This is a genomic window from Streptomyces sp. NPDC001549 (genome assembly GCF_042894025.1).
In the GTDB taxonomy this organism is placed as follows: Bacteria; Actinomycetota; Actinomycetes; order Streptomycetales; family Streptomycetaceae; genus Streptomyces; species Streptomyces kutzneri.
The window spans coordinates 1-55,391 of record NZ_JBIAVJ010000020.1 but is presented as its reverse complement, the minus strand read 5'-3'; the positions used below and the strand labels follow the sequence as shown (position 1 = coordinate 55,391).

Genomic DNA, 55,391 nt, shown 5'->3' with positions numbered 1-55,391 from the left:
GGCGGCGGGGCGGTGCGGCCGCGGTTGGCCCTGCCGGTTCCGGTCCTGGACGAGCTGGTCCGGATCGCGGCTCTGGTCAAGGTGCCGCCGGTACGGGCGCTGGACCGGCGACGGCCCACCCGTTCCGAATGCCCTTGAGTAAACACTCCGGACCTTTTCTATTTACCGACCCCCCTGGAGAACACGCCTGAAGCAGGTAGTACACACCCGAACCAAAAATCGTACACACCTCAACAATCAAGGTGGATTTACACGGTAAGTGACCAGTAACGCCTGGCGCCGGCAGCCCGTCCGGGAATACGGGGGCGCTGGCTGAATTGTTGTCTGTGTTCCCCTGCAGGTGGACTCGCCGGTCCTGCTCTGCTCGCCAAATCGCCTTGCCGCATGGGATCTTGGCCCCCAGTTCTGCGGGAGTGACGGACGTCACGGGCCGGAATTCGCCGTTCCGGGTTTCCTTTGTAAGGAGGCCCGTGGCGTGAATCAGCCCGGCCGCGGACGGCACTTCCCCACGTTTCCCATCGGCTAGTATTCGGCGGATGTTTCAGCGCAGTGCGCGGGCAGCGAAAGGCGAAAAAAGAATGCAGCGGGCGACGGGAGTTCGAGATTCCGATCTTGGAAAGTTCCTTCAGGTACGGCGCAGCCTGCTGTCGCCAGACGACATCGGACTGCCCAGCGACGGCAAGAGACGCCGGGTGCGGGGACTGCGCAGGGAGGAGGTCGCCCACATCGCCCAGGTCAGCGTCAACTACTACACGCGCCTGGAGCAGGGGCAGAACCGCAGCGCCTCACCCGAGGTCCTGGACGCCATCGCCAACGCGCTGCGCCTGAACCCGGGCGAGCGGGCACACCTGCACAACCTGTCCCGCGCCGCCGAGCTCGCGCGCCCGGCCAAGGCCCCCGAGGAAGTGCGGCCCGCGGTGGCCCGGATGATCTCCGCCTACCTCCAGGGGCCGGCGGTCGTGCTGGGCCGGCAGATGGACATCCTCGCCTGGAACGCCCTTGCCCGGACCATGTTCTCCGGACACATCGACATCGAGGAACTCCTCGCCCGGGACACACCGCCGAACCTGGCCGAGCTCGTCTTCCTCCACCCCGGCGCCCGCGCCCTCTACCCCCGCTGGAACGACGAGGCCGTCGAGATGGCGGGGTACCTGCGGATGATGGCCGGCCGCTTCCCGGGCGACCCGGAACTGGTCGAGCTGATCGAACGTCTCTCCCACGCGAGCCCGGAGTTCACCGAGATCTGGTCGGGACACGTGGTGTGGGACAAGACGTTCGGTACGCGCCATCTCCACCACCCGGCCGTCGGGGAGCTGACCCTCGCCTTCGAGAGCCTGCGCCTTCCCGACTCCCCCGACCAGTGCATCGTGCTGTACCACGCGGAGCCCGCCTCCCTGGAGGAAGAGGCGTTGCGCATCCTCCTGGAGGGCCGCGGCGGCGGTTAGCAGCCTGCGCCGGCCGGACACCGGCGCCGGTCCGGGGGCAGTCGAGAATCCGTCAATTCCCGCTGAGGATGACCAGCAGGGGCAGGCGAGGGGATCAACGCCTCGCCGAGACTGGACCCATGGAATCCTTCGCCGACCTCAGCCACTTTCTGCGCTCCCACCGTCTGCGCACGGCCCCCGAGAAGACGGGGGTGCCGACGGGCGCGGGGCCGCGGACCGCGCCCTGTCTGCTGCCCGCCGAACTGGCCCGGGCAGCGGGGCTCGACGCCGACCGCTACACCGACATCGAGGACGGCCGGGCCGGCCGCGTGTCCTTGTCCGTGCTCCACGCGCTGGCATCGGCGCTGCGCCTCGGGGCCGACGGCCGGGCCGAACTGTTCCGGCTCGGGGCCTCCCCCGGCACGTCCCGGCTGCGGGGGCTCGGCCACCTGACCCGTGCGGTGCCCATGCTGCCGGTCATCGCCTTCAACCACCGCTACGACATCACCGGCTGGAACCTGCCGGGGCAGGCGCTGCTCGCCTGGGACCTGGACTGGCCGGCCGAGCCCGTACGGCCCAACCTCGCCCGGATGCTCTTCCTCGGCAGGGCGACGCGGGCGCTGTACGGGCCCGGGCAGCGGCAGGTCGCCGGGCTCGTCGGGGCCCTGCGGCGGGCGGTGGAGCAGCATCCGGACGAGGAGCTGACCGTGCTGGTGGCCGAACTGGCCGCCGGCAGCCGGGAGTTCGCGGATCTCTGGTCCCGTCCGGCCGGGGAGCGGAGCGACGAGGACGACTGCGGAGTCCTCTTCCGCTTCGAGCATCCCGCGGTGGGCTCCATGGAGCTCTCCCGGGTGGTGCTGGAGGAGGGGGCGCAGAACGGGGAGTGGGCCGTGGTGTTCAGCCCGGAACCCGGTTCCGCGTCCGCCGCCGCGCTGGACGACCTGCTCGCCCGGGTCGCCGGCCGGTCCACCTGATGCAGCACGGCCGGCCGCCGCGGCCGCGCCCGGGTGCTCACTCAGCCGGTGCAGCCGTTCGCGGGCGGCGCGGACACGGCTCGCGGCGCCGTCCGCGCCCGGCAGCCGTCGCTCGGCAGGTGCACGCGTGTGCAAGGGGCCCGGGCCGCTCAGGCGGGCGGCTGCGGCAGCCCCGGGTAGGCGCGGCCGGCGCGCGGGGGCACGGCGAAGGTGGCCCGGCTCCGGACGTCCATGAACGCGTTGATGCCGTTGTTGCGGCGCACGCCGATCCCGCCGTGGTGGGTGGACGCGTCGGCCGCGTTCATCATCGCCCGGGTGGCGTGGAAGTCCTCCATGGTGCGCTGCAGGGACACGAAGTGGGTCCCCGGCACGCCGTGGTCCATCGTCGCGAAGTCCCTGCGGTTGATCCGCGGGCGTCCGGCGAGCCGGGCCCGCCCGGTCGCCTGGGCATGGCCGACCCGTCCGTGGGCGGCGGCCACCGCCGCCAGCTCCGTACGGTCGCTCTCCGCGTCCTCGACCAGGCCCCGCGCCTCCTTCGCGGTCATCCGGGGCGAGTACATCAGCCCGGCACGCTCGTCCTCGGGCTGTTCGTACCAGCTGTCGGTGTCGAGGACGATGTAGCTGACGTGCATGGTCGTGCCGCCGGCCAGCGGCCCCCCGGTGATCGAGACCTCCTCCTCGGTGGCCTGGTTGCGCCGCAGTCCCGAGTGGAAGCCCATCAGCAGCGGGGCCTCGGCGGGCACGCCGGCCTGCGGCCGCCGCGCGGCCGGCAGGCCCTCCCCCACGAAGCCGCTGCGGGTCTCGCGCAGCACGAGGCGCCCGCGCTGGTCCTGCGGTCCCGGCCCGAAGAGCGAGGCGGCGGCCCCGGCCACCGTCTCCTCCCGGTCGGAGGCCAGGTGCAGGCAGGCGTCGTACTCCTCCAGCACCGGGTTCTCCCAGCGGGCCATCGGAACGGGCCGCCCCACCGGGGAGCGCAGCCGCGTGTGCCGCTCGAACCAGCCCGGGCCCCAGCCCATGCACATCAGGATGCCGTCGGGCCCGTGCCCGTACCGCTCCTCCAGGGCGCTGAGCGCGGCCTCCAGGTGTCGGGCGTCCTGCGGTACGGGGGTGCCCTCGACGTCGAGCATCAGCAGCCGGTGGTGGCGGGGCGGCAGTGCGCGGCCGGCCTCGTCGGAGCGGAAGGTGTCCTCCCAGGCGTGCTGGGCGGCGGGGCGTGCGGGCATCACAGCTCCTCCTGCGGCTCGTCGCGGCGCAGGGCCGCGAACGCCGCGGTCCAGTCGGCCACGGGCGCGCCGGGTTCGTTGAACAGGCTGAAGGTCGTGGACCGGCTGGCGGGCTCTTCGATGGCCGCGACGATCGCGGCGGCCATGTCGGAGCGTGCCACCATGCCGTCCCCGTAGGGGTGCTGGCTGAGGGTCAGGGCGTGGCTGCCGGGCGGGTCGTCGGTCATCCAGGTGGGCCGCACGATGGTGTAGGGCAGGCCGCTGCCGCGCACCAGGCGTTCGGCGGCGACCCGGGCCGGGAGCAGGGTGTCGTCGATCCGGTTGAGCGGGTGGGCCGGTCCGTGGCCGACCGCGAACGAGCTGAACAGGACGAAGTGCGCGGCGGGCCGGTGGCGCCGTACCTGCTCCAGCAGCACCCGGGTGGCCCGTTCGGTGTGCACCCGGGCGTCGCCCCGCTTGGGCACGAGGACGACGGCATCGGCGCCCTCCAGTACGCCGGCCGCGTCCGTCAGCTCGCCGAGGTCTTCCGGCCGGGCCGGGTCGCCGAGGTCGCTGACGTAGCGGACCGTGTGGTCCCGTCCGGCCGCCGCCGAGGCGATGGTCTTCCCGGTGCCGGCCCGGTAGGGCGAGCCGGCGACGACGATCCGTGCCACGCCCTCACACCCCGTCGTGGACGAGCAGGGTGGCCTTGCCGGCGATCCGCCGCTCGCGCAGCGAGGTCATCACCTCGGGGAGCCGCTCCCAGGCGTCCTGGTGGCCCAGGACCGGCCGCAGCCGGCCGAGGTCGATCAGGCGGACCAGCAGCTCCAGGTCCTCGCCGACCGGTTCTCCGGACCCGAACACCCAGAAGGGGTGCAGGGTCTGGCGTGCGTGGGGCACGAAGGAGGAGATGCTCAGGCTGGCCGTGCGGCCCGAGGAGGTGCCGAGGACCACGATGTGGCCGAGGGCGGACAGTCGTTTGAGGGCCGTGACCAGTACCTCTCCGCCCACGGATTCGAGGATCACGTCGAAGTCGCCCTCGGTGTCGGCGAGGGAGGTGACCACGTGGTGCGCGCCCAGCGCCTTCAGGTCGAGGTCGCGGTGGGTGCCGGTCAGCGCCGTCACCTCGGCGCCCTCGGCGGCGGCCAGTTGCACGGCGAAGGATCCGACGCCGCCGCTCGCCCCGGTGACCAGGACGCGGCGGCCCAGCAGGGGCCCGCCGCGGCGCAGGGCGCGCAGGGCGGTCAGTCCGGCGACGCCGAGGGTGGCCGCCTCGGTGAAGGCCACCGCGTCGGGGAGGACGGCGAGGCGGTCGACGGGGACGGCCGCGTACTGGGCCCATCCGCCGAAGTCGTTCATCGCCGCGATGCGGGTCCCGGCGGCGGGGCCGCTGCCGTCGGCCGCGGCCCGTACGACGACGCCCGCCAGGTCCTGTCCGGGCCGCCAGCCCTCGGTGCGGCGCCGGAACAGGTTCAGTTCGCCGCGGTTGACGGAGAAGGCCGCGACGCTCACCAGCGCCTCGTCCGGGGCCGGTTCGGGCAGGGCGACGATGCGCAGGTCGGGGCCGTCGGGGGTGCCGATCCAGGCGCGCATCCGCTGGGGCAGGATCGGCGGCACGGGGCGCGCGGAGGCGGAAGATGTGAGGGAAGAGGTCATGCACCGACCGTAGGCAGGGCTCCGGCCGGGAGGGAAAGACCAGCTCTGTCTCGGTTCATAACTCCCGGATATGAATGGGGTGGCGCGCCTACGATGGCGGGGTGACGATGCCCGAGGCGAGACTGCTGCGCTATTTCCTGGCCGTGGCCGAGGAGGGCAGTTTCACGCGGGCGGCGGCCCGGCTGCACATCGCGCAGCCGGCGCTGAGCACGCAGATCCGCCGGCTGGAGAGCCGGCTGGGTGTGCTGCTGCTGCACCGCACCACGCGCGTGGTGCGCCTCACGGAGGCCGGCCAGGCCGTGTACCAGCGCGGTGCGGGTGCGCTCGCCGCGCTGGAGGACGTGTGGGAGGCGGCCCGCCGGGCCGGGCGCGGTGAACTGGGCCGGCTGCGGCTGGTGTACAGCACCAGTACGGGGTACGGGACGGTGCCGGGCCTGGTGGAGGCGGTGCGGGCGCGGCTGCCGGACGTCCAGGTGGCCGCCGAGGTGCTGCGGACCCCCGACATCGCGCACGCGGTGCTGGACGGGCGCGCGGATGCGGGGATCGCGCGTTCGCCGGAGGCGGTGGCGGGGGTGCGGCTGCTGCTCGTGCGGACCGAACCGCGCGGGGTGCTGCTGGCGGCCGCCCATCCGCTGGCCGGGCGGCGCGAGCTCACCTTGGCCGAGGTCGCGGCGTTCCCGCTGGTGCTGCACGAGCGGCAGGCCAACCCCGGTCACTACGACGAGGTGGTGGCCGTGTTCCAGGGGGCGGGGCTGGTACCGCGGCTGACGGAGCGTCCGATGGCCTTCGATCCCACGCAGAGCGTGCTGCGGGACGCCCGCACGGTGGGTCTGGTCGCCGCGTCGGCCGGCGACCAGCTGCCGGGGTGGCTGCGCTGGGTCCCGCTGGCTCCTGGGATCCGGCCGCTCGCCACCCATCTGGTGCTCCCGGAGACCTCGCCGTCGCCGATCGTCACGCACTTCGCGCATGCCGCGCTGGACGCGGCCCGGGAGGCGGGGTGGCTGGACGGCGGGTCCGCGGCAGCCGGTTGTCCCGGCGCAGGAGCGTGACCGGCGGCCCGGCGCGGCATGCCGGCCGCGCCCGGCACATCGGCCTGCTCCGTGCGGTACGGGTGAATGTGGTCAGCCCGTCATGTCGTACTCGTCGACATCCAGGACCGCACCGGTGGCGGCGAGGAAGTCCAGCGCGTCCCGGTCCAGGTGCCAGCCGAAGAGGCCGGGCTTCCCGGTGGGATCCGCCTGACCGGCCTTGCCGGGCTCGTCGGCGTCTCTGAAGTAGCGGACGATCTCCAGCACCGCGGCGTGGCCCGGCTCAGGCTCTTGGCTCAGTTGTCTCGCGAGTTCGGCGATGCGGTCTGTGTGAGGCCGGAGCCGGTCCAGAACGTGCGCTACCTGCTCGTCGACGCGCAGGCCCGGCTCCCGGCACACGATCTTCCAGCTGTGGCAGACCGGTATCGCGGGCCGGATGATGCGGCTTGCGCGAACCGTCGTCTCATCCGGTTCCATGCCCAGCCGCGCCGTCATCTCCTGCGCGGATGTGCGCTCGCTGGACAGGGCGAAGTAGACGTACTGGTCAAGAGGCATCTCGGGAGCGTACCTGTGCACGAACCACAACTCCCCCTGAGGAGGTTCGTCCGTCCTCAGGCCGCAGGATGGCCGACCGCCTCGGCCCTCTCCGCCTGGCGGCTCGGCGGCTGTCTGCGGGCAGGTGCCCTTGCCGGTGCCCGCAGGTGGCCCCCGGTCCGGCTGCCGTGCATGCGGCCGGGCCCGGCGGCTGACCTACGGCTGTGTTCCCCCGCGCTGTGCGGGGTGAAGAACGCAATTGATCCCGGCCAGGCTTTCGTGCAGCTCGCGAGCCCCCAGGGCGACGCGCTCGTCAGGATCCCCCGCCAGCTCCTCGCAGAGCCGCATCGCGTCGTCGCGTTCGTCGGCGTAGACGGCGAATGCGTCGTGGACCGCGGTGTGGATCCAATCGCCGTGGTTCGGGCCGGCGACTGCCAGCGCGGACGCGACGGCCGTCAGCCCGGCCTTGTCGTGGCGTCGGAGCAGGGCTTCTGCGGTCGCCCGTGTGACGAAGGTGTCCTCGCGGTCAAGTACCAGCTCCAGCAGCGGCCCGGCCGCCTCCTCCGTCTCGGCAAACCCCGCCAGACCGCGACCGGCGTCCGCCCGGTCCCGGTAGTCGCTGCTTCGCCCGAGCTCGCCGAGCGCCATGACAGCAGCACGCCGCAGGGCACTGTCCACGTGCTCACCCACCCCTCGTAGATTTCGGCCAAAGTAGCACCGGGGCCCCCACGGTCGATCGGAGGGCTTCACAGCGACCGACCGCCGCCCGGTGGGCAGCGAAAACCTGCTTGGCGGGCCTCGGCGGCGAGATCCCCGGCACCCTGTGGACGCCTGAATCCGCCGCACCGGTCCCGCTGATCCTGATGGCCCACAACAACGGCCTGCCCAAGGGGGCGGCCCGGCTGGTGGCCCGGGCCCGGCACTCGGCGGCGCACGGCTACGCGGTGGCCGCCATCGACGCCTGCGGGTGCGGTGACCGGCCCCGTTCCGCCGCCGACGAGCAGGCCCGCGCCGACCTCCGCCGGGCGGTGCAGGCCGGTGAGCCGGTCGAGGAGATCTTCGAGTCGTTCATCGGCCCGCTGGTCGAGAAGGCGGTCCCGGAATGGCGGACCGCCCTGGACGCCCTCCTTGCGCTGCCCGGGATCGGCGGCCCGGTCGGGTACTCGGGGTGGACCGCCGTCGGTATCCGCCTTGCGGTGGTCGAGCCGCGTATCGCGGCCGCCGGTTTCTTCGCCGGGGGTTACGTGCCCCGCGCCCAGCGTGAGGAGGCCCGGCAGGTCACCGTTCCGCTGCTGTTCCTGCTGCAGTGGGACGACGAAGGGAACCCCCGGCAACGGGCCCTGGACCTGTTCGACGCCTTCGGCGCGAAGGAGAAGACGCTGCACGCCAATCCGGGCGGACACACCGGCACCCCGTGGTTCGAGGTGGAGGACGGGAACAGGTTCTTCGGCCGGCACCTGAAGTGAGGCCGGGCCGTCAGGCCGACAGCAGACGGTGAGCGGTGCCGGCCAGGATGCCGTTCTCCTCGGGGACAGGCCCCGGCCGGCCCGCGGCTCTCTGCGCCGCGGGCCCTGCCGAACCGTCGGCAGGGGCACGCGACGCAAGCGGGGCTCTTGACCCTCACGTGGCGTCAGGCTGCACAGTCGGTGCCGTGGAAGATCACTGGACCGTGGGACGCGTGGCCGAGCTGGCCGGAGTGAGCGTCCGCACGCTGCATCACTATGACGAGATCGGACTCGTTCGGCCGTCGGCGCGGACCCCGGCCGGGTACCGGGCCTATGCGGCGGGCGACGTGGAGCGGCTTCGGGAGGTACTGGCCTACCGGCGGCTGGGCTTCCGGCTGCGGGAGGTGGCGGAACTGGTCGGCGACCCGGCCACCGACGCGGTCGCGCACCTGCGCCGGCTGCGGAATCTGCTGCTGGAGCGGCGTGATCGCGCCGACGCCATGATGGCGGCGATCGACAGGGAACTCCAGGCACGGGCGAAGGGACTGAAGGTGACACCGGAGGAGCAACTGGAAATGCTCGGTGCGCGGTTGTACGACGCGATCGGCGGCGCCTACACCGCGACCCGGACTACCGAGCCGCGGATCGCCGCGCAGATCTGGGACGCGCTCGGGGACGCGCGGACGGTGCTGAACGTCGGGGCCGGCACCGGCTCCTACGAGCCCGCCGACCGTGAGGTGACCGCGGTGGAGCCGTCGGCGGTCATGCGGGCGCAGCGGCCTGCCGGTTCGGCGCCGTGCGTGGCCGCCGCCGCGGAGAACCTGCCGTTCGAGGACCGCTCGTTCGACGTGGCGATGGCCGTCTCCACCGTTCACCACTGGGGGGACCCGATGGCGGGGCTGCGCGAGATGCGGCGCGTGGCCCGCCGTGTGGTGGTGCTCACGTTCGACACCGACGAGCCGGGATGGCAGGACCGGTTCTGGCTCACCCGCGACTACCTGCCCGAGTTCGCCGCCGTCCTGGCAGGGTTTCCCCCGCTCGCCGGGATGGCGGGCGCGATCGGTGCCCGCGCCGAGCCGGTGCCCGTCCCGTGGGACTGCGCCGACGGCCTGTTCGAGGCGTACTGGCGCCGGCCGGAGGCGTATCTGGAGGATCACGTGCGCCGTGCGGTGTCGGTGTGGACGAGGGTCGGGCCGGAGGCCGAGCAGCGGGCGGTGCGAAGCCTCGGCGACGACCTCGGCTCCGGCCGGTGGGCCGAGCGCAACAGCCGCCTCGCCGGCCTCGACGCGGCAGATCTCGGCCTCCGCCTGCTCGTAGCGTGAACGGCGTTGCAGCGTCGAGGACTTCGCGGCTCCCCCGCGCCCGGGGGCTGCGACCGGCGAAGAACCCGTGACCGGGACGGTGACGGACGGGGCGACACCGCAGCGGGCCGGCGCGGTGTGATGAACTGCGGTCCGTTCAGCGGAGTCCGCCAGCACGACGCGGTCGGCAGCGCCGTGGTCGAGCAGGCCGTGCCGACGTCGCGGACTTCCTGTTCTGCGCCGCGACCGGCGGCCGGTGGGTCCGCCGGCGCGTCGTCCTCACGCGCTGAGCCCCTCCGGGCGGCCGGATCTTCCCGGGCGTCAGGTGGCGGGGCAGGGCGGGGCGAAGTCGACCGCCGTGAAGTACCGGTCCCATTGGGCTCTGGTGATCCGGGGGTGGGCGCTGTCGCAGATGCGGGAGGCGACCCGGTCCAGGGCGGTGTCCCGCAGCCGGATCGTGAAGTCGTTGCCGCCGGTGGCCAGGGTGGTGCCGTCCGGGCTGAACGCCACGGCCGGTACGGGGTTCGCGTGGCCGGTGAGGACGGTGGGGGTGGCCGGCCCGCTCACGTCCCACAGGAGGGCCTTGCTGTCCGAGGCGCCGGCGGCCAGTCGGCGGCCGTCCGCGTCGAAGGTCAGCGTGTAGAGCCAGGAGCCGGCGGCCGGCAGCTGCGTCGGCTTCGCCGGGTGGTGGATGTCGTCGACGTCGATCAGCCAGATCGTCCTGTCCGTTCGGTGGAAGGCGGCCAGTCGCCGGTTGTCGGGGCTGAACACGCCGCCGGTGAGCGGGGCGGACCGGAAGGGGGAGGGCAGTTCCCGGGGGGTGCGTGGCCGGGTGATGTCCCAGAGCCGCAGTGAGCCGGACTCGCCCGTGCTGGTGACCAGCGTGTTGCCGTCCGGCCGGAACGAGGCCGTCGTGACGGGCGGTCCGTCCTCGGCGATCCGGCTCAGCGGCCGGGGGCCGGCGGGATCGGTCAGGTCCCACAGTCCGGCCGTGGCTTGTGACCAGACGGCCAGGAGGCGGCCGTCCGGGGCGAAGGCAGTGCCGGCGACTTCGCCGCCTTCGGGGGCGATGACCGATGTCAGGCGGGGCTTGCGGGGGTCGGTGACGTTCCAGACGCGGGCGGTGCCGTCCTCACTGGCGGTGACGAGGGTGCGGCCGTCCGGGCTGAACGTCACACAGCGGACGAACCTGGTGTGCCCGTGCAGGACCGACAGCGGCCACAGGGCGCGGCCGCCGGTGACCTGCCACAGGCGTGCGGTGCCGTCCCAGCTGGCGCTGGCGAGCAGGTGGCCGCCGGGTGCGAACGCCAGGGACGTGACCACGTCGTCGTGGGTCGCGAGGGAGAGGTCCCGCAGGTCCAGGAGCCGGTCGGAGTTGGCGAGGACGCGGCCGTCGGGGCTGAACGCGGCCTGGTAGAAGCCGCCCTGGACCGTGCTGGTGCGCTTCGGGTCCGCGGGGGCGGCGACGTCCCAGAACTGGGTGGAGCCGCCGACCGAGACGAGTGTGCTGCCGTCCGGGCTGAAGGCGAGCGACCAGACGATCGCGGGATGGACCGGCAGGACGGCCGGCGGCCGTGTGAGCCGGCCGCCGGTGATGTCCCAGACCCGTGCGGTGCGGTCCCAGCTCCCGGTCGCCAGGGTCTTGCCGTCCGGGCTGAAGGCGGCCGAGGTCACGGTGTCGGTGTGTCCGCGCAGGACGTCGAGGAGGAGCGGATGCGCGGGGTCGCGGGCATCCCACAGTCTGGTGGTGGTGTCGCCGGTGGTCGCCACCGTGCGGCCGTCCGGGCCGAACGTCACCGAGGTGACCGTGCCGGAGTGACCGGGCAGGGTGGCCAGCAGCCGGGGGTGGCGGGGGTCGTGCACGTTCCACAGGCGCGCCGTGCCGTCGGTGTGGCCGGTGGCGATGAGGCCGCCCGGCCCGGACGCCACCCACGACGGCGCGGACCGCTGGTCCGGCAGGGTGCTCAGTTCGGCGGGCGCATGCCGGTCCGTCACGTCCCAGAGCCGTACCGAGCGTTCGCTCGCCGTGGCCAGGATGCGGCCGCCCGCGTCGAAGGCCACCGACATCAGCCGCTCCGGCTGGGTCACGACGGCGAGCTGTACGGGGTGGCGGGCGTTCCCGGTGTCCCACAGCCGGACCGTGCGGTCCCAGCTCGCGGTGGCCAGGACCCTGCTCTTGGGGGCGAAGGAGATCGAGACCACGTCGGAGGTGTGGCTGGTGAGCCGGCTCGTGTACGGCGTCGCGAACGTGCTCATGAGCTGGTCGCGGACGTCGCCGGTGGCTGCCAGCCGGTAGGCGGCCAGGTTCAGCTGCGCGGCGAGCGCGGGGGCGTGCCGGCGTACTTCGGCCGCGTCGGCGGCGGCCTTGCGCGCGATGGCCACGTTGCGCTGGCGGACGGCGGAGTCGCGCGAGCCGACGGCCAGCCCGCCCGCGGTCGCCGCGACGACCACCAGCACGGTGAGCAGCGTGACCAGTTGCCGCAGGCGGACCGTCCGTCGCCTGACCGCCGCCATCTCGTCGGCCTGTGCTTCCCGGCTCGCGTCGAGGAAGCGCCGTTCCTTCGAGGTCAGCCGGGTGCCGTCCGCGGCGGCCAGGTCCAGCGCCGCGGCCAGGCGGGCGCCCCGGTACAGGGCGTGCGGGTCGCGGTCCTGCCTCTCCCAGCCGGCGGTCGCGTCGGTGAGCCGGCGGTGCAGGAGCAGCCGGTCGCGGTCTTCGGTGAGCCAGCCGCGCAGTCTCGGCCAGCACCGGATGATCGCCTCGTGGGTGATCTCGGCGCATTCCTGGTCGAGCGTCACGAGCCGTTTCCGGGCGAGGGATTCGAGGACGTGGACGGTGTCGGGGTTCGGGTCCAGTTCGTCCCTGGTGATCCGGCGCCTGGTGTCCTCGGTGCCGTCGCCCAGGGCGGTCAGCCGGAGGAACAGTGACCTGGCGAGGCCCTGCTGTACCGGTGACAGTGTCCCGTAGGCGGCTTCCGCGGTGTGTGCGAGTGCGTGCTGGATTCCGCCGGCGGCCACGTAGCCCTCCAGGGTCAGGCGGCTGCCGCTGCGCCGGCGCCAGGTCTCGACCATCGCGTGCGAGACCAGCGGCAGGGCGCCCGGCTGGCCGGTCGCGTCCGCGACCACGGCCGCGAGCAGCGGGCCGGTCACCGTGCAGCCGGCGAGGGCGGCCGGCCGGGTGATGGCCTCGCGCAGTTCCTGGCTGTTCATCGGGCCGACCGCGATCTGCGCGTCGCGGATCGCCTCGACCAGCCGGGGGTCCTGGACGCAGTGGCCGTAGAAGTCGGCGCGTACGCCGAGTACCACCCGGGTCCGGCTGGTCGCCGTCGTGGCGGCCGCGGTCAGCAGGGCGATGAACGCGCCGCGTTCGTCCCGGTCCGCGCAGAGGGTGAAGACCTCTTCGAACTGGTCGACGACGATCAGTGTGTCGGTGTCGGGTGTGTGGTCGAGCATGGTCTGCCGGATGCGCAGGTGCAGTGCCGCGGGGTCGTCCAGCAGCTCGGTCACCAGTGTGCCGGGGGCCTCGCCGGTCGCCGCTGCGAGGTGGATCGCGCATTCCTCCACGGGGTGCGGGCCCGGGGTGAAGAGCATCACGGGCCGGCCCGATGCCCGTGCGCGGGCGACGAGTCCTGCCCGCAGCAACGAGGATTTCCCCGATCCGGAGGGTCCGAAGACGGCCAGGAAGCGGTGGTCGCGTACCTTCGCGAGCAGTTCGCCGGTCAGCCGCTCGCGTCCGAAGAAGCGGTCGGCGTCTTCGGGCTGGAATGCCGACAGCCCGGCGTACGGGGCGTTCTGACGGCTGGTTTCCGCGGGCTCGTCGTGCTGGGTGCCGGCGGCGATCTCGGTGGCGACGGCGTGCCATCGGGTTTCCCATGCGCGGCGGTCGCCCTGGCAGGCGTCGACGTAGGCGAGTGTGACGGCAAGGCTCGGGAAGGTGTTCCCGCCTGCGGCGTCCGACAGTGTCGTGGACGAATAGTGTGCCTTTTTCGCCAGTGCCCGGTAGGGCGGGCGTCCCGCTGCCTCGCGCAGTTTCCGGAGGTCGGCCGCGAACTGTGTCAGCGGACCGGAGTCCAGGTCGAGCGGGCGTTCGGGGCGTGGCATTGCCTTCCTTCCTGCGGCTTTCCGCAGCCGTGTCGGGTGGTGTTTGTCCAGCTTTTGATGTCCGGAATCCTCGTTCCGGCGCCGGACATCGGCCGGGGGCTAGACAGGGTCCGGCGCAACCGCGCCACGGTGATGGGAAGGGGAAATCATGAGGTCCGTGCGACGACTGATGCTGCTGGCGGCGGTCACCGGGCTGCTGGCCGGTTCTGTCCTGACCGGCTCGCCCGCGTATGCCGCGGCACCGCTGCTGAAGTCCAACCTGAACGGAAGGTGCGCCGACGTCTTCATGTTCCACAACGAGAACGGTGCCTCCACCGTGACGTGGGACTGTCACGGCGGCACCAACCAGCAGTGGTACTGGGACGGTGAGCAGATCCGTTCGAGCATGAACGGGAAGTGCCTGGAGATCTACGGCCCGCATCTGGGTGAGCAGGGTTCGGTGAGCATGTGGGACTGCCACGGCGGTCTTCACCAGAGGTGGTACCGCAACGGCAGCGAGATCCGTAACCGGGTGAACGGGAAGTGCCTGGACATCCTGGCCGGCCGGCCTGACATCGGGCAGCTCCTGGTGAGCTGGAGCTGCAACGGCGCGCGGAGCCAGAGCTGGGACTTCTGAGCGCCTGCCCGGCCCGGCACCTCGCGGGCCGGGCCGGGCCGGGCAGGGCAGGGCCGGCGCCTGGGGAACAGGCGGTGCGGCATCAGCCCGGGTGGAGGCTCAGCGTCTGCCCCGCCGCAGCCAGCCCTGGGCCTTGCCTATGCCGGCCACGTGCGCCGGACCGGCACCGTTCGAGGGAGCGGCACCGTTCGGCAGGGCTCCGCCGTGCGACGGTCGGCTGTGCGGCTCCAGGTGCTTCAGCCTCGCCTTCCACGGGCCGTCCGCCATCTGCAGTTGCACGATGACCGGGCCCTCGGGCAGCGGGACGGTCTCCCGCCGCTTGCCGATCTCGTTCACGACGTTGTCGTCCCTGGGCAGGGCGGTGGGGTCGTCGTGTCCCTCCAGTTCGAAGAGGTTGACGATGAGGTTGTCCTCGCCCCGGTAGTGGAGGGCGAGATCGGCTGTTCCTCCGGTGTGCAGCAGGACGTCGGGGCCGCGGCACTCCAGCTCGTCCTCGGTCAGGCGCGTGGCCGCGGCCAGCGGCAGCACCTGGAGTTGCCAGGGGCCTTCCGCTTTCAGCTGCAGACGCAGGCGCCCGTTTTCCGGGACCTGGGCGAGCACGCGGCCACGGAAGTCCTCCTCCGTGCTGTTGACGAGGGTCTCGCCCTCCTTGTTGAACCGGGTGAGGGGCCACAGGCCCGTGTACCCGTCTCCCCGGATGCCGAGGTCGACCACGACCGGCCCCGGAGGGAGCCCGTTCACCGTGATCACGTCGTTGTCCCGGCCCGTCAGCGTGTGTGGCGGGAAGACGGCACCGAACGTCCAGTCCGCCGTGCCCGGCCGCTGCGGGGCCACGGGAGCCCCCGCGGCGGGCGCCGGGGCGGCGGCGGGCGCGAACACCGGTGCCGGGGCCGAGGGCTGGAGCGGAACCGGAACCGGAGTCTGACCCGCACTCGGCGCCGGGACCTGGAACGGAACGGGTGCCTGGAACGGAACCGGCGCCTGTCCCTGTGCCGGAGTCTGTGTCGGGGTCCGGGCCGGGGTCCGGTCCCGGGGCGCCGGGGCGTCTTCCGCCACCTCCACGCCGTGGTCCGTCACCAGGCCGGCGAGGCCGTTCGCATATCCCTGGCCCACCGCACGGAACTTCCAGCCTCCCGCCCGCCGGTAGACCTCCGCGAGCACCATCGCCGTCTCGCCGCCCGCGTCCGTCACGTCGTACCGGGCGACCGGCGTGCCGTCCGGCGCGAACGCCTCCACGGACAGCTCGTCGGCGTCCCGCAGCGGCCCGGCCTCTCTGGATCCGACCACCAGGACCCGGACGATCTGTTCTTCGAGCGCGGCGAGGCCGGTCTCCAGCCACACCGTGCCGCTCTCCTGTCCCAACAGCCGCACGGCGCCCGAAGGATGAACCGGCGCACCGTGGAACACGATGTCGCCGTCCCCCCGGACCCGCCCCTGCTCCGTGAGAAGCAGGGCTGCGACATCGACTCCGGACCGCACCGCGAACCGCAGCGGCACCGTCGGGACGAAGCTGTTGCCCCCCTTGATCATTTCCCCTCCCCAGAATGGATCATCACTCGATCCTGCGGCCATCCGGCCTCCGGGACAAGGCCTGTGGAAAACCGGCCGGGAACCCGGCGCCCGTGGGGAACGGGGCCGGCCGTCAGGGGCGGACCTCAGGCGCTCGGCCGCCCGGCCCGTTGCGCCGCGGCGAGGCCGTGCGGCTCATTCCTCCCGCGGCGCCGTGCCCCGGTCCAGGACTGCCGAGACGCGGCCACGAGTCTGTCCCCCGCGCGGTCGACGCTGTCGTTCTGTGCGCTGACCTGGGCGCCTTCCAGGAGGAAGGTGATCTCTGCGGAGGCGTCGTCGGGCTCTTGCGCGCCGGCCCGTTCGCACATGGCCGTGAGGCGGCGCCGCTGGGCGGCCTTGTGGTTCGCGATGAGCCGGCGGGCCGGATGGCCGGGGTCGGGCAGGCCGGTGACGGAGTTGACGGACTCGAGGTGAGCGGCGCGGAGTTCGTGCACGCCCTCGGCGTACGCAACCGGGTCGCCCGCGCGGTCGGCGCCCGCTTCGGGTCCCAGGACCTGCTGCTGACGCCCACCCTCCCCGAGGTGCCGGTGCCCCTGGGCACCTACGGCCGGGGCGCGGAGCACGCGGACGGGCTGGGCTGGCTGGGCTGGCTGGAGCACCTGTTCCACCGCTCGCCGTTCACCGCCGCCTTCAACGTCGCCGGCACGCCCGCGATGTCGGTGCCGCTCGCGTCCGACCCGGCCACCGGCCTGCCGATAGGTGTCCAGTTCGCCGCGGGCTACGGACGCGAGGACGTGCTGTTCCGGCTCGCCGCGCAGCTGGAGAAGGCTGCTCCCTGGGTGCAGCGCAGGCCTGCCGTGTGGGCGGGCGCGGCCCGCCCCGCCTGATCCCCCGCGGCCGGGAACGCGCCCGCCTGGCGCTGTCGGGTGCCGATCCGGTCCAGGCGTCGGCCTGTTGCAGGGCCCGGCTCGTCAGACCTTGTCCCGGTCGTGGGTGATGCTGAGCAGGTTCGGTACGAGTGCCAGCCAGAACAGGACCTGAGGGACGGTGCGCTCGCTCCACGGAAGGGCCACGAGCAGCAGTGCGCACAGGGTGGCCCAGGTGGCCTGGCCGAGCACGACCCTGGGCCAGGATGAGCGGCGCACGAGCGCGAACACGGTGAGCTGTGCCCCGGTCCGCAGCCGCCGGTAGCGGCGCCAGGCGCCGAAGCCCCACACCACGGCCATCAGGGTGAGCGCCCACAGCCGGGTGCCGAGATGGACGGGCAGCTCCTTCGCCTCGCCCCCGGTGGGGAAGACGTCGACGGTGACGGCGGCCATGACCAGACAGAGCAGGGCGAGCCATCGGGTGCCGCGCAGCATCCGGTAGACGGCCCTGTCGAGGTCCTTGCGGAGCGCGTCGGAGTGCGGTGCGGCCGCGAGCCCACCCGCGTACAGTTCGGCGGCCCGGGCGGCGGAGGTGCCGGCCTTGGCGGCCTCGCGCTCGGTGGACACGGTGACGGCGAGGGTGTGCGTGGGGTCGACGCGGAGGATCTGCCGGATGGCCTCGTCGGCCAGCTCTGTCCGCTCGTGGAACGTGGCGACCTTGTGCATGGTCGCCCACGTGTAGGTCTCCTCCGGTCCCTCCCGCACCGCGACCTCGGCGTGCTCGAGCGCCTCCTCCGGGCGGTCCGGGGCCAGTTCCAACAGCAGCTCGGCGAGCTGCCGTCGGGGGCCCCAGGCGTACGGATCGATGCGGATCGCCAAGCGCTGCGCCGCCTCGGCCTCCTCGAGCCGGCCCAGGCGGCGCAGGGCGGTGCCGCGGACGAAGTGCGCGTCGAGGAAGCCCGGTTCGAGCCGCAGGGACTCCAGTGCGGCGGCGAAGGCCTCGGAGTGCCGGCCCAGGGTCAGCTGGCACTGGCCGAGCAGGCTCCACGCCTGGTGGTCGTCGGGGTCCTCGGCGAGGCGGCGGCCGACCGCTTCGCGCGCCTCCTCCGGGCGCATCATCTCGTAGAGCATCCGGGCCCGTTCGACCTGTGGGTGTGTCGTCACAGCTTGCGCTTCTTCTTCAGGTAGGTGACCAGGTCGTCGTAGATGCCGCCGTCGTTGGCGAACATGGCGACGTTGCGGGCGGAGGCGAACCAGGATTCGCTGGACGGCTTGATCTGCTTGGCCGCGTTCAGGATGTCCTTGGTGCCGATCAGGCGGACGGTGCCGGAGCGGGCGGAGTCCAGGAGCGCGTACTCGGCCGCGCTCTCGCAGAGATGGGCGAGATCGGCGCCCGAGAAGTCCTCGGTGGCCTTGACGATCTTGCCGAGATCGACGGACTCGATGGGGCGCTCGCGCAGGTGGTAGCGGAGGATCGCCTCCCGGGCCGGGGCGTCGGGCGGCAGCACGAGCAGGGTGCGGTCCAGGCGGCCGGGGCGGCGCAGGGCGAGGTCCACGTCCCAGGGGACGTTGGTCGCGGCGAGCACGAAGACGCCTTCGTTCTGTGCGGCGTTGATGCCGTCGAGCTCGGTGAGGAGCTGGTTGACGACGTTGCGCAGACCGCTGTGGTGCATGCGCGAGCGCTTGGCGCCGAGCGCGTCCAGCTCGTCGAGGAAGACCACGCAGGGCGCCTGGCGGCGGGCGGCCTCGAAGATGTCGTGGACGTTCTTCTCCGAGGTGCCGATGTACATGTCGAGGATGTCGGAGAGCGAGACCGAGATGAAGCCGGCACCGAGTTCGCCGGCGACGGCCCGCGCGATGAACGTCTTGCCGCAGCCGGGCGGGCCGTAGAGGAGCAGGCCGCCGCGGAGCGACTTGCCGTACAGCTTGCGGAGTTCGGGATTGCGCATCGGGGCGAGGAAGGCGGCTTCGAGCCGGTCCTTGACCTGCTGCATGCCGCCGACGTCGGCGAGGCGTACGTCGCCGGGGGCGTCGACGTCCCAGGCGGACGCATCGGCCGGGTCGCCGCTGCCGTCCGCGGTCAGGGGGCCTCGGTGGCACCGCCCGCGTCGGCGGGATCGGTGGGGTCGGCGGCGAAGCGGGGGCCGACGACGCCGGCGACTTCATGCTCGGCGGCGGCCCAGTCGAAGGCGGGGGGCTGGGTACCGTCCGTGGCGGGTGAGGGGGCGGCGGACGCGGCGGCCTGGGGCGGGGTAGTGGTGGGCGGGGGCGGCGTTGCGGTGGCCGCGGGCGGGGGCGGGGGCGTGCCGACGGTGGGCAGTTGCATGGCGCGGACCATCAGGTCCCGTACGGCTTCGTCGCCCGGCGCGTGCTGCAGCGCGACCGCGGCTTGCGTGACGGCCTCGTCGTGCCTCCCCTCCGCGAGGAGCAGTTCGGTGAAGTGCAGCCGCAGGGGCACGTCTTCGGGAGCGGCGGCGACAGCGGCCCGCAGGCTACGGATGAGGGGTGACTCGTCGGACATGGGGTCAGCCTAGAAAGCGGCCCGCGGCTCTCGTTCACCGGGTGCGGTCAAGATCGGCCAAGGGGCCGCCGCCCGGCCACCGGCCGGGCAGCCCCCTCAGCAAGGTCTTCATGGGTCTTCCAGAGGGTGTCGAGGAGCAGCCTGGCGGCCACCGTCGCGCCGTCCGTGCGGACGAGGCCGGCCACGGTCTTCGCGCGGGCCCGGGTGCTGGGGTCCAGGGCGGTTGCGAGTGCGGCCGACAGGGACTCCAGGGCCGGCTCGGGTCCGTCGTGCGCCGCGCCGATGCCCAGGGCGGCCACGCGGCCGGCCCAGTACGGCTGGTCCGCCATCTGCGGTATCACCACCTGCGGCGTCCCGGCCCGGGCGGCCGTGGCCGTGGTGCCCGCGCCGCCGTGGTGCACGACGGCGGCGACCCGCGGGAACAGGGCGTGGTGGTCGGCCTCGCCGACGCAGAAGCAGTCGTCCTGGTCGTCGGTCGGGGCCAGTCCGGCCCAGCCGCCGGACAGCAGGACGCGGCGGCCCTGCGCGCGGACGGCCCCGACGGCCGCCCGCGCGACGTCCTGCGCGTCGCGTACGGGCATGCTGCCGAAGCCCACGGACACCGGCGGCGGGCCGGCGTCGAGGAAGGCCTCCAGGCCGGCCGGGAGCGGGGGTCCGCCCGGCCGGAACCATGCGCCGGTCTGCACGACGTCGAGGCCGGGGTGCTCCTGCCAGGGGCCCAGGGCCGGGTCCGCCGCCAGCCACGGCCGGCCGGTCAGGACGTAGTCGCGGAAACGGTCCACGGGCGGCAGGCCGACCGTCGCCCGGTGGGCGTTGAGGCCGGTGCCGAACAGCACGTTCTGGTTCGCGGCGTCCAGGTCCCACAGGGCCCGGGTCTCGCTCACCTCCGGCGGGAAGGGGCGCCCCGGCAGGGCGGACGGCGGGTGGTGCGGGGACGGCAGGCAGCTCGGGAAGTACGCGACGAACACGTAGGGGACGCCCAGCTTCTCGGCGACCGACCGCGCACCGGCCGCGGCCGGGAACAGCCCGGTCGCCACCACCGCGTCGCAGCCCCCGGCCGCGGCCGCGGTGACCGCCTCGTACGTCGTGGCGGTCATCGCGGCCGCCCGCTCCGCCAGCCCCTCCGGGGGCCGCGGCGCCGTCCCGGTCACCGCCCCCTTGACCATCTCGCGCACCGGCCGGCCGATCGGTGTCAGCGCGACACCGGCCGCCTCGGCCGGCCCGGCGAAGTCGGGCGGCGCGCACATCCGCACCTCGGCGCCCGACTCCCCCAACTGCCCGGCGAGCCCGAGCATCGGCTCGATGTCCCCGCGCGACCCGTACGCCACCAGCAGCACACGAATGCGGCAATTCCCTTTCCTGTTCTGTGGATTCCGGTCACGGCCGGCGATCACAGGGCTGCCCGTCCGGCGAACCGGACGACGGCCCCGTCGGGGCCGGCCGGTGACGGTGAGGCGGAGACGTTCACGACAGCCCCCTGGAGAAGTGGGTGACGGTGAGGCCGGGGTCGAGGGTCCGGGCGGTGGTCCGGGCGCCTTTCGTGGGGGTGCCGGGGCGGTCGAACAGGGGGATGCCGGACCCGATGACGACGGGGCGGCGCCTGATGACCGGTTCGGTGACGAGGGTGTCGAACCGCTGGGCGGCCCGGTCGAGGGTGGCGGTGATGGAACGGGTCAGCTTGCGCAAGCGGTTCTCGCTTCTTCGATGCGTATGCGGATGCGGATACGGATTCAGGTACGGATGCGGGTACGGGTACGGGGGTCAGGGCGCGGGCACGTCGAGCTGGAACTGGTGTGTGCGCCGGTAGGAGCGGAAACCCAGTCGGTGGTTGACGGCCAGCATGTGGACGTTGTCCTCGGCGTTGTCCGTCTCGATCTCGGTGACGCCGGGGTGCTCGGCGCGCAGCCGGCGCACCATGGCGGCCTTGACCCACAGGCCCAGCCCGTGGCCGCGGTGGGCGGGGACGACCGCCGTGTCGTACTGCTGGGCCCGTGCCGGTGTCCCCCGGGGGAGCAGGATCTCGGTGTAGCCGGCCATGGTGCCGTCGTCGTGGACGGCGGCGGTGGTCAGCAGGGTGTCCCCGCGGTCGGCGATCACCTGGGCCATGGCGCGGACGCGGTCGCCGTCCCACGCGACGCTGCCGTAGTCCAGGTCTCCCACGGGCATGTCGTTCATCGCGTTCTTGGCCTCGGCTAAGGCGTCGGCGAGGCGGTCGGGGACCGTGCCGGTCCAGCCGGTCAGCCGGTAGCCGGGGGGTTCGGTGTCGGCGGCCTGGAGGAGGTGGGCGGCCGCGCCGGTGGGGTCGAGGCGCATGAGGAGGTGGTCCAGGGTCATCGCCCGGCGAAATCCCCATCGTTCGCAGAAGGCTTCGCCGGGGCTGCCGGCCGCCGTTTGGGTGATCAGGGCGCGCCGGCTCTCGGTGCGGCATGCCGCGACGGCCGCGGACAGCAGGCGGGAGCCGGCTCCCAGGCGCCGGTGTGCGGGGGTGACGTGGAGTTCGAGTTCGGCCAGGTGGTCCTGGCCCGGGGAGGTGAACAGCCGCAGGCCTGCGACGGCGACCGCGGTGCCGTCCGCCGCGGTGGCCAGCCAGGTCAGCCGGTGGCTGTCGAGGGCGGGTTTGGTGAGCTGGGCGTGGATGTGTCCGGGTCCTGGGGGCGGTACGCCGGGTACGTCGTGGGCCATCGAGGCGGCAACGACCTGGTGCCAGGCGGCGGCGTCGGTGACCGAGGGGCGGTGGAGCGGGAGGAGGTGGATGTGCTCGGACACGGTGGTGGCTCCCGTGATCGGTGGGTTCTGACTCCACGAAAGTTATGGGGGGCTGACGGTCCGGCACATCGGTCGGCACGACTTAACGCGTTGACCGGTAACGCGGCGGCGTTAGGTAGGTTGACCCCATGCTTTACGGGCGGGGGACCGAGCAGGACCAGATACACCGGATGCTGGTGCGTGCCGGTGACGGTGCGAGCGGTGCGCTGGTGATCCACGGTGAGGCCGGGATAGGCAAGACGGCGCTGCTGGAGTACGCGAGCGGGGTGGCGGGTCCCGGGCGGGTGCTGCGGACGGTGGGCATCGAGTCGGAGATGGAGCTGGCCTTCGGCGGTCTGCACCAGCTCCTGTGGCCCGTCGCCGGTCATCTGGACCGGCTGCCGCGGCCGCAGGCCGCCGTACTGAGCGCGGCGCTGGGGGTGTCCGGTGAGGCGGTGCGCGACCGGTTCGGCCTGGGGACGGCGGTGCTGGCGATCCTGTCGCAGGCCGCGGCCGGCGGTCCTCTCCTGTGCCTGGTCGACGACTCCCAGTGGCTGGACCGGGCGTCGCTGGACGCTCTGGTGTTCGCGGCCCGGCGGCTTCACGCCGAGGGTGTGGTGATGCTGTTCGCCGTCCGGGACGGTGTGCCCGGGGGCAGATCAACGGCTTGCCGCAGCTGTTGCTGCAGGGGCTCGACTCCGCGGCCGTCGATGCCCTGCTCACCGGCCGGGTGGTCGCCCTGTCGCCCTACGCGCGGGAGCAGATCGTCGAGCAGGCGCAGGGCAACCCGCTGGCCCTGCTGGAACTGCCCGCGGCGCTCACCGCCGAACAGCGGGGCGGCCAGCTGAACCCGGTCGCTCTTCCGGCCGGGCTGTCCTCGCCCTCCAGCCGGATCCAGGAGGCCTTCCAGGAGCAGATCCGCGCCCTGCCCGCGGCCACCCGGGCGATGCTGCTGGTGGCCGCGGCCGACGATTCCGGTGACCTCGACCTCGTGCTGCGGGCATCGGCCCGCTTCGGTGCCACGCTGGAGGACCTGGAGCCGGCCGAGGACGCCACGCTCGTGCTGCTGAGCGAGCACGCCCTGTCCTTCCGCCATCCCCTCATCCGGTCGGCCACCTATCAGGGCGCCGCCCTGACCCGGCGGCTGGCGGCGCACCGGGCGCTGGCCGACGCGCTGCAGGGGGATCCGGGCGCCGGCCAGCGCGCCGACCGCAGGGCCTGGCACCTGGCGGCCGCCACGACCGGGGCCGATGAAGAGGTCGCCGCCGAGATGGTGGGTGTCGCCGAGCGGGCGGGAGGCCGGCAGGGGACGGCCTCGGCCTCCGCCGCGTACGAACGGGCGGCGCAGCTGACCCCGGACTCCGCCGGACGCGCCCAGCTGCTGGCCGCCGCGGCCATCACCTCGGCCGAGGCCGGGCAGTTCGAGCGCACCGCGGCGCTCACCGACCGCATCAACGCGCTCGCCCTGGACCCTCGGATGCTCGCCGACCTCGCCCGTGTCCGGGCCATCGCCGAGCTCGACCGCGGATCACCGGGGCAGGCCGCGCGGATCCTCCTCGAGTGCGCGGACCGGATCGGGCGGTGCGCCGATCTGGCCCCGGTGCTGACCGAGGCGGTCCAGACGGCGCAGTCCTCGGGAGACGGGCAGCTGATGGCCGACGTCGCGGCCCGGCTGCCCGACTCGCCGCAGTACGCGCTGGCGAGAGCGATGACCGGCCCCCTCGGCGCCGCCGGGGACACGGTGGGGCTCTCGCAGGCCGGGGAGGGGGAGGACGGATTCGCCGAGCGGATCCTGGCCGGGGTGTACGGGCAGCTGTTCGCCGATCACCGCAGCGCTCTCGACACCGCTGCCGCGTGCGTGCGTGACTGCCGGACCCAGGACGTGGTGGGCTGGCTCCACACCTCGCTGCACCTGCTCGCCGAGGCCCAGCTGTCGCTGGGGCTCTACGAGGAGGCCCTCGCCGCCGCCACGGAGGGGCTCGCCGGCGCCGGGCAGTTCGGCCGCCGCCACCGGGAGACGTACCTGCGCGCGACCCTGGCGACGCTGGCCGCTGTCCGGGGCGAACCGGAGCGGTGTGCCGGCCTGAGCGGGGCGGCTCTGGAGTACGCCGATGCGCACGGCATCGGGCTGGCCGCCGCCCACGCGCACCGGGCTCTGGGCCTGCTCGGCCTCGGCGCCGGCGACGCCGGGGGCGCGCTCGCCTGTCTGGAGGCGGCGCGGGCCCGGGTGGGGCATCCCGCTCTGGCGGCTTTCCTCCTTCCGGATCTGGTCGAGGCCGCGGTCCGGGCCGGGCAGCAGGAGCGCGCGGCGGAGCCCGTGGCGCTCCTGACGCGGTGGGCCGGGGCCGCGCGGCAGCCCGCGGCGCTGGCCCTCGCGCGTCGCTGCCGGGCGCTGACCGGTCCGGACGGCGAGGCCGAGAGTCACTTCACGGCCGCCCTGCACCTGCACGGCACGGGCACGGTCCAGCCGTTCGAACGGGCCCGCACCGAGCTGCTGTACGGGGAATGGCTGCGCCGCGAACGGCGCCGGACCGATGCCCGCGGCCACCTCCGCAGCGCCCTGGAGGCGTTCGACGGGCTCGGTGCCCGGCCCTGGGCGTCGCGGGCCCGCACCGAACTCCAGGCCTGTGGGGGGAGCGTGGACCCCGCGGACGAGTCAGACGAGCTGCTCGGCCGGCTCAGCCCGCAGGAACGGGAAGTCGTACGGCTCGCCGCGACGGGCGCCACCAACCGTCAGATCGCCACCCAGCTGTTCCTGAGCCCCCGCACGGTCGGCCACCACCTCTACCGGGCGTTCCCCAAGCTCGGCATCACCACCCGCAACGACCTCCCGCTGGTCCTGGGCCGCGACCGGTGAGGCGGCGGGTGCGGGGTACGGCGGTCACCGGGCGGTACGGGGGTCACCGGGCGGTGCGGCGGGCGCCGGGCGGTACGGCGGTCACCGGGCGGTGCGGCGGGCGCCGGCCGGGTGCGCGGTCCGTCCCCCGAGGCGACGGAGGAGCTCCGGGAGATACGGAGGGAACGGGATGGATCTGATTCTGGCACCGCCGGCCGCGGCCGGGCCCGTGCGCCTGGGAAGCACGTACGAGGAGGCCCTGGCGGCGGTCCGGCCGTGGGGCGAGCCCCCGGGTGACAGGCCCGGCCTCGCGGCGGGCGCGCCGGCTCATGGCCGATGCCGGCGGGGTCGGCTGCACGGTCCTCTTCGATGCGCAGGACCGGGTGAGCGCCGTGGAGCTGTGGTGGCCCGGCGAGGGCGGGCGGAGCACCACGCGGGTCCTGCTGGAGGGGCACGACGTCTTCACGAGTCCCGCCGGCAGCGTCCTGGCGGGGCTGCGCGGGCGCGGGTGGACCGTGGACACCGCGGACCCGGAGAACGTCGTGGTGCCGGGTGTCTCGCTGGGCTTCACCCGCCGGACCTCCCAGGACGTCCCGCGTGACGGGCAGGGCCTGCCCGTCTCCTTCACCTCGGTCCTCGTCGCGGGCCGGGACTACTACGGCTTCCGCTGCGCGCGGTAGGCGGCCCGGGCGTTCCCGGGCCGCCTGCCGGGGTGTCAGCCGCCGAGGGCGGTGAAGAAGGTGCGGACGTCGGCGACGAACGCGTCGGGCTGCTCCAGGGCGAGGAAGTTGCCTCCGCGCTCCAGTTCGCTCCAGTGGGTGATGTGGTGGTCCCGCTCGGCGAACCGGCGGATGGCGACGTCGGTGTCCAGGACGACGGCCACGCCGGTGGGGACGGTGCCGCGCTCCTTCGGGGCCCAGGCGCCGGCGTCGTGGCCCGCCTCGTAGTAGAGGTTCGCCGAGGAGCCGGCCGTACCGCTGAACCAGTAGACGCTGATGTTGGCCAGCAGGCGGTCGCGGCCCACGGCGTCCTCGGGGAGCTCGGCGGCGGGGTCCGTCCATTCCTTGAACTTCTCGGCGATCCAGGCGAGCTGGCCGACCGGCGAGTCGTGCAGCCCGTAGGCGAGGGTCTGCGGGCGGGTGGACTGGATGGCGTTGAAGCCCATCTTGTCCTGCTGGAAGTTCTCCAGCCGGGCGAGCCGCTCCTGCTCGGGCCCGGTCAGCCCGTCGAGTTCGGCCGGGTCTCCGGAGGGGAAGGTGATCAGACCGTTGACGTGGATGCCGATGACCCGGTCAGGTGCCCGGCGCCCCATCTCGGTGGCGATCCAGGCGCCGCCGCCCGTCCCCTGGACGCCGTAGGCGCTGTGGCCGAGCCGGTCCATCAGCTCGACGAAGGCGCCCGCGATGCGCCCGGTGGTCCAGCCGGTCTCGGCGAGCGGGCCGGAGAAGCCCGTGCCGGGTGTGGAGGTCACGATGACGTGGAAGTCCTGCGCCAGGGGCCGGATGACGTCGACGAACTGCACGAACGAGCAGGGCCAGTCATGCACCAGGAGCAGCGGGACGGCGGCCGGGTTCTGCGAGCGGACGTGCAGGAAGTGGATGTTCTGGCCGTCGATCTCGGTGGTGAACTGGGGGAACTCGTTGAGTTCCGCCTCCGCCTTGCGCCAGTCGAAGCCGTCGGCCCAGTACGCGGCCAGGGCCTTGAGGTAGTCGGACGGCACCCCCCGGCTCCAGCCGGTGCCGGGGATCTCGCTGCCCCAGCGGGTGCGCGCCAGCCGGTCGCGCAGGTCGTCGAGCTCGTCCTGCGCGATGTCGATGCGGTACGGGCGGATCCGGGCGTCGGTGTTGCTGCTGGTCTCCATGGGTAAGACACTATTCTCGATATAGGCACGTTGCCTTCCTAATAACACCTCAGGATGGGCTTCATGCTGGACACTTCCGCGCGGCTGCTGCGCCTGCTCTCCCTGTTGCACACGGCGCGGTCCTGGCCGGGATCCGAACTGGCCGAGCGGCTGGGGGTGAGCGGGCGTACCGTCCGCAACGACATCGAGCGGCTGCGCGAGCTCGGCTATCCCGTGGACGCCACGCGCGGGGCCACCGGCGGCTACCGGCTGGGCGCCGGTGCGGTGATGCCCCCGCTGCTCCTCGACGACGAGGAGGCGGTCGCGGTGACGATCGCCCTGCACACCGCCGCGCAGGGCACCGTCCCCGGTACGGAGGAGACTTCGCTGCAGGCGCTGGCCAAGCTCGAGCAGGTGCTGCCCGCGCGTCTGCGCAGGCGGGTGCGGACGCTCCAGGCGTACACGGTGGCCGTGCCGGCCGGCCGTCCGGCCCCGGCGGTCTCCGCGGAGGTGCTGACCGTCCTGGTGTCCGCGTGCCGTGACCGGGAGCGGCTGCGTTTCGACTATCTGGACCACGCCGGATCGTCCACCCGCCGCATCGTGGAGCCGCATCGGGCGGTGAACTGGGGGCGGCGCTGGTACCTGGTGGCATGGGACGTCGAGCGTGAGGACTGGCGTACCTTCCGGGCCGACCGGATCCGGCCCCGTACCCCGGCCGGGCCGCGCTTCACCCCGCGGGAACCTCCGGGCGAGGACATGGCGGCGTACGTCTCGGGGCGGGTGTCGAGCGCCGCGTGGCGGTACCGGGCGCGGGTGACGGTCCGTGCCCCGGCGGCGGTGGTGATCGAGCGGATCAGTCCTGCGGTCGGCACGGTCGAGGCGGTCGACGCCGGCAGCTGCGTCCTGGTCACCGGTGCCGACACGGTGCAGACCCTCGCCGTCCACCTGGGCATGCTCGACTGCGACTTCGAGGTCACCGAGCCCGAGGAACTGGTCGCCCACCTGCGCCTGCTCGTGGATCGCTACGCCCGCTCGACACCGCCGGGCCGCTGAGGAGCCGAGGGGCCGAGGGCTGAGGGGCTGAGGCGGGGGTCCGGTACTCCCCCGGCGTGCCGCCGGGGGGCGCCGGCCGGACGTCCGCTCACGGGGGGCGATCCGATCCGGCCCCGATCCGGCCGTGCCGGGATCTCCGTTCCCCCTTCCCCCCGGGTCGTTTTCCGGTCATTCGGAGGCCACCCCCGGCCAACTTCCATGCATCGTGCATGTATTGCGTGCCAGCATGTGGCCGGTGAGATCAATCGTCCGCTTCGGAAACCGATATGACGGAGTGTCATTTTGACCACTTACCTCAGGCAGGGTGCCGGCCCGCGGATGTTCCTGGCGCTGATCGCGGCCCTGTGCGCCGTCGTCGCCGGCACCGCGCTCGGCACGGCCCCGGCGGCAGCGGCCGACCAGCGTCACCCGGTCTACGCCATCGCGCACCGCGTCGACACCCTGGACGGTGTGGACGCCGCGCTCAGGCACGGCGCCAACAGCATCGAGATAGACGTCTGCGCGTGGTGGAACCCGAACGAATGGCGGGCCTATCACGACTGTTCCTCGGCCGGTGACAACCGGCTGGGCCCCAGCTTCGACAGCATGATCGACCGCATTCTTTCCCACGCCGGCTCGGGACGCCGGCTGGCGCTGGTCTGGCTGGACATCAAGGACCCGAACTACTGCGGGGAGCGGGAGAACCGCGGGTGCAGCGTCGCCGGGCTGCGCGACAAGGCGCAGCGGCTGACGGCTGCCGGGATCCAGGTGCTCTACGGGTTCTACGAGTACCACGGCGGCAGCACCCCGGACGTCGGGGGCCGGGGCTGGAAGAGCCTGGAGGGCAGGCTCGGCGCTCTGGAGGGCGTCACGACGACCGGAACCCGCGACCGGGTCCGGGGCGCGTTCGACCGGTCCGGTTCCGGATTCCCGGCCGGCCGCCGGGTGATGGACTACGGGGACAGCGACATCACCAAGGGGTTCGGCAACTGCACGGAACCCACGTACTACACGTGCGCGGAACTGAGGAAGGGCGCCGCGGACCGTGACGCCGGGCAGCTCGCGGCCACGCTGTCCTGGACGACCACCTACAACGATCCCTGGTACGTGGACAAGCTGCTGGGCGACGGGCGGGTGGACGGCATCATCGCCGGCTACGGGGCGTTCACCGGAGTGCGCGAGTACGACGACAGCTGGCAGTGCGCCAACTCCGTCGGCCTCATCCGTGACTGGGTGAACCGGCACGGCGCCACCCATCGCATGGCCGCGCCCGGTGACCGTCTGTTCCGGTAGGGCGCGGCCGCCGGCGCCGGCCGTCGTGCGCCCGTGCCGCGGCCGGGACCGGAACGGGCGTGACGTACTCCTGCCGGGGTCGTTGAACGGGTAGGTCAGCGAAGTGCACGAAGGCCCCGGGGGTCGATGCCGGGGCCTTCGTGGTGTCCGCCGCCCGTCCGTCACGTACTGCCGCGGGGCACGCGGCGTGTCAGGTGTGGCCGTGCGGGGCGATCGCGAGCATCGCGACGTCGTCGTGGAGGTGGGGGGTGTGGCGGGGGAGGTCGGTGTTGAGGAAGTCGACGACGTCGGCGGGGCCGGGGGCCGGGCGGCCTTCGAAGCGGTGGCGGAGCCGTTCCACGAGCGGGTAGAAGTCGCCGCCGGTGTCGCGGGCCTCCACCAGCCCGTCCGTGACCAGCAGCAGTACGTCGCCCCGGGTGAACCGGTGGCTGCACGGCACCGGCCGGTCCGCCGCGGCCAGGTGGCCCAGCCCGAGCGGCAGCGCCGGCGGGCCTTCCAGGGTGCGGACCTCGCCGCGGGAGATCAGTACCGGCTCCACGTGTCCGTGGTTGGTCACCGTCACCCGGTGCGCCAGGCTGTCGTACTCGATGAGCACGGCGGTCGCGAACAGTTCGGGGTCCCGGATCTCCTCGGCCTCGCGGACCAGCCCCCGTTCCAGCCGGGCTGCGATGGCCGGCAGGTCCTGCGCCTCGTAGTCGGCCTCGCGGAAGGTGCCCGGGACCGCCGCGACCGTACGGACCGCCGGGAGCCCTTTGCCGCGTACGTCGCCGATGATGGCGCGCTCTCCGGTCCGGGTGGTGCGGATGTCGAAGAGGTCGCCGCCCACCATGGTCCCGGCCTCGCTCGGCCGGTACAGGCCGGCCGCGAGCACGTTCCCGACCTGGTGCGGCACCGGGCGCAGCAGGGCCCGCATCAGGGCCTCGGCGACGGAGTTGGCGTGGACGAGGTGGCGTTCCTGGCTGCGGCGGTGCGCGGCGAGGGCGGTCGCGAGGATGCCGACGACGGCGGTGGCGATGTCGGCGGTGACGTGGTGGGTTTCGCCCAGGTGGTGGGAGACCGCGGCGAGGAAGCCTTCCAGGAGGATCGCGAGGACGGTGAGCGCGGCCACGACGGCCGGGCCGTAGGCGTATGCGGCGATGGCGGGCAGGGCGACGAGGAAGAGGCTCACCGCCCATTCCTCTTGCTGGGCGGCTTCCAGGAGGAGGACGAAGGCGACGTAGACGAACGGCAGCCACCGCGTCCACGCCGGCGGTGCGGCCGGCCGGAAGCCGTCGTCGGTGTCGGCGGTGAGGGACGTGTCCGGGCGGGTGCGTCTCACCGCCGGCCCCCGGGCGCCGTGCGGAGGGCCGCGCACCCACGGGACCTGTGCACACGGGCCTCCTGACCTGAGCGTGATCGACTGTCACAGCGTGAGGAGGAAGTCGGGTCGAAGCGTCGATTACGCCGGACGCGGCATGTTGCCCGGTGGCCTGCGGCGAAGCGTGCGGGGGGGTGTTCGTGCCTGGGGTCCGCCGCCCGGGGGCTTCGGGATGTCCCGGGCGGGCACCGGCCAGGGGCGGGCGGGCCTGGTGTCGTGCCCGGCAGACCTGGCGGGTACCAGGAAGCTGCCGGGCCGCCGGGCCCGGGTGCTGCGGGCCGGGCGGACCGGGCGGGCCGAACCTGGCCGGCCCGGGGTGCGGGGCGCAGGCCGGGCTGTGGATCGGCGGCTGCCGCACCTGGCTGGAGGTGGTGCTCGGCGGGCGCCTGGTCAGCCGCTGCCCCCTCGGGCCGGCCCCCGGTTCCCCGCCGGGCGGGGACGGCGGGCGGACGCCGTGGGGCTACTCGGCCCGCAGTGCGGCGAGGCGCTGTTCGAACGGCACCGTCCGGAAGCCGTTCGCCGGATCCGTCGATGTGATCGCCCCGGTCGGCGAACGGGGTGCGATCGCGGCGGCGGTGTCGGTGCCGGGGGCGGGAGCGGTGTCGGTGCCGGGGGCGGCGGGGCTCATGGAGCGCGCCAGTTCCGTGCCCGCGCGGGTGATCCGCCGGGCCAGGCCCTGCTCGCCCCAGTCCTGGGAGGCCGCGTACACGGCGGTGGGCAGGACCTGTGCGCGCAGGTAGGTGAACAGGGGGCGCAGGGCGTGTTCGGTGACCAGGCTGTGCCGGGCCGTGCCGCCGGTCGCGCCGAGGAGGACCGGTGTGCCGGTGAGGGCGTCCTTGTCGATGAGGTCGAAGAACGACTTGAACAGGCCGCTGTAGGAGGCCGCGAAGACCGGTGTCACGGCGATCAGGCCGTCCGCGGCGGCCACCGTGTCGAGTGCGGCGGCCAGCCGGGCGGGCGGGAACCCGGTGACGAGGTGCTGGGCGATCTCTGTCGCCAGTTCCCGCACTTCTATGACCTGGGGTTCGGCGTCCAGGTGGCCGAGTGCCGCGGCCGTGAGCCGGTCGGCGAGCAGGCGCGTGGAGGAGGGCGAGCTCAGCCCTGCCGATACGACGGCGAGTTTCATGCCTGCGTCTCCTGTTCCGGGGCCGGGCGGGCGGCCGCCACGCGGGCCGGGTGGGTGGGCGCGTCCGGTACGCCGGCGGGGCGCAGGTTCGCGAACTCCTTGCGCAGGACGGGCACGACCTCCTCGCCGAGCAGGTCGAGCTGTTCCAGGACCGTCTTCAGGGGCAGGCCCGCGTGGTCCATCAGGAACAGCTGGCGCTGGTAGTCGCCTGCGTAGTCGCGGAAGGACAGGGTGCGTTCGATGACCTGCTGCGGTGAGCCGACGGTCAGCGGTGTCTGGGAGGTGAACTCCTCCAGGGACGGGCCGTGGCCGTAGACGGGCGCGTTGTCGAAGTAGGGGCGGAACTCGCGGACCGCGTCCTGGGAGTTCTTGCGCATGAAGACCTGGCCGCCGAGTCCGACGATGGCCTGTTCGGGGGTGCCGTGCCCGTAGTGGGCGTAGCGCTGCCGGTAGAGGCTGACCATCTGCCCGGTGTGGGAGGCGGGCCAGAAGATGTTGTTGTGGAAGAAGCCGTCGCCGTAGTAGGCGGCCTGCTCGGCGATCTCCGGGGAGCGGATGGAGCCGTGCCATACGAAGGGTGCGACGCCGTCCAGGGGGCGCGGGGTGGAGGTGAAGGACTGCAGGGGGGTGCGGAACTTGCCCTTCCAGGTGACGGTGTCCTCGTCCCACAGGCGGCGCAGCAGGGCGTAGTTCTCGATGGCGAGGTCGATGCCGTCGCGGATGTCCTTGCCGAACCAGGGGTAGACCGGTCCGGTGTTGCCGCGGCCCGTCATGACGTCGACGCGGCCGTCCGCGACGTGCTGGAGCATCGCGAAGTCCTCGGCGATCTTCACCGGGTCGTTGGTGGTGATCAGCGTCGTCGAGGTGGACAGGATCAGGTTCTCGGTGCGTGCGGCGATGTAGCCGAGCAGCGTCGTCGGCGAGGAGGGGACGAACGGCGGGTTGTGGTGCTCGCCGGTGGCGAAGACGTCGAGGCCGACTTCCTCGGCCTTCTGTGCGATGGCGAGCATCGCCTTGATGCGTTCGTGCTCGCCGGGCACGCGTCCGGTCGTCGGGTCGGCCGTGACGTCACCGACGGTGAAGATCCCGAACTGCATGGCTCTCCATCCCCTTCCAAGATTGTTGACTGTTCAACCATACCCGGAACGGGGGGTGCGGCCGGGATATTCCCGGCGGGCACGGGGCCGCCCCCGCCGCGCCCGGCCGTACGGGCCGGGGCGCTGCGGGGGCGGGGAGCCGGGGCCCGGGTTGCCGGGCGCCGGGGGGGGGCCTGGGGGCCTGGGGGCTGGGGCCTGGGGGTGTCAGCCCTGGCAGAGGCCGCGGGCGTAGTCGTACGTCGCGGTGGCCTGGGAGTAGCGCCACTGCGGGTCCAGCAGGTCACCCTTGAGCTGTCCGGCCGCGGCCGGGCTCTCGACGATGTACCCGAAGTCCTGGAGCCAGGACGGGTACAGGTTCTTGGAGCCGATGTAGAAGGCCGATCCGTCGACCGAGACCAGCTTGTGGTGCTGGGCGTAGGGCTTGCCGTCCGCCCAGGTGGGCCGGTCGGACGCGCGGAACGTGGCCAGCTGGAGGTTCTCGCACATCGCCGTGCGCGCCCGGCCGCCGTCACCGGTCAGGGCCGCCAGGCGGCCGCGCAGGGCGTCGCTCACCTCGGAGAGCGACTTGATCTGCGAGTAGCCGCCGCTGCCGATCGTGCCGCGGTTGGCCGGGTCGCTGACGACGATGCGGACCTTCACGCCGGAGGCGAGCTTCGCGGCGAGGGCGTCGTAGAGGCGTATGTCGTAGCGGGGCAGCGGCGGGCAGGTGGCGTGCACGTCCTGCTGGGAGATCTCGATGTGCGAGGTCGCGCTGGAGACCAGGGCGCGCAGGGCGCTCTCCTCCGGGTTGACGGTGTCGTAGTCCCGGTCGGCGTTGGTGTTGTCGTGCACCCCGATGCCGCACTTGGTGTCGCCGGCCGTGGGCAGGACCGGGCGGAAGGAGGAGGCGGGGTCGCTCTGGCGGATGCCCACGCCGAGGCCGCCGACGGCGAGCGCGGGCACGTCCCCGCCGCCCGCCGGGGCGGCCGGGCGGGGCAGGGAGGGCATGCAGTTCGCGCCGGGCGAGGCGGCGAACCAGACCGAGGCCCAGTTGCTCCTGTTGCGGCAGGTCCAGTCCCACAGGGAGTCCAGGTAGCGGCCCGCGGAGCCCGCGGCGGGTCCGGTCAGCGCGAGGTCGACGTCGGCGACCGGGTGCGAGGTCTCCAGGTAGTCGTCCTTCCAGCTGTTGATGCCGCCGGTGATCACCGAAGTGCCGTCCACGACGACCAGCTTGGAGTGGTTCCAGGAGAACGCGGTCTTGGAGGTGGTCATCGAGGCCACGTTGAGGGTGATGCTGCCCGCGGCGGCCGGGCCCAGCCGGGCGAGCAGCTCGTCGCGGTAGGACGAGGGGATCACCGTGGAGTGGTAGATGGGCGCGGCGCCCACCATGATGCGCACCTTGAGCCGGCTGCCCTTCTGGGCGGCTTCCTTCAGGCCCGCGACGATCGCCTCCTGGTAGCCGCCGTTGGGGAAGGGCGCCAGCGTCGATATGTCCACCGTTTCCCGGGCGCCGGCGATGTCCTGGCGCATCTTGTCCAGGAGACGGCGCGATCCGGGCCGGTCGGCGCACGTGGCGTCGCCCCAGCAGCCGGGGGTCTGGAGCAGCCAGTCGGCGCCCCCGGGGACGGAGGAGCCGAGCCGGTTGCCGGCGGTGCGCTCCCACACCGAGCCCTCCAGGCCCGGCGAGACCTGGCGCAGGGCCTGCTCGACCGAGTCCAGGTGCGGTGTGGGTGCGTCAGCGGCGGACGCGGGGGCGGCGCCGAGGAGGGAGAGGCCGAGTGCGAGGGCCGTGGTGGAGACGAGGGCCGCCGCAGCGACGGTGCGTGCCAATGTGGTTCCTTGACTGGGGGTGGGGGTGGCTCCGGCCGGGAGCGTGGTCGGCCACACCCCCGACCTTGATCAACTCGCGTAAGTTACCAGCACGTAGCCCTCTGTTCACCCGCCCCAGGCGAGTTCCGGCCACCCCGGGCCGGACCGCCCGCCGCCCGGAGCCGGGAGCCCCGACCGGGCCCGGGATCAGGGGTGTTGGCCGGATCCCGGCCTGACCGGCAGGACACCCACTAGGGTGGCGGCGATGACTCCCGGGACGGCCTTGCGCCACACACGGATCGGTGACCCGGTGCTCCGCTGAGCGCCGTACGGGCCGGTGTGGGCCCCCAGTTCGAGCGAGGAGCCCGCGCCGCCGCGCGAGCTCCGCCTCCGTCGTGTTCGGCCACAGGCTCTGCACACCGACCACGACTGGAGAATCCATGCCCATCACGACCCTGTCGATCCCCACCGCGGACGGCCCGGCCGACGCTTTCGCCGCCTTCCCCGACCACGGCGAACGGCAACGGCACCCGGGGGTGCTGATGTACGCGGACGGCTTCGGCATCCGGCCCGTGCTGCGGGAGATGGCCCTCGAACTCGCCGGGCACGGGTACTACGTACTCGTCCCCAACCTCTTCTACCGGCACGGCCCGGCACCGGTGATCGACCTTCCCGGGCACATCGGGGAAGAGGACCGGCCCGCGGTCTTCGCCCGGCTGATGCCCCTGATCGAGGCGCACACCACCGAACGCGTCCTGAGCGACGCCGACGCCTACCTGAGGTTCCTCACCACCCGGCCCGAGGTCGGCGCCGGCCCGGTCGCGGTGACCGGCTACTGCATCGGCGGACTCCTGGCGATGCGCACCGCCGCGGCGCACCCCGGCCTGGTGGCCGCCGCCGCCTCGTTCCACGGACCCGTGGGCGCCGACGGGCCCGACGGCCTGCGCCGTCTCCTGTCCGGGCTGACCGCCCAGGTCCACCTCGGCCACGCCGAATCCGACATGACGCCCGAGGCCCTCGGCGAGCTCGGCCGGGCCCTGGACGCCGCGGGGGTCGGCCACACCTCCGAGATCTACCCCGGCACCGTCCACGGCTTCACCATGTCCGACACCGACGCCTTCGACCCCGCCGCGCTGCAGCGCCACTGGGACCGCCTGCTGCCCCTCCTCGGCCGCACCCTGACCGGCGGCCGAGGCTGAGGCCCCGGCCCCGGCCCCGGCCCCGGCCCCGGCCCCGGCCCCGGCTACGGCTACGGCTACGGCTACGGCTACGGCTACGGCTACGGCTCGCTGCGGGGGTTGTCCGAGCTGTCTCATAGCCTGTGCCCATGACCACTGCTGAGCCGGAAGCCGTCGCGGAAGAGGCACCCGGGCGATACCTGCCGGTCATCGACGGGATGATCACACAGCCCTTCCCGGCGGCGGACTTCGACGACGCCACCGGCTACGGCGGCCCGGCCTGTCGCGTCCGTGTGCTGCGCGCGAGCCGGGACTTCTGGGACGACGAGTACCACAGGGCCCTGCACCAGGCCGACGCGGAGATGAGCGCCGTCCTCGGCGCTCTGGCCGCGGCCCTCACGGTGCGCTGGGGCGATCCCCTCACCGTCGGCCTGTGGTCGCACCCGGAGGCCGGCTTCGACGGGCAGAGGGCCCCGGAGCTGATCGAGCGCCTCTCCCAGAGCGCCTGCAGCATGCAGGTGTGGCCCGTCCCGGACAGCGGCCGCTGGATCGGCCTCACCGTCGGGCAGCACGACACGGAACTCCCGCTCGAACTCATGGCCGTGGTCGGCCGCACCCCCCTGCCCGCCCCGGGCGCAGCCGGCGGAGGCTGAGCGCGGATCCGCCGTACGAGGCCCACCGCGGGGTCCGGGCAGGGCCCGCCGCGGGGGTCCGGGCAGGGCCCGCCGCGGGGGTCCGGGCAGGGCCCGCCGCGGGGGTCCGGGCAGGGCCCGCCGCGGGGGTCCGTCCGGCCGTCCGGCCGGGCCTGGCGGCCGTACGGATCCGGTGTGTGATCCTCAGGCTCAGGCTGCGGCCAGGGCCTCCAGCGCGGGGACCGTTTCGGCCGGGGTCGGCAGGGCCGCGTTCTCCGCCCGGAGGCGGTCGGCGGCCTCGCGCAGGGCCGGGTCGGCGGTGAGGCGGGCCAGGAGCGGGGCGTCGACGTCGTCGGAGGCGGAGCGCAGGGCGGCGCCGGTGGCGGTGAGGGCGGCGGCGTTGGCGAAGTGGTCGGCGCCCTGGGGAAGCAGGAGCTGGGGCAGGCCGGCCTGCAGGGCGGTGAGCAGGGTGCCGGAGCCGCCGTGGTGGATCAGTGCGTCGCAGGTGGTCAGCAGCTCGGCGAGCGGGATCCAGGGCAGCGGGCGGACGTTGTCCGGGAGGGTGCCGAGCGGGCCGAGGTCGGCGTCGCCGACGGCGAGCAGGAACTCGGCGTCCACCGACGCGGCGGCCTCGATCAGGCGGACGATGGCGCGGACGCCGTCCAGCTCGGTGAGCACGGTGCCCAGGGTGATGGCGACGCGCGGGCGGCCGGCGCGCCGGAGCAGTGCGGCGGGGACGGTGCCGCCGCCGTTGTAGGGGAGGTAGCGCACGCGCAGGCCGCCCGGGTCGCCGCCGAGCGAGGCGGGGACGATGTTCAGCGCGGTGGGCTCGGCCGGGCCGTCCACCCCGTATGCCGCGTACGCCTCGGTGAAGTTGGCGGCGAGCCGGGCGACCATGTCCAGGCCGGAGGTGACGCCGAAGTTGTGGACCACCGACGGGATCCCCAGTTTGGCCGCGACCAGCGGGGCCGAGGCCTGGAAGGAGTCGTGGACCAGCAGGTCGGGGCGCCAGCTGCCGGCGGCCTCCAGCAGACCGTCCACGGTGGAGCGGGAGACGAGCGCGAAGCCGTGGGCCGCCCTGTCGAGGATCTGGTCCGTGGTCATGTCCGGGGCGACGTAGCGCACTTCCTGGTCCGTGGACTGCTCGAAGACGTCCCGGATGCTGCGGCCGTCGCCGATCTCGACGATCGGGAAGCCGGTCTCGCGGAGCTGGCCGAGGGGCTGCGAGCCCGCGAACAGCACCTCGTGGCCGGCGGCGCGCAGGGCCTGAGCGGTCGGGATCATCGGGAAGAGGTGGCCGGCTGCGGCCGGTCCGGTGAAGAGTATGCGCACGGTTTCTCCTTGCCATCGGTCTGCCGGTCGGGGCGGGTCGTGCGGGCCCGGCCCGGTTCCCTCCGGTGAACCGGCGCGCACGCACGTTGCGTTCCCTCCGGAGGATCGATATCCGGACGTTCTTGGACGCGCCTGTCCGGGAAGGGTGCGATGTGCTGCCGGGCGGCGGGCGGGGCGGGGGCGGGCCGGGCCGGCTTCCTGCGCTACCGGCTGCGGAGCGGCACCGATACGATCCCGGGACGGGCGGAGCCGTAGCGCAGAGGTCGACGCGCGCGGTCTCCAAAATCGCGAGGACGCCGGTTCGATTCCGGTCGGCTCCGCCCGCCCGGAATCCGGGGCCCGCCGGGGCGCCGTCGCAGCCCCCCGCTGGTGATCACGCAGGCGCAGGGCCGGGAGGGTCTCCGGCCGGTTCGGGCGGGAGCGGTTCGCGACGCCCGCGGAGCGGGAACAGCCGTCGTATCCGGGGCCGTTCGCCGTGTTCGGCAAACCGGGCGGACGGACGGCCAGGCCACGGCGGTGCACTGCTTCGTGCGGGAGGCGCCCGGCGGGGAGTGGAAGGCGGCGGTGGAGACGGGGCTGCCCGTGGCGGCGCCGGTGGCGCTCGGGGCCGAGGAGGTGTCGCACTTCGCGGAGCTGGTGGTACGGGTGCGCAGGACCCCGGTGGCGGCGGTCAGCCGTGACGCGGCGGGGGCCGCCGTGCTGTCGCCGGCCGCGGACGCCGGGCGCGGAGGCCGACCGCGGAGGCCGACCGCGGAGGCCGACCGCGGAGGCCGACCGCGGTGCGTGCGACCGCGGTGCGTGCGACCGCGGTGCGTGCGACCGCGGTGCGTGCGACCGCGGTGCGTGCGGCCGCTTCGCGGACTGCCTGAGCTTCACGCCCCCGGACGGGGAGCCGGAGAGCGAGGAGTTCACACCGGGCCCCCTGACGGACGGGGTGGTCCGGGGACTGGGCGGGAAGGCGCGGCAGCCGAAGCCCGACGGGCTGGTCACGTACGCGTTCGAGCACGAGGGGACCGGTCGGCAGCTGCCCGTGCTGAAGCTGGACGACGGTACGTCACCGGTCACATGCCCGCTCCGGCGCGCGGAGCGCATGATGGGCGAGAAGCGGCGGAGCGCCGAGGTGAAGCCGAGCCCGACGGCCGTGATGGTGCTCCCGTCCGCCGGCCCGGGCCCGGCCGGGGCGGCGGCCTGCAACTGCCTGCGGCCGCAAGCTGCCGGAGGCCGCCGGCGGGCAGGCCGGACGGGGTGGTCCGGGGCCTCGCGGCGGCGGCCGCGGAAGCGGTCCGCCCGGCGAGTGCCGGCCCTCCCGGGGCCTCTCCCCTGTCAGGATGTGCCCGTGACCGGATCTCATGCGTGGACGGAATCGTGGTGCCGGGGCGACGGGTCCGCCCTCTCCCTCTGGTCGAAGGACTCGGTCCTGTCGATCGGCTCGGTGGGCTCGGTCCTGTCGATCGGCTCGGTGGGCTCGGTGCTGTCGATCGGCTCCGTGGGCTGCGCGCTCTCCGCCGCCTCCATCGGATCCTCCCTGTCGGTGCTCTCCGCCGCCTCCTGGCTCAGCACGGGCTCGCTGCTGTCCGCGCGGTCTTGCTGGTCGGTGCTGTCCTGGCGCTCACGCGACGGCTTCATGGTGGCCGGCGCCGCCGCGACCGCGGCCGCCGGGCTCGCGCTGCACTTCGCTGCGCGCCGCGGCGGCCAGAGGGTGCGGGGTGTCCCGCCCGCCGGTGCGGGGCTGCCCCGCGCGCCTTGGAGGGCCGGGCAGGACCCTGTGCTGCCGGGATGACCAAGCCGGTCGCACTCGTGATATTCGACTGCGACATATTCGACTGCGACGGAGTGCTCGTCGACACCGAACGCATCGCCATGCGCGTCCAGATGGCCCTGGGAGCGGAGCCCGGCCGGCCGCTGACCCCCGAGGACGTCGTCGGCCGGTCCATCGGGCGTTCCAAGGAGTCGGTCTGCGAACGGATCGCGCAGCGGCTGGGCGAGGAGACGGCCGCCTTGCGGTGGGAGCAGTTCCTGCGGCGCCACCGGGACGCGGTGGGCAGCGGGCTGGAGGCGGTCGGCGGGCTGCCCGGGGCACTGGAGGAGATCACCCTGCCGGTGTGTGTCGCCTCCCGCGGCTCGCACGACAAGACGCGCCACACCCTTGGTGTCACAGGGCTCTACGAACGCTTCGCGGGCCGCATCCTCAGCGCTGCCGAGGCGGCCCGCGGCAAGCCCGCCCCCGGCCTCTTCCTGCACGCGGCACGGCAGATGGGCATCGGCCCCGCCGCGTGCGTGGCCGTGGAGGACAGCCGCCCCGGCGTCCAGGCCGCCCGGGCCTCCCGGGCGGCCCGGGATGCGCGGGCCGCCGGGATGCGCGCCTTCGGCTACGTGGGCGGAGTCACCCCGCCGGAGCGGCTCGCGGGCCCCGCCGCCGTCGTCTTCGACGACATGCGCGAACTGCCCGGCCTCATCACCGGGCAGCACCAGCGTCGTCAGGCGGCGGGCGGGGTCCAGTCGGCGGGCAGGCCGGACTGGGCAAGGACGGTGGCCAGGCTGTAGTGGTCCTGGTCAAAGGCGATCCGGCAGTGGTTCCCGTCGAGGCCGAGCTGGGTGGTCATCGGTACGGCGAAGGGCTTGGGTGCGCCCTTGAGGTGGCCGGAGTAGACGGCCCGGACGGTGATGCGGTCGCCGTCGAGGCGGGTGGAGCGGATGGTGACGTGGACGTTGTCGATGAGGGTGTCGGCGCGGGCCTTCCAGCCCGCGATCTCCTTGCGGCCGCGGAAGGTGACGCCGACGGCTTCGTCGGTGTAGACGCCGTCGGCGGTGAACAGGGCGCCGAGGTCCTGGGGGTCGGTGCCGTTCCAGGCGCGGGCCCAGGCGGCGGCGATCCCCGGCGTGCGGCGGCCGGTGTCCTGTGCGGCGTAGGCGGTGGAGGCGGTGGCGCAGAGGGAGGCGGCGGCGGTCAGCACGGTGAGGGTACGGATCGTGCGGGACGTCATGGTGGATGCTCCTGGGAGTGCGGGTGCGGTCTTGCCGGCGACGGCGACGTCGGCGGCGGTGGCGGGCAGGTGCGCGGGCTTCGGCGGCCGGGTGAGGGGCGGAGCCGTTGCGGGCCGGGGGCGCCGGTGGGCCGCCCCGTCCGGCTGTGTACGTGCAACCTTCATGGGGCACAGACTCGTGCCGGGCGGTGTCCACTCTCCAGTCCCTGCGGGGCCGGTGGCTGTCCGGCACTGCCCACTGCTGTCCACCCGGTCCGGGCCCGGTGCGGGCGGCGATCCGCTCCGGCCCGGGCAGGCCGCCCTCTCTGTCCGCAGCGGGCCCGGGGACGGGCCGGCGTCCCGGCCGGGTGCTTCTCCCAGGCGGTCTCGATGCCGAGTTGCGCACCCGGTTCCTCGAACCCCAGTGCTTGCGCGACACGCCGGGAGGCAGTCGTGCGGGCACGCCATTGCGGCAGCCGTCCTGCCGCGAGCGCGTGTTCCACCGCCGCCGAGCCCGTCGCCCGGCCCAGCCCGCGCCCCCGCGCGTCCGGTGCGGTCAGCACACCGGTATGAGCGGTCCGGCCCGGCCAGGCCCGGTATCCGGCGGCGGCGACCGTCCGGCCGTGCTCGCGGACCACGAACGCGGGTGAGGTGATCTCCTCCAGAGCGGCCTCGCCCGCGTCTTCACGGCCTGCCGACCGCTCCAGCCGCCGGAGCTCCGGATGGCCGCCCGGCAGCCGTTCCGCCGCCGGCACGCCTGGCTCCGCACGGCGGAAGCCCGCCACAGACACGTACGGCAATGCCGCCGGACCCGGCACACGCGCCACCGGCAGGCTCTCGCGGACCGCGTCGGCGTCCGTGAGCGCGTCCACCGGCAGCATCGCCGGCGCGTCCCGGACGATCACAGCCGTACCCGTACCCGTGGCCGGCGCGGTCACGATCGCCGACCCGCCCAGAGCCACCACGCCGCCCCGGCCGGCCGGGCTCAGTCCCGATTGCGGCGAGACGACCACACTCACACCGCCCATCGGTGCGGACGGCACCGGCACCCGGGCCAGGCCCTCCCACAGCCCCCGGGCTCTGAACCGGCAACGGCTCCATCGGCATGGCCACGATCCTGCCGGTCCGGACGCGCTGCCGGCCTGCGCATCGGTCCGACAGGGGATCAGAAAAGTTTCCCGGCCCGGCTGTTGCCCGCCAGGATGGGCCGCCGCAGGCGCGCACGGGCCGCAGGCCGCCGGCCGGTGGCCGCCGGGGGGCGTCCCGGACGCGGACGGCCGCCTCCGCCGTCACGTCGGGCTGAAGGCTGTACAGGTGCCGGTGCAGGTGGTCGCCGTTCGCGCCGGCGGCGACGTGCCGGCGGGCCGGGGTGGACGGGGCGCTGACCGGTGCACCGTCAGGGCCGGCGGCCCGGGCCCGGCTCCCGTGCAGCGTCGTCGCCCGCCCGCACGGACAGGGGCGGGATCCTGCCGAGCACCACGAGCCGGTGGCGTACGGCCATGACGACGGCCGATGTTGCGACGATGAACAGCCCGCCCAGCCGCAGGATCGCGTCGTAGGCGTCCTCGGGCGGCCGCTGCGGGGTCATCGCGGAGATCGCCGCCGCCGTCCCGGCGAGGGCGATCGCGCCCAGCGTGACCAGGAACGTCAGCAGTACACCCGATGCCTCCCCCGCCCTGGCCGGTGCGACGACCTGCTGGGTCGCCACGCTGGAGAAGGTCCAGCCCAGCCCCAGGCCCAGGCCGCACCACGCGAACACCGGCACGTACAGCCACCATGCGCTGGCCTGGGCCAGCGCGTACATCCCGGTGCCCGCGACCGCGCCGGCCAGTGCCATGACCGCGGTCGGCTGCATGTGCCGGGCCAGGCGCGCCCCGAGCGGGCCGCTGACCGCGACGAGCAGGGCCGGGGCCAGGAACACCGTGCCCGCCAGGAGCGGCGAGAGCCCTCGTACGCCCTGGAGGTAGAGGGTGGCGAGGAAGACGGTGACGCCGTAGCCCATGTTGGAGAGCGAGCCCATCCCGGTCACCAGGACGTACGGGACGTTCCGGAAGAGCCGCAGGTCGACCAGCGGGTGCCGGGCGAGCCGCTCCCGTACCAGGAACAGTCCGCCGGCCGTCACGGCCAGGGCGAAGCACAGGAGGGTACGGGCGCTCCCCCAGCCCCAGGCGTCTCCGCGTTCCACGGCCAGGGTGACCGCGGCCAGCGAGCACACGATCAGGGCGCAGCCCAGGAGGTCGAGCTCGCGGGGTGCCGAGGTGTCGCGTGAGTCCGGTACGTAGAGGAGGGCGGCGAGCAGCGAGAGCAGGCTCAGCGGTGCCATCAGCCAGAAGATCCAGCGCCAGCCGGGGCCTTCGGTGAACCCGCCGCCCACGAAGGGGCCGAGCGCGGTCCCGATGTTGGCGACGCCGAACACGGCGCCGAGGGCCCTGGCGCGGGTTTCCCCGGGGAAGGTGTTGGTGATCACGGACACGGACACCGGGAAGACGAACGCCGCGCCCACGCCCTGCGCGATGCGGGCCGCCACCAGTGGGCCGAGGCCGGGTGCCAGCGCGCAGCCCACGGAGCCGGCCGCGAACAGGGCGATCCCGGCCAGCAGGCTGCCGCGCCGGCCGAAGACGTCGCCCACCCGGCCGCCGACGATGAAGAAGCAGCCGATGGCGAGCATGTATGCGGACAGGGTCCACTGCGCGGCCGAGACCGTGACGCCGAGTTCCGCCGCGATCCCGGGAAGGGCGAGGTTGAGGGCGAAGAAGTCGAGCTGGATGCAGAAGAGGGCGACGGCGACCGCGACGAAGGCCCCCGTCCTCCGCGCGGCCGGTGAAGTCTCAGCGCGCATGAGGGCGTTCCTCTCGGCCGGCACGGCCGGGGGGCAGTACGGGACGCCCCGCGCGCGTGCCCTGGTCCCATTGTGGGGCGGCCCGCCGAGGGGTGCAGTCCGGCCGAAGCCGGGTGCGGGGGCGCCGGAGCCGGGGGCGGGGGCGGGGGCGGAGCCGGAGCCGGGGGCGGGGCGGGGGCGGAGCCGGAGCCGGGAGGGGGCGGGGGCGGGGCTGCGGGGCTGCGGGGCTGCGGGGCTGCGGGGCTGCGGGGCCGGACCCTGGTGCCGGCTGCGCGGTGCCCCGTTGCCGTGGCCGTGGCCGTGCGTCCGGTGCCGCTCAGGCGGTGACGAAGGCGGGCAGGCGCTCGTTCTCCAGTACGCCGCGGCTCTGCGGGGCAGGCAGGCTCAGGCCGAACCGGGTCCCTATGAGTGCCGGGGTGTGACGGTCCCGGTCCCGGCCCCGGCAGGGCTCGTCTTCGGGCCGTGCGCAGCGGCCGCCGGGGTGCGGGATGCCGGCCGCCACGGGTTCGGGCAGCAGGAGGTCCGGCTGCCCGCCCCGCCGCCGGAGCTCTTCTCCGGTTCCGAAGCCGCAGACGTCCCGCGCCGTCCCTCGCGCAGGAGCACATCGCCGGCGGATAGCCCGCGGACGGGTCGGGGCGGATCGCCTCCACCGCGTTGCGGGGGGGGGTGCCGGCCAGTCGTGCCGCGCCGTCCCCCGGCCCGTGTGCGACGGCGAAGGACCCTCCGCCGTGCACGCCGGCCCGCACCACGTCTTCGCCGTCGGCCGCCCGGCCGGTAACGGTGTGCCATGCCTGCGTGTCCGTGATCGGCGACGCGACGGATCCGCGGACACCCCTCCATGCGCGTTCCCGGTTCCTGCGGCGTGCTGCCGTGCGCGAAGACCACGCTGTGCCGCCAGCCGTCCTCGCGGTCCGCAGGCCACTGAATGCCCTCACGCACGACGCCCGTCCTCCCCGCCCGCCGGCACGCCCTGTGCCGCCGCCTGTTCCCGGCCGGTGATCACACTGGTCAGAGGATGTGACAGGCCTGCGTGCAACCGGGTCCGGTCCGGGTGACCGCCCGCCTCCCCGGGCCGCGTAGGGCCGCGGCCCGGCGGCCCGGCGGCCCGGCGGTTCGGCGGCCCGGCGGCCCGGCGGCCCGGCGGCCCGGCGGTTCGGCGGCCCGGCGGTTCGTGTACGCGAAAACGCCCGGCCGGGAAGTCCCGGCCGGGCGTTTTCGTATGTCTGTGCGCTGTGCTGTGCTTCGCTGTGCTGCTGCCCGCTGGTGGCTTAGTACCAGTGGTTGGCGGACCAGAAGTTCCAGGCGCCGACGGGGCTGCCGTAGCGGTCGTTCATGTAGTCCAGGCCCCACTTGATCTGGGTGGCCGGGTTGGTCTTCCAGTCCGCGCCCGCGGAGGCCATCTTCGAGGCCGGCAGGGCCTGGGCCAGGCCGTACGCGCCGGAGGAGGCGTTGGTCGCGGTGTAGTCCCAGCCGCTCTCGTGGGAGATGATCTTGTCGAAGGCGGCGAACTGGGCCGGGTCCTTGATCATCTGCTGCGCGATCGCCTTGGCGCTCACCGGGGCCGCCTGGGCGGGAACCGTGGCGAGCATGGAACCGGCGACACCCAGGGCGACGACGGTGCCCGCGAGGGCCTTCTTGGAGGCGGCGATGCGGCGGATGATGACGTTGGACACGGATTGGCCTTCCACAGGGAACAGGGGCGGTCGCAGGCATGCCGGAGGCATGCGTGAGCCACTCACGCGGTGGAGAGGGGTTCGTCGGCGGCGGGTGAAGTACCCGTGCCGCCTGGCGACTCATCCAGTTCTACAGACGGCCCGACCCCCTGGCAACGACCCCGGTTACTAAGGGCCCTCGCAGTCGGGGACCGGCGGCCCCGCGGCGGCCGGGGAGGGATCCGTGCAGGTGGGGGCCGACACAGGGGGGGCGACATGGGGTCTTCTGGGGCTACTATCCGGGTTCGTATGTGACGTGGGCCCTATGGGGCGGGTCACCCCTGGGGCGCCCGGATCTCACCGGCTGTCATCGGCCGTACCCCCTTCGGGGCGGCCGGCCGGCTGCCGGGACCGTCTCGGGACCGGAGGGGAAAGGGGCGGGCCGCAGGCCGGACTCCCGCGGGAGGGGGCCCGCGCCGCCGGACCGGGACCCCGGACCGGGACCCCGGCCCGGTGCGGCGGCCCGCCGCGGGCGCGGGGACCCGGTCCTCACCGCGCCCGCCTGCGTCCATGCGGGCGAAACCGTGGGCGAAACGCTGCCCGCCGCGCCCCCCGGGGAGCCATGGTCTCCTCGGAGACACCGGCCCGGAGAAGGGAACGAGACATTGCTGCCGAGGCGTACGGGAACGGTCCTGGGCGCGGCCGTGCTGACCATGCTGACCGTGCTGGCCGTGCCGGCGGTCCCGGCCGGCGCTCACGCCGCGGCGGTCGCCTGTGGCGGGGGTACGTCGACCGGCCGTGTGGCGGTCAACGGCTGCATCAGCGCCGAGCGGGGATCGGCCGGCAGGTTCCCCACGCGGGAGATCACGGCGCACATCAGGGCGCGCAACACCGGGTCGAGGGGGGTGGACATCGCCTACGAGGCGTTCTTCCGTGTCGTCGACGGCGGTCACTGGGAGAAGGTGGGCAGCGGCCGCGTCCACGTGCGGGCCGGGGAGTCCGCGGGCCCCCTCGAAGTGGGGAGCACGACGCGGGTGTGCGGTCCCGTGAGGGTGGAGATCCGGGTTCACGCCCGGGCCGGCGGCGCCGCCTGGAGCGGCTGGTCCCCCGCGGCCACGAGGCAGTGCCAGACCTGACAGCCCCGACGTCCCGGACCCCGACCCGGACCCCGGGGCGCGGGCCGGGCCCCCCGCGGCCACTGTCCCCCACCGGCATGTCCCCCGACGCTCAACCTGGACCCGTTTGCCATCGAAGTCGGACCGGCTGCTGGCCCGTGCAACCGCTGCGCACGGATGGACCGGGCCCAGCGCACTCATCGGGCCCGCGTAACCGATGGCGGCACGTTGGGTCACTCGTTGTCGCGGTAGTTCATGAACCAGTGGGTGTCGAAGTAGTGGGCCATCGTGAACGGATGGTGCGGGTCGAGGAGGATGCGGCAGATGAACTCCGCGGCTGAGCAGTCGAAGGGGGCCAAGTCGTCGTCGAAGGTCCGGATGGCGACAGACCAGCGGTCCGGGTCGGTGCTGTCGTCGGTCTGCCAGCAGTACAGGTTCTCGTGCTCGGTGCTTGCCCAGATGAGCAGGCCGTCCTCGCGGAGGTGGGTCCACGGCTCCTGGTTCAGAGTGAGGTATCCGTCGAAGGCTCCTTCCCCGAACGTCTCCACCATGCGTTTGTAGTCGCCGGGAAGGCGCGTGCCCACTTCTGCCTCGATCTGCGCCCAGTCGACGTCCGGCCGCTGCGGGGGCGACGTCCAGGCGGTGATGGCTACAAGCCGCTCAACCCAGTCCTCATCCCGGCCGGTCCCCCCTGTAGGCGGCACCTGTACCCGCCGAGGCACGGCCGCCAGCACCGGCCGGACGACCCCTTGCGCGTCCCGAGCGGTCCCGGCGCCGATCCACTGGCCTCCGTACGCCCATGCCCGTATCGTCTCGCCCCCGCCTTCGAGGACGGCGAGAAGAGCCGCGCCCCGGGACTCGTCCACGGTCGGGTCAGTAAAGCCGTCCAAGACCAGGGTCCGTGGGGCCCCGTAACGGCTGGCCAGCCTGTCTACGAGCATGTGCGGGTCGGTGTCCAATGACAGGTGCACAGATCCACCCGAGGCGTCGATCCGGTCCAGCAGGTCGTTGAGCATCGATTGCGTGAGGTCCATGACGGACAGGGAAGCGCACTCCACTGACAAGGGCGCCGTCGGTCCAACCGCGGTGACACTCGGCGAAGCTTCACTGTCGGGGAACAGGGCCATGGTTCCGAACGCCTCACGCCGTCCGGAACCAGCCTGAACTCCCCCTGCCGAAGCTTGCAGGCCGCACCCCGGTCTCCGGGGCGGGGTAGCCGTTCGCGGCGATGTCCTCCAGTACCGAGGCCGCGCCGCCGCTGACCGCGGCCCTGGCGTTCGGGGTGGCCTGGGAGTCGGCGTACGGGTCGCTGGGCAACTGGGGGTTCTTCCTCGGCGGGCTGCTGCTCCCGCTGGTCCTGCTCGGCTGGCACGCCGCCCTCGCCGCGCGGCGCGGGGCCTCGCTCATCGCGCTGTCCGCCCTCCCTGCCGGCCTCGGCGCCATCCTGGCACTCGTGTCCGTGGGGCACAGCGCGCTGGAGGACCGGGGCGTCGAGATCAGCTGCGTTGTGCTGAAGGTCACCGAGCACACCGAGACGGAGTCCTCCATGGACGCCGAGGGCCACTGGACCTCCACGACCCGGACCTCGTACGACCACCGCCTGGACTGCCCCGCGGGCGGCCCGGAGCACCTGGACACCCCCTCGCGGCTCGTGAAGGAGGGTGAGTCCCTGGCGGTGGTGCACGACCCGCAGGGCAAGGTCTCCCCGCGGGCTGCCGGGGACGTCCACGGCCGGGGCCTGCGCACCGCAGCCGCGATGGCGGTCGGGGCGGCGGTGTTCCTGGGGCTGGTCGGCGGAATCCGGGAGGCGTACGAGAAGCGGCGCCGGAGGCCGCGGCGGCCGGCAGGGCGGTGAAACACCGGCCCCGCCGGAGGGCGGTGAAACACCCGCCCCAGGGCGGCACCCTCCAGCGTTCCCCCACACCCACCCACAGGCGCGACAAACACCCCACCCCTCAAACGACAACGGCCTTCACCAGCAAAACGACGCCCAGCCCAGCACCGGTGAATACCGATGACGCACACCCAGTGCAGACCACACGACGCCCGTCATCTGCCTGGTCCACAGCAACGATCCGAACATAGAGTTCGAACCCTTCGGTGCCATGCCGGTCATGTGCGATCGCGGTGAATGGGCCGACTCCAATCGCCGGTGACGCTGAGCCCAGCCTTCGCCGCATCACTGGGGATGACGTCCGATTTCGACCGACAGCTCTCCCGAAAGGAGTGGTGAGCCGCCATGCACCAGATCCGATGTGAGATCGACAGCGAGTACCGAGGTGCCGAGGCGATGGCCGATCTGGCCTGGCGCTGGCTCACCGAGGCTGCGGACCGCCTTGAGGGCGAGTCCTTCCAGGCACTCCTCGACTCCGCCGGGCAGGTGGAGGAATCGCTCAAGAAGTCGGTGCCGTGCGGCCCGCCCGGGTCGCTCTGGGGCTTCCTCAGCGCGCACATCGTCAGTCGGGGGCGGGTCACCAACCGTTCCCGGGTGCTGACCCGCAAGAACCTGCCGATGCTGCGCAAGTGGCTGGCCCTGGACGTGCAGCTGGCCGAGACCGCTCTCTACCGGCTGGACGACCGCGGCATGCCCGGTGCGGAGCTCCTGCGGATGGGCGTCGCGCGCGACGAGGGCTCCCAGGACTGGGTCAGGCTCAGCGCGGAAACCTCCGTAGAGCGCTTCGGGCCGGCCGCCCAGGCACGCGTGACGGAGCTGCTGCGGGATTTCTCGCAGGAGGTGGACCCGTCCTACGCGCAAGTCGGCTACAGCCTGTCGCTGGGCCGTACCGAGCACGAGGAGCGGGTCGGCCCGCCGCTGCCCGAATGGACGCTGCCGCAGTCGCGGCGGCTGCTGCGCGGCTACGAGTGGCTGATGGTGATCCCATGCGAGATCGCCCAGCAGCTCGGCGGCTGCGACGGCATCGCCGCGGCCGGTGACTTCCACCGGGTCGATACCCTGCGTGACGGCGCGGTGCTGCTCCAGGTCACGCCGGAGTTCGACGGCTTCACCGGCGAGGCGATCGAACGGACGTGGCGGCTGGTGCGCCCCGCACTGAGACCGGGGATGCCCAAGCGCTTCCGGGACGCCGACGCGTGGGGCCCGCCGAGCCGGATCTGGTACGCCGACATCGCCTGATCCCGCAGGGCCGACGAGGCCGGGGCGGGCCGGGCGGGCTGACCGGACGCGGACCTCCCGCCGAGTGCGGACCCTGTGGTGCGTGCCGTCACCCGTCCCCGGCGGTCAGGAGCAAGACCAGGGCCTTGGAGCAGGTGGTCCCGAGCGCGGTGGCCACCGCTTCGGCGGACATACCGTCGTCGCACAGCATCCCGGCGGCCAGCCGTTCGGGCCGCGGCACGGCCGCCTCGCGGACCACGGACAGGTGCGCGGTCCAGTCCTCGAGCGGTCCCGAAAGGGTCGACGTCCGCTTCGAACAGGGGCCGGTCGCCGACCAAGTCCCAGTCCAGGAGGTACTCGGCGGCGCCGCGCCGTCCGCACGCGCACACCGCCCGCTATGCCTCCGCACGCGGACGGCGGGACCGGCCGTCGTAAGCCGACCAGTGCCTGGTCGACGGCACGACCGGACCACTCCCGACATCGAAGTACACCGGGCCCGGCGCGCTGCCGCCGGCCAGTACACCCGCCGCGCCCGCGTGCGCGTCACCGAATTCCACCGTCCGCCAGTTCCACTCCACCAGCACACCGCCCGTTCTCATTCTGGCCTCGTAACCGGATGACACCGCTGACGCATCGGCCCCCGGGTGTAAACCCGTGGGCCGATGCTCGCGCGCGTGATCAATCGGCGGGCCGATGCTGCGCGTGAGGGACACGTGACAGCGTTCCCCTGTGCCCACGGACTGGCCGTCGCGGCACGACTGACGATCCGTCACCACGGGAGGGGCCCATGACCACCACGTCGTTCAACAGCCGGAAGGGGCTGACGCGCCGCCGCATGCTGGGAGCCGCGCTGGCCGCCGGGGCCGCCGTTCCTCTCGCCGCCGTCGCCGGCCCCGCGTGGGCGGACCCGACCGCGGCCGCACCCGCCTCGACGCGGCTCATGCTGCCCGTGCCGACCGGGCCCCACCCGGTGGGCACGGTCCAGCTGCACCTCGTCGACCGGTCGCGTCCGGACGGCATCGCGGGCCCCGGGCACTTCCGCGAGCTGATGGCCACCGTCTGGTACCCCGCCCGGGATGTCGAGCGGTACCCGGTGGCGCCCTGGATGCCGGCCGGCGCACTTCAGGCGTTCCTCGCCGACGCGGGGTTGAGCGCTCTGGCCCCCCTGGGGCCGCTCACTGCCGGCCACGTGGGCGCTCCGGTCCGACGGTCGGGCCGACGGCTGCCCGTCATCGTGTTCTCGCACGGCGCGCACAGCCACCAGGGCGACCACACCGTCATGGTCCAGGAGCTCGCCAGCCACGGATACGCAGTTGTGACGGTGGCTCACCCGTACGACACCTACGCAGAGTTCCCCAACGGTCGGGTCGCCGTCCCCCTCCGTGACAGGCAGGCGCCGACGCTGCCCGGGGACTTCGCCGCCGACCTGCGCTTCGTCCTCGACTGCGTCGAGCAGCTCGCCGCCGGGTGCAATCCGGACGTCGCCCGGAGGAAGCTGCCGGCCGGGCTGCTCGGCTCCCTCGACCCGCAGCGCATGGGCGCGTTCGGCTGGTCGAAGGGCGGGACCGCCACCGCCTGCGCCACGCTCGCGGACGAGCGCATCCGGGCCGGGCTGAGCCTCGACGGCCCGATGCAGATGAACCCGCCGCTCGCCGGCGACCTGGACCGGCCGTTCATGATGATGTCCGCCGCATTCACCCGGGCCACGGATCCCGAAGCCGCCGCATTCTGGTCGCACCTGCGGGGCTGGCGGCTGGACATCCAGGCCCAAGGCGCCGCCCACGTCTCGTACGGCGACAACGAGGCACTGTTCCCACAGGTGGCGAAGCTGTTCGGATGGAGCGGGCAACAGCTCCAGGACGTGATCGGCACCCTCGATCCCGATCAGGCGGTGAAGATCCAGCAGGCGTACCCGCTCGCGTTCTTCGACAAGCACCTGCGTCACCGTCGGGGGCACCTGCTCGACGGGCCATCCCCGGCATTCCCCGCAGTGACGTTCCTCCCTTGAGTACCCAGGACCGCAGCACTGCGGTCCCTCCCAGGTGCTTGAGGGAGCACGTGGGTCCGGACGGCAGTCCGGGGCTCTACCGGCCCGCGCGGCCGACACGCCACCAGCCTGCCCCGCGCCCTGAGGTGCAGCATGTCCCGGTGCTCCGCCCGAAGGCGTTCGGCTGTGTGACGGCACCGCCGGAAGGGGGCGCCGTCTGGAGTCCGTTTCGTCTCCGCCGGCCTTGTGCGCCGCGGTGGGTCGACGCCGGTGCGCGGAGGGGGTCGAGCGGCGTAACGTGGTGCGGTATGAGCGAGGTTGTGGAATCCAAGGGTCCGAAGGTTCCGCCGAGTTTCCCTCCGAAGTCGCCGCCGCCGCAGAAGAAGCCCGTGGAGCCGCCGCGGCCGCAGCCGGCGACGAAGCCGAAGTCGCTCACCGGGGTGCCGCCCCGGCTGGTCGTCACCAGCCGGCGGGCGAGGGTGCTGGCGTTCCGCGCGGACCAGTGGGCGGCGAAGAAGGCCGCCGGACAAGCTGCGCTCGCCGTCGCCGGGTGGGACTATCCGCTGCTGGACGAGCACGACTTCCTCAAGGCAGTCCACGGCCTGGTCCACGCAGCCGTGGCAGGCGGAGGCAAACGCGTCAGCGTCCACCTCGCCGACCAGGACTCGAAAATCCTCGTCGTGGTCCTCAACCACCAGACCTACAATCAGGAAGGCGCAGGGCAGCTGCCGAAGGAGGTGGCGCTGCTGCGCACCGTCGACGCCTGCGGCACCCACACCGACCACGACGGCCACGCCTGGTGGGCACTCCTCGACGCCGCCCCCCGACCGAAGAAGCACCTGGCCTAGCACAGGGAGCGGCGCTCCGGGCAGGATCCGGGCCATCCCAGGCGAGCGTGTGGCGGGTGGCCGACGACGCGTGACCGACCCGGGGTGGAGCACGAGTCCGGACGGGTCCGTGTCGGTTCGCGGGGCCTCCCTGCGACTGCTGGGTACGCGGACCAGACGAACTAAGTACGTGCGCCCATGCGGAGGCCGCAGGGCGGGGAGTGCAATGGGGGCGTGAAAGCAACTTCTACCCTGGCACCTCCGGCCGAGCGGCCCCTGGAGGAAGCGGCCGGTCCTGGAACTCGGCGTCGGGGTAGTGGTTGCGGATGAGGTGGGCCTTGGACCTGGGCCACCCCGGCTCGTGCCCCGAGCTGGCCGAAGCCGCGCTGCACCGAGCCGCAGGAAAGGTCGACCGGCAGACCGAGGCCCTGCTGCTGGTGACGTGCGCCAGGGCGTACGGGGCCGGCGGGCAGCCCACGAAGGCGGCCCGTGCGCTGCTGGCGGCCGAGGACGCCGTGACGGACACGCGGGAGGACGTCCCCGCCTACGCCGCAGCCTCGGGGCCGGTGGCGGCCACGGTCGCCTCGCACATGGGCAAGACGCTGACCGCGATGAAGGACCACACGGCGGCCGAACGTCACTACTGATTCGGGCTGGCCAACGTGCAGTTTCCTGCCCGGAAGCGGCACCAGCAGCTCCTGCGCGTAGTCCTGGAGCAGGATGGAGACATCACGGCCTCCGACCCTGCCCACCTCCTCCGCGATCAGCGGCGCGATCAGCTGTGGCGGCAGCAGCCGCGCCCGATCCAGCAGCAGGCCGAGCAGCCGCTCACCAAAACCCTCCGACCGGTCCTCCGCGATCTCCTCGCCCATAAGCCCGCTTCGCCAACCCTTCCTGCACCAGCCCGGTCACGCCTGCGCACAACGTGGTCCTGGAAGCCCGCTTGAGTAGCTCATTACGCCAAGCGCGGCATGTCGGCCCACGCCATCCAGTCCGCACTGACCACGCAGGATGCTTCCAGCACCTGCTCCCGGGTCTTCCCCGTCGACCCGTACCGGCGTGCCTTCGTCCCGCCCACGCGGTATCGGACGACACGAAAGGTGTCAGTGGGCCCTCGGCAACATCGAGGCCGCCGGAGCCACCTGAGACCGCCACTGCTCCATGCCGAAGCACCCCGACGTGAGACGCCGGGGCGCTTCGTATCGGCGGCGCCGACCTGTCGGCACAACTCGGTCGTGCTCGCCCACGACTCGGCCGTGCATGACGAGGCGATCCCCTTTTGAGGCGTGCACTGGTGCGACCCTCCCTGTTCGACGACCCTGCGTGCATTCACGCTAGGTAATCGAATTGTAGCTAATGGTATGCGTGACATGCGGCCTACGCCCCGCGCCGACCGCCGGAGGCCCTCCGTGCCGCCGCAAGCAGCGCCAGACCCTCGAAGACGTCGCCGCCGCCGAGGCGCAGAACTCCTCTTCCAGGTCCTGACCGAACGCGAGGAGAAGCACAGCGTCACCATCACCTCCAACGAGTCCTTCTCCGGCTGGACCAAGACCTTCACCGACCCCCGCCTCCGCGCGGCCACCGTCGACCGCCTCACTTTCGGCGGCAACATCTTCGAAACCGGCACCGATTCCCACCGCCTCGACACCACCCGAGCGCGCGCCGAACAGCAGGGCGTCAGCTGACGACACGTTCCGTCGCCTTCCTCGGTGCGGTGGACGGTCGCCGGAACAGCAACGACGGGGCCTGTGGTCAGGCGGGACGGCAGGCCTCGCAGACGTGGTTGTCGATCGCGGCCACCAAGTCCTGGGCCTGTGTCTGCACGGCGACATCCCCGTCACCGGCCAGCCTGTCTGCCAGGCTCCTGCCGTCGAGCACAGCTCGGTGAGCCGCGTACTGAACGTCGAGCCGTGGAGGATTGGCCTGTTCAAGGATCGTCCGGAGCAGCTGGATCACACCGCACCGGCTGGCGACAGAGTCACTCACCGCCAGATCCCACAGAAACGGAACCGCCTCGGCTGTCGCGTCGAAGACAGACAGCTCACCGAGCCATAGTCCAAGATCACTCAGCGCTGAAGCGCTGGTCACTGCATCGCCCCACGCCACCCGTGACAGCCGGCCCGGAACCTCTTCCGCTGATCCGTACGCGTGCGTCAGCTCGTGCCACCTGACGCGGCTCATGCCCTTGAGTATCGTCCCCACCGCGCACCCCAGTTCTCATGCCTGCCTGCGACACCAAGCGTCCCCGTTCCACCTCACGGAGCAAATCGACCGCGAGCCTGGCCCGACACGCTGAAGGGGCGTTCCCAGAACTCGCCAACATGTCACCCACCGCCGAGGCCAGGACTCTCCAAACCCACCGACATACGTTGCTCGTCCCCACCTACGTAGCCAGCGGAGTATCGCCGACGATGGCAATGACCGTGTCGGTCGCGGTGTCGGGGGCGGTCGCCCCCTCACGACAGCAGCCTGCCCAAACCGCGCAAACATCGCAGGTAGGGATACTGGGCAGCCCCGTCCGACCGGTCACGGACGCAGCGATGAGTTTTCCCGGCCCGGCAAGTCTCACCATCGTTGTCGACAACACAGGAGGAGCACGTGACTCAGCTGCTGAGAGTCCAGAACTTCAACGTCTCGAGTGACGGGATCGGTGCCGGTGAGGACCAGACCCTCGAGAGGCCATTCGGTCATGTCGATCCCGAGAGGCTGTTCTCCTGGGCCGGCGCCACCGCGAGCTGGCCCATGCGCACCGACCCCGGAGGGAGCCGGGGCCTCGACGACTACCTCACGCGGGACTACGCACGCAACATCGGCGCCGAAATCATGGGCCGCAACAAATTCGGGCCCCAGCGCGGTCCGTGGCACAACCATGAGTGGCAGGGCTGGTGGGGTGACGAGCCCCCGTTCCGCACCCCGGTATTCGTCCTCACCCACCACAAGCGTCCTTCGCTCACGCTCTCCGACACCACGTTCCACTTCGTCGACGCCGACCCTGCCGCAGTCCTCGAACTGGCACGGGAAGCGGCGCAGGGCAAGGACGTCCGGCTCGGCGGCGGAGCCACCACCATCCGCGAGTTCCTCGACGCCGACCTCGTCGACACCCTGCACGTGGCGGTCTCACCGGTGAAGCTCGGGTCCGGAGTACGTCTCTGGGAGTCACCCGAAGAGCTGCTCGACCGGTTCCACCTCGACGTCGTCCCCAGCCCGAGCGGCGTGACGCACCACCTGTTCTGGCGAAAATGACCGGTCCGGCCATGGCCGTTTCTTCAGTTCATGCCCGGGTGGAGGCGAGCCGGTAGGAGTCGGTGCCGACTCGATGATCGCGCCGTTGAACGTCAGGCGGTCGACGCTAGCGGGACGCCTTTGTCCCGCTAGTGTGATGCGCCAGAAATCCTGATGGTTATTTACTACGCTGTTGTCATGTCGCATTCGGGTCCTTCTGCTGTGGAGATCACGCTGTCCGAAG

50 protein-coding genes, 1 tRNA gene and 4 pseudogenes (1 of these 55 running past the window's edge) are annotated in these 55,391 nt (G+C 73.2%); 26 read left to right on the top strand and 29 right to left on the bottom strand.

Going from position 1 to position 55,391, the window contains the following annotated elements; all coding sequences use genetic code 11:
* The 3 genes from ACFY04_RS28525 to ACFY04_RS28515 form a co-directional block, all read left to right on the top strand.
* Window positions 1-138 carry the 3' end of an Ldh family oxidoreductase gene (locus ACFY04_RS28525; protein ID WP_389120941.1) on the top strand. Its footprint begins 597 nt before the window's first position, so only the last 138 of its 735 coding nucleotides appear in the window; its start codon lies beyond the left edge, outside the window; its stop codon occupies window positions 136-138.
* Between the two features lie 440 nt (window positions 139-578).
* Window positions 579-1,445 (top strand): helix-turn-helix domain-containing protein, encoded by an 867-nt coding sequence (locus ACFY04_RS28520; RefSeq protein ID WP_389120939.1) that lies wholly within the window; start codon window positions 579-581, stop codon window positions 1,443-1,445.
* Window positions 1,446-1,564: 119 nt separating this feature from the next.
* Window positions 1,565-2,398, top strand: a complete 834-nt coding sequence (locus tag ACFY04_RS28515; RefSeq protein WP_389120937.1) for a helix-turn-helix transcriptional regulator — start codon at window positions 1,565-1,567, stop codon at window positions 2,396-2,398.
* A gap of 149 nt (window positions 2,399-2,547) precedes the next feature.
* Here the strand turns inward: ACFY04_RS28515 and ACFY04_RS28510 are convergent, their stop codons facing one another.
* The 3 genes from ACFY04_RS28510 to ACFY04_RS28500 are packed head-to-tail and all read right to left on the bottom strand — an operon-like array spanning window position 2,548 to window position 5,256.
* Entirely contained in the window at window positions 2,548-3,621 is a 1,074-nt protein-coding gene (locus ACFY04_RS28510; protein WP_389120935.1) for a hypothetical protein, read from the bottom strand.
* Window positions 3,621-4,274 (bottom strand): NAD(P)-binding oxidoreductase, encoded by a 654-nt coding sequence (locus ACFY04_RS28505; protein WP_389120932.1) that lies wholly within the window; start codon window positions 4,272-4,274, stop codon window positions 3,621-3,623. Before ACFY04_RS28505 ends, ACFY04_RS28510 begins: the two co-directional genes overlap by 1 nt.
* A gap of 4 nt (window positions 4,275-4,278) precedes the next feature.
* On the bottom strand, window positions 4,279-5,256 hold the full coding sequence (locus tag ACFY04_RS28500) for a zinc-binding dehydrogenase (RefSeq protein WP_389120930.1): 978 nt from the start codon (window positions 5,254-5,256) through the stop codon (window positions 4,279-4,281).
* 107 nt (window positions 5,257-5,363) lie between these two features.
* Here ACFY04_RS28500 and ACFY04_RS28495 point away from each other — a divergent pair, with 107 nt between their 5' ends.
* Complete coding sequence (locus ACFY04_RS28495; protein WP_389121145.1) at window positions 5,364-6,305, top strand: LysR family transcriptional regulator; 942 nt, start codon at window positions 5,364-5,366, stop codon at window positions 6,303-6,305.
* Between the two features lie 72 nt (window positions 6,306-6,377).
* On the opposite strand, the gene ACFY04_RS28490 is transcribed toward ACFY04_RS28495, so the two are convergent.
* Together ACFY04_RS28490 and ACFY04_RS28485 are read right to left on the bottom strand one after the other, a co-directional pair.
* On the bottom strand, window positions 6,378-6,839 hold the full coding sequence (locus tag ACFY04_RS28490) for a DUF4279 domain-containing protein (RefSeq protein ID WP_389120927.1): 462 nt from the start codon (window positions 6,837-6,839) through the stop codon (window positions 6,378-6,380).
* Window positions 6,840-7,034: 195 nt separating this feature from the next.
* Window positions 7,035-7,508 carry a hypothetical protein gene (locus ACFY04_RS28485; RefSeq protein ID WP_389120925.1) on the bottom strand — a complete coding sequence of 158 codons (474 nt, stop codon included), beginning with the start codon at window positions 7,506-7,508 and terminating at the stop codon, window positions 7,035-7,037.
* Window positions 7,509-7,606: 98 nt separating this feature from the next.
* Here ACFY04_RS28485 and ACFY04_RS28480 point away from each other — a divergent pair, with 98 nt between their 5' ends.
* Together ACFY04_RS28480 and ACFY04_RS28475 are read left to right on the top strand one after the other, a co-directional pair.
* Window positions 7,607-8,284 carry a dienelactone hydrolase family protein gene (locus ACFY04_RS28480; RefSeq protein WP_389120923.1) on the top strand — a complete coding sequence of 226 codons (678 nt, stop codon included), beginning with the start codon at window positions 7,607-7,609 and terminating at the stop codon, window positions 8,282-8,284.
* Window positions 8,285-8,487: 203 nt separating this feature from the next.
* Window positions 8,488-9,585 (top strand): MerR family DNA-binding transcriptional regulator, encoded by a 1,098-nt coding sequence (locus ACFY04_RS28475; RefSeq protein WP_389121142.1) that lies wholly within the window; start codon window positions 8,488-8,490, stop codon window positions 9,583-9,585.
* A gap of 300 nt (window positions 9,586-9,885) precedes the next feature.
* Here ACFY04_RS28475 and ACFY04_RS28470 read toward each other — a convergent pair whose 3' ends face one another.
* Window positions 9,886-13,662: a hypothetical protein gene (locus tag ACFY04_RS28470; protein ID WP_389120920.1), complete on the bottom strand. Its 3,777-nt coding sequence runs from the start codon at window positions 13,660-13,662 to the stop codon at window positions 9,886-9,888.
* Between the two features lie 157 nt (window positions 13,663-13,819).
* On the opposite strand from ACFY04_RS28470, the gene ACFY04_RS28465 reads away from it, so the two are divergent.
* Complete coding sequence (locus ACFY04_RS28465; RefSeq protein ID WP_389120918.1) at window positions 13,820-14,278, top strand: RICIN domain-containing protein; 459 nt, start codon at window positions 13,820-13,822, stop codon at window positions 14,276-14,278.
* 99 nt (window positions 14,279-14,377) lie between these two features.
* Here the strand turns inward: ACFY04_RS28465 and ACFY04_RS28460 are convergent, their stop codons facing one another.
* Window positions 14,378-15,808 carry a TerD family protein gene (locus ACFY04_RS28460; protein ID WP_389120915.1) on the bottom strand — a complete coding sequence of 477 codons (1,431 nt, stop codon included), beginning with the start codon at window positions 15,806-15,808 and terminating at the stop codon, window positions 14,378-14,380.
* A gap of 125 nt (window positions 15,809-15,933) precedes the next feature.
* Window positions 15,934-16,281 carry a hypothetical protein gene (locus ACFY04_RS28455; RefSeq protein ID WP_389121150.1) on the bottom strand — a complete coding sequence of 116 codons (348 nt, stop codon included), beginning with the start codon at window positions 16,279-16,281 and terminating at the stop codon, window positions 15,934-15,936.
* Here ACFY04_RS28455 and ACFY04_RS28450 point away from each other — a divergent pair.
* A pseudogene (locus ACFY04_RS28450) lies at window positions 16,249-16,674 on the top strand (amidase family protein); the annotation flags it as partial. The gene ACFY04_RS28455 and the pseudogene ACFY04_RS28450 sit on opposite strands and share 33 nt — an antisense overlap.
* 84 nt (window positions 16,675-16,758) lie before the next feature.
* Here the strand turns inward: ACFY04_RS28450 and ACFY04_RS28445 are convergent.
* From ACFY04_RS28445 to ACFY04_RS28425, 5 genes and pseudogenes are all read right to left on the bottom strand, one after another.
* A complete protein-coding gene (locus tag ACFY04_RS28445) occupies window positions 16,759-17,817 on the bottom strand; it encodes a tetratricopeptide repeat protein (protein WP_389120913.1) in 1,059 nt (352 codons plus the stop codon).
* Window positions 17,814-19,174: pseudogene (locus tag ACFY04_RS28440) on the bottom strand (AAA family ATPase). Before ACFY04_RS28440 ends, ACFY04_RS28445 begins: the two are co-directional and overlap by 4 nt.
* Before the next feature lie 47 nt (window positions 19,175-19,221).
* A complete protein-coding gene (locus tag ACFY04_RS28435) occupies window positions 19,222-20,469 on the bottom strand; it encodes a glycosyltransferase (RefSeq protein WP_389121140.1) in 1,248 nt (415 codons plus the stop codon).
* 169 nt (window positions 20,470-20,638) lie between these two features.
* Window positions 20,639-20,860, bottom strand: a complete 222-nt coding sequence (locus ACFY04_RS28430; RefSeq protein WP_389120911.1) for a hypothetical protein — start codon at window positions 20,858-20,860, stop codon at window positions 20,639-20,641.
* Between the two features lie 75 nt (window positions 20,861-20,935).
* Window positions 20,936-21,940, bottom strand: a complete 1,005-nt coding sequence (locus ACFY04_RS28425) for a GNAT family N-acetyltransferase (protein ID WP_389120909.1) — start codon at window positions 21,938-21,940, stop codon at window positions 20,936-20,938.
* A gap of 128 nt (window positions 21,941-22,068) precedes the next feature.
* On the opposite strand from ACFY04_RS28425, the gene ACFY04_RS28420 reads away from it, so the two are divergent.
* The 3 genes from ACFY04_RS28420 to ACFY04_RS28410 all read left to right on the top strand — a co-directional run bounded on the left by ACFY04_RS28420 (window position 22,069) and on the right by ACFY04_RS28410 (window position 25,435).
* A complete protein-coding gene (locus tag ACFY04_RS28420; protein ID WP_389120906.1) occupies window positions 22,069-22,767 on the top strand; it encodes an AAA family ATPase in 699 nt (232 codons plus the stop codon).
* A gap of 98 nt (window positions 22,768-22,865) precedes the next feature.
* Window positions 22,866-24,776 carry a LuxR C-terminal-related transcriptional regulator gene (locus ACFY04_RS28415; protein ID WP_389121138.1) on the top strand — a complete coding sequence of 637 codons (1,911 nt, stop codon included), beginning with the start codon at window positions 22,866-22,868 and terminating at the stop codon, window positions 24,774-24,776.
* Window positions 24,777-25,084: 308 nt separating this feature from the next.
* Window positions 25,085-25,435, top strand: a complete 351-nt coding sequence (locus ACFY04_RS28410) for a hypothetical protein (protein WP_389120904.1) — start codon at window positions 25,085-25,087, stop codon at window positions 25,433-25,435.
* A gap of 35 nt (window positions 25,436-25,470) precedes the next feature.
* Here ACFY04_RS28410 and ACFY04_RS28405 read toward each other — a convergent pair whose 3' ends face one another.
* The gene (locus tag ACFY04_RS28405; RefSeq protein WP_389120902.1) at window positions 25,471-26,616 is read right to left on the bottom strand and encodes an epoxide hydrolase family protein; all 1,146 of its coding nucleotides are present in this window, start codon (window positions 26,614-26,616) and stop codon (window positions 25,471-25,473) included.
* A 63-nt stretch (window positions 26,617-26,679) separates the two neighbouring features.
* Here ACFY04_RS28405 and ACFY04_RS28400 point away from each other — a divergent pair, with 63 nt between their 5' ends.
* Window positions 26,680-27,648: a helix-turn-helix transcriptional regulator gene (locus ACFY04_RS28400; protein WP_389120899.1), complete on the top strand. Its 969-nt coding sequence runs from the start codon at window positions 26,680-26,682 to the stop codon at window positions 27,646-27,648.
* A gap of 282 nt (window positions 27,649-27,930) precedes the next feature.
* A complete protein-coding gene (locus ACFY04_RS28395; protein WP_389120896.1) occupies window positions 27,931-28,920 on the top strand; it encodes a phospholipase in 990 nt (329 codons plus the stop codon).
* A gap of 190 nt (window positions 28,921-29,110) precedes the next feature.
* Here the strand turns inward: ACFY04_RS28395 and ACFY04_RS28390 are convergent, their stop codons facing one another.
* The 4 genes from ACFY04_RS28390 to ACFY04_RS28375 all read right to left on the bottom strand — a co-directional run bounded on the left by ACFY04_RS28390 (window position 29,111) and on the right by ACFY04_RS28375 (window position 34,309).
* Window positions 29,111-30,238, bottom strand: coding sequence for a PP2C family protein-serine/threonine phosphatase (locus tag ACFY04_RS28390; RefSeq protein ID WP_389120893.1), 1,128 nt, complete (start codon window positions 30,236-30,238; stop codon window positions 29,111-29,113).
* Window positions 30,239-30,737: 499 nt separating this feature from the next.
* Window positions 30,738-31,403 (bottom strand): CE1759 family FMN reductase, encoded by a 666-nt coding sequence (locus ACFY04_RS28385; RefSeq protein ID WP_389120890.1) that lies wholly within the window; start codon window positions 31,401-31,403, stop codon window positions 30,738-30,740.
* Entirely contained in the window at window positions 31,400-32,500 is a 1,101-nt protein-coding gene (locus ACFY04_RS28380) for an LLM class flavin-dependent oxidoreductase (RefSeq protein ID WP_389120888.1), read from the bottom strand. The genes ACFY04_RS28385 and ACFY04_RS28380 overlap by 4 nt, the downstream gene beginning before the upstream one ends.
* 204 nt (window positions 32,501-32,704) lie before the next feature.
* Entirely contained in the window at window positions 32,705-34,309 is a 1,605-nt protein-coding gene (locus ACFY04_RS28375; RefSeq protein WP_389120886.1) for a phospholipase, read from the bottom strand.
* 419 nt (window positions 34,310-34,728) lie between these two features.
* Between ACFY04_RS28375 and ACFY04_RS28370 the strand changes: the two genes are divergently transcribed.
* Window positions 34,729-35,487 carry a dienelactone hydrolase family protein gene (locus ACFY04_RS28370; RefSeq protein ID WP_389120883.1) on the top strand — a complete coding sequence of 253 codons (759 nt, stop codon included), beginning with the start codon at window positions 34,729-34,731 and terminating at the stop codon, window positions 35,485-35,487.
* Window positions 35,488-35,615: 128 nt separating this feature from the next.
* Window positions 35,616-36,119 (top strand): hypothetical protein, encoded by a 504-nt coding sequence (locus ACFY04_RS28365; protein ID WP_389120881.1) that lies wholly within the window; start codon window positions 35,616-35,618, stop codon window positions 36,117-36,119.
* 189 nt (window positions 36,120-36,308) lie between these two features.
* On the opposite strand, the gene ACFY04_RS28360 is transcribed toward ACFY04_RS28365, so the two are convergent.
* A complete protein-coding gene (locus tag ACFY04_RS28360; RefSeq protein ID WP_389120879.1) occupies window positions 36,309-37,430 on the bottom strand; it encodes a glycosyltransferase in 1,122 nt (373 codons plus the stop codon).
* A gap of 245 nt (window positions 37,431-37,675) precedes the next feature.
* Between ACFY04_RS28360 and ACFY04_RS28355 the strand changes: the two genes are divergently transcribed.
* From ACFY04_RS28355 to ACFY04_RS28345, 3 genes are all read left to right on the top strand, one after another.
* A tRNA-Trp gene (locus ACFY04_RS28355) sits at window positions 37,676-37,750 on the top strand.
* 1,016 nt (window positions 37,751-38,766) lie between these two features.
* On the top strand, window positions 38,767-39,210 hold the full coding sequence (locus ACFY04_RS28350; protein ID WP_389120877.1) for a hypothetical protein: 444 nt from the start codon (window positions 38,767-38,769) through the stop codon (window positions 39,208-39,210).
* Complete coding sequence (locus ACFY04_RS28345; RefSeq protein WP_389120874.1) at window positions 39,207-39,974, top strand: HAD family hydrolase; 768 nt, start codon at window positions 39,207-39,209, stop codon at window positions 39,972-39,974. Before ACFY04_RS28350 ends, ACFY04_RS28345 begins: the two co-directional genes overlap by 4 nt.
* Here the strand turns inward: ACFY04_RS28345 and ACFY04_RS28340 are convergent.
* From ACFY04_RS28340 to ACFY04_RS28320, 5 genes are all read right to left on the bottom strand, one after another.
* A complete protein-coding gene (locus tag ACFY04_RS28340; protein ID WP_389120871.1) occupies window positions 39,908-40,579 on the bottom strand; it encodes a nuclear transport factor 2 family protein in 672 nt (223 codons plus the stop codon). The two genes, ACFY04_RS28345 and ACFY04_RS28340, sit on opposite strands and share 67 nt — an antisense overlap.
* Window positions 40,576-41,421, bottom strand: a complete 846-nt coding sequence (locus ACFY04_RS28335) for a GNAT family N-acetyltransferase (RefSeq protein ID WP_389120869.1) — start codon at window positions 41,419-41,421, stop codon at window positions 40,576-40,578. Before ACFY04_RS28335 ends, ACFY04_RS28340 begins: the two co-directional genes overlap by 4 nt.
* A 368-nt stretch (window positions 41,422-41,789) precedes the next feature.
* Window positions 41,790-43,232, bottom strand: coding sequence for an MFS transporter (locus tag ACFY04_RS28330; protein WP_389120866.1), 1,443 nt, complete (start codon window positions 43,230-43,232; stop codon window positions 41,790-41,792).
* A 316-nt stretch (window positions 43,233-43,548) separates the two neighbouring features.
* Window positions 43,549-43,734 carry a hypothetical protein gene (locus ACFY04_RS28325; RefSeq protein ID WP_389120864.1) on the bottom strand — a complete coding sequence of 62 codons (186 nt, stop codon included), beginning with the start codon at window positions 43,732-43,734 and terminating at the stop codon, window positions 43,549-43,551.
* Window positions 43,735-44,500: 766 nt separating this feature from the next.
* Complete coding sequence (locus tag ACFY04_RS28320) at window positions 44,501-44,956, bottom strand: transglycosylase SLT domain-containing protein (protein WP_389120862.1); 456 nt, start codon at window positions 44,954-44,956, stop codon at window positions 44,501-44,503.
* Window positions 44,957-45,549: 593 nt separating this feature from the next.
* Here ACFY04_RS28320 and ACFY04_RS28315 point away from each other — a divergent pair.
* Window positions 45,550-46,020 (top strand): hypothetical protein, encoded by a 471-nt coding sequence (locus ACFY04_RS28315; protein WP_389120860.1) that lies wholly within the window; start codon window positions 45,550-45,552, stop codon window positions 46,018-46,020.
* Window positions 46,021-46,232: 212 nt separating this feature from the next.
* Here the strand turns inward: ACFY04_RS28315 and ACFY04_RS28310 are convergent, their stop codons facing one another.
* Window positions 46,233-47,033, bottom strand: coding sequence for a hypothetical protein (locus tag ACFY04_RS28310; protein WP_389120857.1), 801 nt, complete (start codon window positions 47,031-47,033; stop codon window positions 46,233-46,235).
* Window positions 47,034-47,227: 194 nt separating this feature from the next.
* Here ACFY04_RS28310 and ACFY04_RS28305 point away from each other — a divergent pair, with 194 nt between their 5' ends.
* Entirely contained in the window at window positions 47,228-47,854 is a 627-nt protein-coding gene (locus ACFY04_RS28305; protein ID WP_389120855.1) for a hypothetical protein, read from the top strand.
* A 384-nt stretch (window positions 47,855-48,238) separates the two neighbouring features.
* Entirely contained in the window at window positions 48,239-49,132 is an 894-nt protein-coding gene (locus ACFY04_RS28300) for a hypothetical protein (RefSeq protein WP_389120852.1), read from the top strand.
* 88 nt (window positions 49,133-49,220) lie between these two features.
* On the opposite strand, the gene ACFY04_RS28295 is transcribed toward ACFY04_RS28300, so the two are convergent.
* A complete protein-coding gene (locus ACFY04_RS28295) occupies window positions 49,221-49,370 on the bottom strand; it encodes a hypothetical protein (protein ID WP_389120850.1) in 150 nt (49 codons plus the stop codon).
* 136 nt (window positions 49,371-49,506) lie between these two features.
* Window positions 49,507-49,710, bottom strand: coding sequence for a hypothetical protein (locus ACFY04_RS28290; RefSeq protein WP_389120848.1), 204 nt, complete (start codon window positions 49,708-49,710; stop codon window positions 49,507-49,509).
* A gap of 188 nt (window positions 49,711-49,898) precedes the next feature.
* Between ACFY04_RS28290 and ACFY04_RS28285 the strand changes: the two genes are divergently transcribed.
* The 3 genes from ACFY04_RS28285 (at window position 49,899) to ACFY04_RS28275 (ending at window position 52,572) form a co-directional block, all read left to right on the top strand.
* Window positions 49,899-51,119 (top strand): alpha/beta hydrolase family protein, encoded by a 1,221-nt coding sequence (locus ACFY04_RS28285; RefSeq protein WP_389120846.1) that lies wholly within the window; start codon window positions 49,899-49,901, stop codon window positions 51,117-51,119.
* Window positions 51,120-51,406: 287 nt separating this feature from the next.
* Window positions 51,407-51,946, top strand: a complete 540-nt coding sequence (locus tag ACFY04_RS28280) for a hypothetical protein (protein WP_389120843.1) — start codon at window positions 51,407-51,409, stop codon at window positions 51,944-51,946.
* Window positions 51,947-52,251: 305 nt separating this feature from the next.
* Window positions 52,252-52,572 carry a hypothetical protein gene (locus ACFY04_RS28275; RefSeq protein ID WP_389121148.1) on the top strand — a complete coding sequence of 107 codons (321 nt, stop codon included), beginning with the start codon at window positions 52,252-52,254 and terminating at the stop codon, window positions 52,570-52,572.
* Here ACFY04_RS28275 and ACFY04_RS28270 read toward each other — a convergent pair.
* Window positions 52,567-52,797 (bottom strand): annotated as a pseudogene (locus ACFY04_RS28270) (serine/threonine-protein phosphatase); the annotation flags it as partial. The gene ACFY04_RS28275 and the pseudogene ACFY04_RS28270 sit on opposite strands and share 6 nt — an antisense overlap.
* 579 nt (window positions 52,798-53,376) lie before the next feature.
* On the opposite strand from ACFY04_RS28270, the pseudogene ACFY04_RS28265 reads away from it, so the two are divergent.
* Window positions 53,377-53,610: pseudogene (locus tag ACFY04_RS28265) on the top strand (ATP-binding protein); the annotation flags it as partial.
* A gap of 67 nt (window positions 53,611-53,677) precedes the next feature.
* On the opposite strand, the gene ACFY04_RS28260 reads toward ACFY04_RS28265, so the two are convergent.
* Complete coding sequence (locus tag ACFY04_RS28260) at window positions 53,678-54,106, bottom strand: hypothetical protein (RefSeq protein WP_389120840.1); 429 nt, start codon at window positions 54,104-54,106, stop codon at window positions 53,678-53,680.
* A gap of 417 nt (window positions 54,107-54,523) precedes the next feature.
* Between ACFY04_RS28260 and ACFY04_RS28255 the strand changes: the two genes are divergently transcribed.
* Entirely contained in the window at window positions 54,524-55,168 is a 645-nt protein-coding gene (locus ACFY04_RS28255; RefSeq protein ID WP_389120837.1) for a dihydrofolate reductase family protein, read from the top strand.
* The last annotated feature ends 223 nt before the right edge of the window (window positions 55,169-55,391 follow it).

Excerpts from the sequence above, each read along its gene's own strand:
- ACFY04_RS28520 (WP_389120939.1), top strand. The coding sequence starts at position 579 with ATGCAGCGGGCGACGGGAGTTCGAGATTCCGATCTTGGAAAGTTCCTT.
- ACFY04_RS28515 (WP_389120937.1), top strand. The coding sequence starts at position 1,565 with ATGGAATCCTTCGCCGACCTCAGCCACTTTCTGCGCTCCCACCGTCTG.
- ACFY04_RS28510 (WP_389120935.1), bottom strand. The coding sequence starts at position 3,621 with ATGCCCGCACGCCCCGCCGCCCAGCACGCCTGGGAGGACACCTTCCGC.
- ACFY04_RS28500 (WP_389120930.1), bottom strand. The coding sequence starts at position 5,256 with ATGACCTCTTCCCTCACATCTTCCGCCTCCGCGCGCCCCGTGCCGCCG.
- ACFY04_RS28495 (WP_389121145.1), top strand. The coding sequence starts at position 5,364 with ATGCCCGAGGCGAGACTGCTGCGCTATTTCCTGGCCGTGGCCGAGGAG.
- ACFY04_RS28490 (WP_389120927.1), bottom strand. The coding sequence starts at position 6,839 with ATGCCTCTTGACCAGTACGTCTACTTCGCCCTGTCCAGCGAGCGCACA.
- ACFY04_RS28470 (WP_389120920.1), bottom strand. The coding sequence starts at position 13,662 with ATGCCACGCCCCGAACGCCCGCTCGACCTGGACTCCGGTCCGCTGACA.
- ACFY04_RS28460 (WP_389120915.1), bottom strand. The coding sequence starts at position 15,808 with ATGATCAAGGGGGGCAACAGCTTCGTCCCGACGGTGCCGCTGCGGTTC.
- ACFY04_RS28435 (WP_389121140.1), bottom strand. The coding sequence starts at position 20,469 with ATGCTCGGGCTCGCCGGGCAGTTGGGGGAGTCGGGCGCCGAGGTGCGG.
- ACFY04_RS28420 (WP_389120906.1), top strand. The coding sequence starts at position 22,069 with ATGCTTTACGGGCGGGGGACCGAGCAGGACCAGATACACCGGATGCTG.
- ACFY04_RS28415 (WP_389121138.1), top strand. The coding sequence starts at position 22,866 with ATGCTGCTGGTGGCCGCGGCCGACGATTCCGGTGACCTCGACCTCGTG.
- ACFY04_RS28410 (WP_389120904.1), top strand. The coding sequence starts at position 25,085 with ATGGCCGATGCCGGCGGGGTCGGCTGCACGGTCCTCTTCGATGCGCAG.
- ACFY04_RS28405 (WP_389120902.1), bottom strand. The coding sequence starts at position 26,616 with ATGGAGACCAGCAGCAACACCGACGCCCGGATCCGCCCGTACCGCATC.
- ACFY04_RS28400 (WP_389120899.1), top strand. The coding sequence starts at position 26,680 with ATGCTGGACACTTCCGCGCGGCTGCTGCGCCTGCTCTCCCTGTTGCAC.
- ACFY04_RS28385 (WP_389120890.1), bottom strand. The coding sequence starts at position 31,403 with ATGAAACTCGCCGTCGTATCGGCAGGGCTGAGCTCGCCCTCCTCCACG.
- ACFY04_RS28380 (WP_389120888.1), bottom strand. The coding sequence starts at position 32,500 with ATGCAGTTCGGGATCTTCACCGTCGGTGACGTCACGGCCGACCCGACG.
- ACFY04_RS28370 (WP_389120883.1), top strand. The coding sequence starts at position 34,729 with ATGCCCATCACGACCCTGTCGATCCCCACCGCGGACGGCCCGGCCGAC.
- ACFY04_RS28365 (WP_389120881.1), top strand. The coding sequence starts at position 35,616 with ATGACCACTGCTGAGCCGGAAGCCGTCGCGGAAGAGGCACCCGGGCGA.
- ACFY04_RS28345 (WP_389120874.1), top strand. The coding sequence starts at position 39,207 with ATGACCAAGCCGGTCGCACTCGTGATATTCGACTGCGACATATTCGAC.
- ACFY04_RS28340 (WP_389120871.1), bottom strand. The coding sequence starts at position 40,579 with ATGAAGGTTGCACGTACACAGCCGGACGGGGCGGCCCACCGGCGCCCC.
- ACFY04_RS28335 (WP_389120869.1), bottom strand. The coding sequence starts at position 41,421 with ATGGGCGGTGTGAGTGTGGTCGTCTCGCCGCAATCGGGACTGAGCCCG.
- ACFY04_RS28330 (WP_389120866.1), bottom strand. The coding sequence starts at position 43,232 with ATGCGCGCTGAGACTTCACCGGCCGCGCGGAGGACGGGGGCCTTCGTC.
- ACFY04_RS28320 (WP_389120862.1), bottom strand. The coding sequence starts at position 44,956 with ATGCCTCCGGCATGCCTGCGACCGCCCCTGTTCCCTGTGGAAGGCCAA.
- ACFY04_RS28310 (WP_389120857.1), bottom strand. The coding sequence starts at position 47,033 with ATGGACCTCACGCAATCGATGCTCAACGACCTGCTGGACCGGATCGAC.
- ACFY04_RS28305 (WP_389120855.1), top strand. The coding sequence starts at position 47,228 with ATGTCCTCCAGTACCGAGGCCGCGCCGCCGCTGACCGCGGCCCTGGCG.
- ACFY04_RS28300 (WP_389120852.1), top strand. The coding sequence starts at position 48,239 with ATGCACCAGATCCGATGTGAGATCGACAGCGAGTACCGAGGTGCCGAG.
- ACFY04_RS28290 (WP_389120848.1), bottom strand. The coding sequence starts at position 49,710 with ATGAGAACGGGCGGTGTGCTGGTGGAGTGGAACTGGCGGACGGTGGAA.
- ACFY04_RS28285 (WP_389120846.1), top strand. The coding sequence starts at position 49,899 with ATGACCACCACGTCGTTCAACAGCCGGAAGGGGCTGACGCGCCGCCGC.
- ACFY04_RS28280 (WP_389120843.1), top strand. The coding sequence starts at position 51,407 with ATGAGCGAGGTTGTGGAATCCAAGGGTCCGAAGGTTCCGCCGAGTTTC.
- ACFY04_RS28275 (WP_389121148.1), top strand. The coding sequence starts at position 52,252 with ATGAGGTGGGCCTTGGACCTGGGCCACCCCGGCTCGTGCCCCGAGCTG.
- ACFY04_RS28260 (WP_389120840.1), bottom strand. The coding sequence starts at position 54,106 with ATGAGCCGCGTCAGGTGGCACGAGCTGACGCACGCGTACGGATCAGCG.